The 56,089-nt window shown below is 67.5% G+C and carries 51 protein-coding genes and 4 tRNA genes (1 of these 55 cut by a window edge); 43 read left to right on the top strand and 12 right to left on the bottom strand.

Annotation, left to right across the window (positions count from 1 at the left end; genetic code table 11):
* The 11 genes from PHN62_RS14315 to PHN62_RS14265 all read left to right on the top strand — a co-directional run.
* Positions 1–241: the 3' end of a hypothetical protein gene (locus PHN62_RS14315; protein WP_300151796.1), read on the top strand. The gene continues 779 nt to the left of window position 1, outside the view; only the last 241 of its 1,020 coding nucleotides appear in the window; the start codon falls outside the window, past its left edge; it ends in the stop codon at positions 239–241.
* Entirely contained in the window at positions 238–468 is a 231-nt protein-coding gene (locus PHN62_RS14310; RefSeq protein WP_300151794.1) for a hypothetical protein, read from the top strand. The genes PHN62_RS14315 and PHN62_RS14310 overlap by 4 nt, the downstream gene beginning before the upstream one ends.
* Positions 465–1,847: a bifunctional DNA primase/polymerase gene (locus tag PHN62_RS14305; RefSeq protein ID WP_300151792.1), complete on the top strand. Its 1,383-nt coding sequence runs from the start codon at positions 465–467 to the stop codon at positions 1,845–1,847. The genes PHN62_RS14310 and PHN62_RS14305 overlap by 4 nt, the downstream gene beginning before the upstream one ends.
* On the top strand, positions 1,840–3,177 hold the full coding sequence (locus PHN62_RS14300; RefSeq protein ID WP_300151790.1) for a DUF927 domain-containing protein: 1,338 nt from the start codon (positions 1,840–1,842) through the stop codon (positions 3,175–3,177). The genes PHN62_RS14305 and PHN62_RS14300 overlap by 8 nt, the downstream gene beginning before the upstream one ends.
* Positions 3,167–3,463, top strand: a complete 297-nt coding sequence (locus PHN62_RS14295; protein ID WP_300151788.1) for a hypothetical protein — start codon at positions 3,167–3,169, stop codon at positions 3,461–3,463. Before PHN62_RS14300 ends, PHN62_RS14295 begins: the two co-directional genes overlap by 11 nt.
* 124 nt (positions 3,464–3,587) lie before the next feature.
* Complete coding sequence (locus tag PHN62_RS14290; protein WP_300151786.1) at positions 3,588–4,808, top strand: phage portal protein; 1,221 nt, start codon at positions 3,588–3,590, stop codon at positions 4,806–4,808.
* Positions 4,795–6,420: a phage major capsid protein gene (locus tag PHN62_RS14285; protein WP_300151784.1), complete on the top strand. Its 1,626-nt coding sequence runs from the start codon at positions 4,795–4,797 to the stop codon at positions 6,418–6,420. Before PHN62_RS14290 ends, PHN62_RS14285 begins: the two co-directional genes overlap by 14 nt.
* A 163-nt stretch (positions 6,421–6,583) precedes the next feature.
* A complete protein-coding gene (locus PHN62_RS14280; RefSeq protein WP_300151782.1) occupies positions 6,584–7,174 on the top strand; it encodes a head-tail connector protein in 591 nt (196 codons plus the stop codon).
* The gene (locus PHN62_RS14275; RefSeq protein ID WP_300151780.1) at positions 7,162–7,491 is read left to right on the top strand and encodes a phage head closure protein; all 330 of its coding nucleotides are present in this window, start codon (positions 7,162–7,164) and stop codon (positions 7,489–7,491) included. Before PHN62_RS14280 ends, PHN62_RS14275 begins: the two co-directional genes overlap by 13 nt.
* A gap of 451 nt (positions 7,492–7,942) precedes the next feature.
* Complete coding sequence (locus PHN62_RS14270; RefSeq protein WP_300151778.1) at positions 7,943–8,353, top strand: phage terminase small subunit P27 family; 411 nt, start codon at positions 7,943–7,945, stop codon at positions 8,351–8,353.
* Positions 8,325–9,935 (top strand): terminase TerL endonuclease subunit, encoded by a 1,611-nt coding sequence (locus PHN62_RS14265; protein WP_300151776.1) that lies wholly within the window; start codon positions 8,325–8,327, stop codon positions 9,933–9,935. Before PHN62_RS14270 ends, PHN62_RS14265 begins: the two co-directional genes overlap by 29 nt.
* A 107-nt stretch (positions 9,936–10,042) precedes the next feature.
* Here the strand turns inward: PHN62_RS14265 and PHN62_RS14260 are convergent.
* Positions 10,043–10,119: transfer RNA gene (locus tag PHN62_RS14260), tRNA-Arg, on the bottom strand.
* A 62-nt stretch (positions 10,120–10,181) separates the two neighbouring features.
* Complete coding sequence (locus tag PHN62_RS14255) at positions 10,182–11,192, bottom strand: P1 family peptidase (RefSeq protein ID WP_300151774.1); 1,011 nt, start codon at positions 11,190–11,192, stop codon at positions 10,182–10,184.
* Between the two features lie 148 nt (positions 11,193–11,340).
* Here PHN62_RS14255 and PHN62_RS14250 point away from each other — a divergent pair, with 148 nt between their 5' ends.
* From PHN62_RS14250 to PHN62_RS14240, 3 genes are all read left to right on the top strand, one after another.
* On the top strand, positions 11,341–11,799 hold the full coding sequence (locus PHN62_RS14250; protein ID WP_300151772.1) for a PaaI family thioesterase: 459 nt from the start codon (positions 11,341–11,343) through the stop codon (positions 11,797–11,799).
* Complete coding sequence (locus PHN62_RS14245; RefSeq protein WP_300151770.1) at positions 11,796–12,293, top strand: PaaI family thioesterase; 498 nt, start codon at positions 11,796–11,798, stop codon at positions 12,291–12,293. Before PHN62_RS14250 ends, PHN62_RS14245 begins: the two co-directional genes overlap by 4 nt.
* A 96-nt stretch (positions 12,294–12,389) precedes the next feature.
* A tRNA-Leu gene (locus PHN62_RS14240) sits at positions 12,390–12,474 on the top strand.
* Positions 12,475–12,526: 52 nt separating this feature from the next.
* Here PHN62_RS14240 and PHN62_RS14235 read toward each other — a convergent pair.
* Positions 12,527–13,159, bottom strand: a complete 633-nt coding sequence (locus PHN62_RS14235) for a cupin domain-containing protein (protein ID WP_300151769.1) — start codon at positions 13,157–13,159, stop codon at positions 12,527–12,529.
* A 187-nt stretch (positions 13,160–13,346) separates the two neighbouring features.
* On the opposite strand from PHN62_RS14235, the gene PHN62_RS14230 reads away from it, so the two are divergent.
* The 8 genes from PHN62_RS14230 (at position 13,347) to PHN62_RS14195 (ending at position 22,802) form a co-directional block, all read left to right on the top strand.
* Positions 13,347–14,384: an ABC transporter substrate-binding protein gene (locus PHN62_RS14230; protein WP_300151767.1), complete on the top strand. Its 1,038-nt coding sequence runs from the start codon at positions 13,347–13,349 to the stop codon at positions 14,382–14,384.
* Positions 14,385–14,467: 83 nt separating this feature from the next.
* Positions 14,468–15,658, top strand: a complete 1,191-nt coding sequence (locus PHN62_RS14225) for an ABC transporter permease (protein WP_300151764.1) — start codon at positions 14,468–14,470, stop codon at positions 15,656–15,658.
* Positions 15,658–16,434 (top strand): ABC transporter permease, encoded by a 777-nt coding sequence (locus PHN62_RS14220; protein WP_300151762.1) that lies wholly within the window; start codon positions 15,658–15,660, stop codon positions 16,432–16,434. The genes PHN62_RS14225 and PHN62_RS14220 overlap by 1 nt, the downstream gene beginning before the upstream one ends.
* Positions 16,435–16,465: 31 nt before the next feature.
* Positions 16,466–17,521, top strand: coding sequence for an ABC transporter ATP-binding protein (locus PHN62_RS14215; protein ID WP_300151760.1), 1,056 nt, complete (start codon positions 16,466–16,468; stop codon positions 17,519–17,521).
* Between the two features lie 224 nt (positions 17,522–17,745).
* Positions 17,746–19,704: an FAD-dependent oxidoreductase gene (locus tag PHN62_RS14210; protein WP_300151758.1), complete on the top strand. Its 1,959-nt coding sequence runs from the start codon at positions 17,746–17,748 to the stop codon at positions 19,702–19,704.
* An 83-nt stretch (positions 19,705–19,787) separates the two neighbouring features.
* Positions 19,788–20,870 carry an AI-2E family transporter gene (locus PHN62_RS14205; protein WP_300151756.1) on the top strand — a complete coding sequence of 361 codons (1,083 nt, stop codon included), beginning with the start codon at positions 19,788–19,790 and terminating at the stop codon, positions 20,868–20,870.
* A gap of 30 nt (positions 20,871–20,900) precedes the next feature.
* On the top strand, positions 20,901–21,710 hold the full coding sequence (locus PHN62_RS14200) for an AraC family transcriptional regulator (protein ID WP_300151754.1): 810 nt from the start codon (positions 20,901–20,903) through the stop codon (positions 21,708–21,710).
* A 189-nt stretch (positions 21,711–21,899) separates the two neighbouring features.
* The gene (locus PHN62_RS14195; protein ID WP_300151752.1) at positions 21,900–22,802 is read left to right on the top strand and encodes a DMT family transporter; all 903 of its coding nucleotides are present in this window, start codon (positions 21,900–21,902) and stop codon (positions 22,800–22,802) included.
* Positions 22,803–22,920: 118 nt separating this feature from the next.
* On the opposite strand, the gene PHN62_RS14190 is transcribed toward PHN62_RS14195, so the two are convergent.
* Positions 22,921–23,520, bottom strand: a complete 600-nt coding sequence (locus PHN62_RS14190) for a TetR/AcrR family transcriptional regulator (protein ID WP_300151750.1) — start codon at positions 23,518–23,520, stop codon at positions 22,921–22,923.
* A gap of 82 nt (positions 23,521–23,602) precedes the next feature.
* Between PHN62_RS14190 and PHN62_RS14185 the strand changes: the two genes are divergently transcribed.
* Positions 23,603–24,514, top strand: coding sequence for an SDR family oxidoreductase (locus PHN62_RS14185; protein ID WP_300151748.1), 912 nt, complete (start codon positions 23,603–23,605; stop codon positions 24,512–24,514).
* A gap of 58 nt (positions 24,515–24,572) precedes the next feature.
* Here PHN62_RS14185 and PHN62_RS14180 read toward each other — a convergent pair whose 3' ends face one another.
* Both PHN62_RS14180 and PHN62_RS14175 read right to left on the bottom strand, forming a co-directional pair.
* Entirely contained in the window at positions 24,573–24,791 is a 219-nt protein-coding gene (locus PHN62_RS14180; RefSeq protein WP_300151746.1) for a hypothetical protein, read from the bottom strand.
* 185 nt (positions 24,792–24,976) lie between these two features.
* Positions 24,977–26,104, bottom strand: coding sequence for an AbfB domain-containing protein (locus PHN62_RS14175; RefSeq protein WP_300151744.1), 1,128 nt, complete (start codon positions 26,102–26,104; stop codon positions 24,977–24,979).
* A 322-nt stretch (positions 26,105–26,426) separates the two neighbouring features.
* Here PHN62_RS14175 and PHN62_RS14170 point away from each other — a divergent pair, with 322 nt between their 5' ends.
* Positions 26,427–27,080: a DsbA family oxidoreductase gene (locus tag PHN62_RS14170; protein WP_300151742.1), complete on the top strand. Its 654-nt coding sequence runs from the start codon at positions 26,427–26,429 to the stop codon at positions 27,078–27,080.
* 51 nt (positions 27,081–27,131) lie between these two features.
* Here the strand turns inward: PHN62_RS14170 and PHN62_RS14165 are convergent.
* Both PHN62_RS14165 and PHN62_RS14160 read right to left on the bottom strand, forming a co-directional pair.
* Positions 27,132–27,207: transfer RNA gene (locus tag PHN62_RS14165), tRNA-Arg, on the bottom strand.
* Positions 27,208–27,299: 92 nt separating this feature from the next.
* Positions 27,300–28,361 (bottom strand): divergent polysaccharide deacetylase family protein, encoded by a 1,062-nt coding sequence (locus PHN62_RS14160; protein ID WP_300151740.1) that lies wholly within the window; start codon positions 28,359–28,361, stop codon positions 27,300–27,302.
* A 135-nt stretch (positions 28,362–28,496) separates the two neighbouring features.
* Between PHN62_RS14160 and PHN62_RS14155 the strand changes: the two genes are divergently transcribed.
* From PHN62_RS14155 to PHN62_RS14120, 8 genes are all read left to right on the top strand, one after another.
* Positions 28,497–29,069 (top strand): aminodeoxychorismate/anthranilate synthase component II, encoded by a 573-nt coding sequence (locus PHN62_RS14155; RefSeq protein ID WP_300151803.1) that lies wholly within the window; start codon positions 28,497–28,499, stop codon positions 29,067–29,069.
* Positions 29,069–30,127 carry an anthranilate phosphoribosyltransferase gene (trpD, locus tag PHN62_RS14150; RefSeq protein ID WP_300151738.1) on the top strand — a complete coding sequence of 353 codons (1,059 nt, stop codon included), beginning with the start codon at positions 29,069–29,071 and terminating at the stop codon, positions 30,125–30,127. The genes PHN62_RS14155 and trpD overlap by 1 nt, the downstream gene beginning before the upstream one ends.
* Before the next feature lie 79 nt (positions 30,128–30,206).
* Entirely contained in the window at positions 30,207–31,163 is a 957-nt protein-coding gene (gene cysK, locus PHN62_RS14145; protein WP_300151736.1) for a cysteine synthase A, read from the top strand.
* A 6-nt stretch (positions 31,164–31,169) separates the two neighbouring features.
* Positions 31,170–31,928 carry a HesA/MoeB/ThiF family protein gene (locus PHN62_RS14140; protein ID WP_300151734.1) on the top strand — a complete coding sequence of 253 codons (759 nt, stop codon included), beginning with the start codon at positions 31,170–31,172 and terminating at the stop codon, positions 31,926–31,928.
* A gap of 227 nt (positions 31,929–32,155) precedes the next feature.
* A complete protein-coding gene (locus PHN62_RS14135) occupies positions 32,156–33,871 on the top strand; it encodes a SulP family inorganic anion transporter (protein ID WP_300151732.1) in 1,716 nt (571 codons plus the stop codon).
* Between the two features lie 104 nt (positions 33,872–33,975).
* Positions 33,976–34,061, top strand: a tRNA-Tyr gene (locus PHN62_RS14130).
* A 904-nt stretch (positions 34,062–34,965) separates the two neighbouring features.
* The gene (locus PHN62_RS14125) at positions 34,966–35,505 is read left to right on the top strand and encodes a hypothetical protein (protein ID WP_300151730.1); all 540 of its coding nucleotides are present in this window, start codon (positions 34,966–34,968) and stop codon (positions 35,503–35,505) included.
* Positions 35,502–35,894, top strand: coding sequence for a hypothetical protein (locus tag PHN62_RS14120; RefSeq protein ID WP_300151728.1), 393 nt, complete (start codon positions 35,502–35,504; stop codon positions 35,892–35,894). Before PHN62_RS14125 ends, PHN62_RS14120 begins: the two co-directional genes overlap by 4 nt.
* A 14-nt stretch (positions 35,895–35,908) precedes the next feature.
* Here PHN62_RS14120 and PHN62_RS14115 read toward each other — a convergent pair whose 3' ends face one another.
* The 4 genes from PHN62_RS14115 to PHN62_RS14100 form a co-directional block, all read right to left on the bottom strand.
* A complete protein-coding gene (locus PHN62_RS14115; protein WP_300151726.1) occupies positions 35,909–36,232 on the bottom strand; it encodes a hypothetical protein in 324 nt (107 codons plus the stop codon).
* Between the two features lie 57 nt (positions 36,233–36,289).
* A complete protein-coding gene (locus PHN62_RS14110; RefSeq protein ID WP_300151724.1) occupies positions 36,290–37,252 on the bottom strand; it encodes a hypothetical protein in 963 nt (320 codons plus the stop codon).
* Positions 37,253–37,495: 243 nt separating this feature from the next.
* Positions 37,496–38,317: a phage minor head protein gene (locus tag PHN62_RS14105; RefSeq protein WP_300151722.1), complete on the bottom strand. Its 822-nt coding sequence runs from the start codon at positions 38,315–38,317 to the stop codon at positions 37,496–37,498.
* The gene (locus PHN62_RS14100; RefSeq protein WP_300151720.1) at positions 38,314–38,883 is read right to left on the bottom strand and encodes a hypothetical protein; all 570 of its coding nucleotides are present in this window, start codon (positions 38,881–38,883) and stop codon (positions 38,314–38,316) included. Before PHN62_RS14100 ends, PHN62_RS14105 begins: the two co-directional genes overlap by 4 nt.
* A gap of 343 nt (positions 38,884–39,226) precedes the next feature.
* Here PHN62_RS14100 and PHN62_RS14095 point away from each other — a divergent pair, with 343 nt between their 5' ends.
* The 11 genes from PHN62_RS14095 to PHN62_RS14045 form a co-directional block, all read left to right on the top strand.
* Positions 39,227–39,973, top strand: a complete 747-nt coding sequence (locus PHN62_RS14095; RefSeq protein WP_300151718.1) for a DUF4344 domain-containing metallopeptidase — start codon at positions 39,227–39,229, stop codon at positions 39,971–39,973.
* An 850-nt stretch (positions 39,974–40,823) separates the two neighbouring features.
* Positions 40,824–45,335, top strand: coding sequence for a GEVED domain-containing protein (locus PHN62_RS14090; RefSeq protein ID WP_300151716.1), 4,512 nt, complete (start codon positions 40,824–40,826; stop codon positions 45,333–45,335).
* A 225-nt stretch (positions 45,336–45,560) separates the two neighbouring features.
* On the top strand, positions 45,561–47,075 hold the full coding sequence (locus tag PHN62_RS14085) for an alkaline phosphatase (protein ID WP_300151714.1): 1,515 nt from the start codon (positions 45,561–45,563) through the stop codon (positions 47,073–47,075).
* A gap of 96 nt (positions 47,076–47,171) precedes the next feature.
* Positions 47,172–47,603: a hypothetical protein gene (locus PHN62_RS14080; protein WP_300151712.1), complete on the top strand. Its 432-nt coding sequence runs from the start codon at positions 47,172–47,174 to the stop codon at positions 47,601–47,603.
* A complete protein-coding gene (locus PHN62_RS14075) occupies positions 47,600–48,289 on the top strand; it encodes an ABC transporter ATP-binding protein (protein WP_300151710.1) in 690 nt (229 codons plus the stop codon). The genes PHN62_RS14080 and PHN62_RS14075 overlap by 4 nt, the downstream gene beginning before the upstream one ends.
* Positions 48,286–49,584 (top strand): FtsX-like permease family protein, encoded by a 1,299-nt coding sequence (locus PHN62_RS14070; RefSeq protein WP_300151709.1) that lies wholly within the window; start codon positions 48,286–48,288, stop codon positions 49,582–49,584. Before PHN62_RS14075 ends, PHN62_RS14070 begins: the two co-directional genes overlap by 4 nt.
* A gap of 154 nt (positions 49,585–49,738) precedes the next feature.
* Positions 49,739–51,520, top strand: a complete 1,782-nt coding sequence (ggt, locus tag PHN62_RS14065) for a gamma-glutamyltransferase (protein WP_300151708.1) — start codon at positions 49,739–49,741, stop codon at positions 51,518–51,520.
* A 214-nt stretch (positions 51,521–51,734) separates the two neighbouring features.
* Positions 51,735–53,159 (top strand): SWIM zinc finger family protein, encoded by a 1,425-nt coding sequence (locus tag PHN62_RS14060; RefSeq protein ID WP_300151706.1) that lies wholly within the window; start codon positions 51,735–51,737, stop codon positions 53,157–53,159.
* Positions 53,156–54,610 carry a DUF5691 domain-containing protein gene (locus tag PHN62_RS14055; protein ID WP_300151704.1) on the top strand — a complete coding sequence of 485 codons (1,455 nt, stop codon included), beginning with the start codon at positions 53,156–53,158 and terminating at the stop codon, positions 54,608–54,610. The genes PHN62_RS14060 and PHN62_RS14055 overlap by 4 nt, the downstream gene beginning before the upstream one ends.
* Positions 54,607–55,683 (top strand): AAA family ATPase, encoded by a 1,077-nt coding sequence (locus tag PHN62_RS14050; protein ID WP_300151702.1) that lies wholly within the window; start codon positions 54,607–54,609, stop codon positions 55,681–55,683. Before PHN62_RS14055 ends, PHN62_RS14050 begins: the two co-directional genes overlap by 4 nt.
* A gap of 4 nt (positions 55,684–55,687) precedes the next feature.
* The coding region (locus tag PHN62_RS14045) for a DUF5682 family protein (protein WP_300151700.1) at positions 55,688–56,089 on the top strand (402 nt) is incomplete at its 3' end.

The raw sequence follows: 56,089 nt of genomic DNA, 5'->3' as shown, positions 1-56,089 counted from the left end.
CCCCGATCACGCCAAGAGCTATGTGCAGGATTATTTGAGAAAATTTGGCGCTCGCAAAGTCGAAGCCAACGCCCTCGTGACCCGCCCCGAAGCTGGCCGAAGGCTCTGTCGCGAGGCCATCCTGAAATACGTCGATGCGGGCGCCGCGCGCGATGCGTGGATCGCCAGCACCAAAGAGGCGCAGGCCGCTGTGGCGACTGAGATCACCCGGCGACTGCCACAGTTCGGAGGGCAGGCATGACCATCCTCAATTTTCCCACGACGGTTCGGATCCACCTGCCGAGGCGGGGCGAACTTCTGATCGTCAGCCCTGACGGCGCGGGCGTTCGCGTCGAAGGCGTCAATCTGGATCGCGGTTTCGGATGGGGCGTCGGCATTTTCGGGACATGGCCTGAAGCCATGGAGGCCGCCCGCGACCATTGGGTCGAAGAAGTCGAGTTTCATCAGCATTTTCGAGGCGCGCAATGAACGCCAGCACCGACACGCTTTCCGCCAAGGGCCGCGCCGCCACGAAATACGCGGAGCGCGGCTTTCACGTCTTCCCGATCATGGCGGGCCATAAAGGCGAGAACTTCGAAGGGCGCAGCACGCATCATTTGCCCAAGGGGCATCTCGGCGCTTCCTGCAATCCTGACGCCGTGCGCGCTTGGTGGACCCGCTGGCCCGACGCCAATATCGGCCTGCACCTCGCCGCTTCCGGCCTCGTCGCGATCGATGCCGACACCTACAAGCCGGATTGCGGCTGGCTGGATTTCATCTCTGATCGCGATATGCCTGAAACGCTGGCGCAGACTTCGGCGCGGGGCGGCGAGCATTACATCTTCCGCTCGACTGAGGGGGAAGAATATCCGGGCAAGCTCTGCGCGGGCGTCGAGATCAAGCACAAGGGCTACATCCTGCTTGAGCCTTCGACCTTTGCGGATGGCGTCTATCGGTTTCAGAACGACGCCGAACCCGCGCCCTGTCCGGAGTGGATGCCGCGCAAAAAACTGTCCGAGCGGGCCGCGCCTGGAGGCGGCCGGAGGATCATTGACGAGAGCCGCAGGGAATGGGCCGAAACCGCGCTGCACGACGAATTGGGTCGTGTTCTGGCGGCGGGCGAAGGCGAGCGAAACAATGCTCTGAACCGCGCCGCTTTCAGCTTGGCCCAGATCATCGCGGAGGGGCGTCTCGGCGAAAACGTCGTGCGTGAGAGGCTCTTCGGCGCGGCGCGCAGCATCGGATTGGACGACGCCGAGACCTTGCGCACCATAAATTCCGCTTTCAAGGCGGGGCTGGAACAGCCCAGAGGACCAAAGGAGCGTGAACACAAGAAGCGGAAAGCGAAGAACGCCGCCCGCGAGGAAGAGCCATTTCAGCCTGAGGATCCCACCGCCCCCCAAGAAGAGACGGTGCCTCAGGAAGAAGATGATGAGGGAGATAAGTGGCCGTTTCGCCTCGTGAAGCACGGCGTCGAAAAACGCATTGAGAAGGTCGATAAAGAAACCGGCGTCGTCGTCGTGGAATGGCGATGGATCTGCTCGCCTCTCGAAGTCGTCGCCGAAACCCGGAGCATCAACGGCGAAGAATGGGGGCGGTTGCTGTCCATTGCGGATCGCGATGGCCGCGTCAAGACATGGTGCCTACCCATGCGGATGCTGGCGGGCGATGGCGTCGCCTATCGCGAGCAACTGCTTTCCCTTGGCCTGATCTTGGCGCCGAGCGGTTTCGCACGCGCCGCCCTTCACGAATATGTCACGACCGCCAGTCCCGGCCAGAAAGCCCGCTGCGTCTCGCGTATTGGCTGGGCGAGCAATGGCGTGTTCGTCCTTCCCAAAACCAGCATCGGAGACGATAATAATGGATGAGCGGTTTTACTTCCAAAGCGATAGCTCTTTTGACGATCCGTATACGATCAATGGATCCCTTGAGGGTTGGCGGAACGAGGTGGCGCGCTATGCGGTCGGCAACAGCCGCCTTGCTTTCGCCATCAGCGCCGGATTCGCCGGGCCTCTGCTCCTTCCTACCGATTCCGAGTCCGGCGGCTTTCACCTTCGGGGCGGAAGCTCCGTCGGGAAAAGCACCGTTTTGACAGCGGCGGGAAGCTCTTGGGGCGGGCGCGACTTCATCCGCACATGGCGCGCCACCTCGAACGGACTGGAATCCGTCGCGGCCCTTCACAATGATGGATTATTGTGTCTGGACGAACTCTCTCAGGTTGACAGCCGCGAGGCCGGGCAAATCGCCTATCTGATCGCCAATGGAGTCGGAAAAACCCGAGCCGGACGCAGCGGCGAGGCTCGCAAGGCGCTGCGCTGGCGCACGCTTTTCCTTTCAACGGGCGAAATCGATTTGGCGACCAAAATCGCTGAAGATGGCCGGGGCCGCCGTGTCGCCGCCGGACAAGAGGCGCGCCTCGTGGATCTGCCCGCAGACGCGGGCGCCGGTCTGGGCATCTTTGAGGATCTGCACGGCCTCGCATCCGCCGCCGATCTGGCGCAGCATTTGAAGGCCGCCGCCGCGCGCCACCATGGTCACGCCGCGCCCGCTTTCATCCGCTTCCTGACCCGCGATTTTGGCGGCATCGGTCCTCTGGTCGCCGAGCATCAGCGTGAATTTCTGACCGAAGCCCTGCCTGAAGGGGCTGACGGCCAAGTGCGCCGCGTCGCCGGGCGCTTCGCTCTGGTCGCCGCCGCCGGAGAAATGGTGACCTCCTTCGGCATCCTGCCTTGGCCGCAAGGTGAAGCGACGAAGGCTTGTCGCCGCTGCCTCGCCGACTGGATCGCCCAGCGCGGCGGCGTCGAACCGGCGGAGGATCGCGAAGCCGTCTCGGCGGTGCGGCGCTTCATCCAAGGGCATGGCTCCAGCCGCTTCGAGCCGATGGGCGACCTTGTTCATCACGACTCCACAGGGACGCCAATCGACGTGCGGATCCAGAACCGGGCGGGCTTCCGCCGCCGGCGGGGGAACGGAGGCACCGAATTTTTGGTTCTGCCAGAAGTCTGGAAGACCGAGATTTGCCAGGGCATGGATTCGATGCGTGTCGCCAAAGTTCTGGCGGAGCATGGCCTCTTGAAAACCGATGGTCAGGGAAAGTTCCAAACCCTTCATCGCGTGCTCGGATCATCCGGTCCGATCCGTTGCTATGCGCTGCTACCCGGCATCTTGGGCGATGAAGGCGAGGGCGATGGATCTTGACCGCTTTGGCGCTTTCGCCCGTAAGGTCGGCGCTGTAACGCCGCCCTGTAACACCTGTAACACCAGAGCCCCCACCCCGGTGTTACAGGATTTAATCAATCAAAACAGCGTCGTAACACCCGTAACACCTGTAACACCGCAAAAAAGCGAGGAAGAGAACGAAGCCGAGCTTCAGGCGCTTTACGAAGAGCGGTCGGCGATCATGGAATACGATGGAGGGCTGACCCGCCAAGATGCTGAGACCGCTGCATGGCAGGAGGTTTTCGGCGACCGCCCAAGACCTTGAGAAAGCCACGCGATTTCGCGAATTTCCACGAATTTTCAATCACTTCTAAAACCGCCGCGAAGGCGGTTTTCGCTTTGAAACTCGCCATGTCATCCCGATCTTTGATCTGCAAACAGGAATGCGGATGGTGATGTTCGAACGCTTCAAGAAAATGATCGGGCGCGAAACGAAGGCGGGTCTGGCTACGCCCTCGCCGGAACTGATCGCCTTATTCGGCGGCGCGCCCTCCGCCTCTGGCGTCGTCGTCACGCCGGAAAGCGCCATGCGCTGCCCAACCGTTTACGCCTCCGTCAAGGTCATCGCCGAGAGCGTGGCGCAGCTTCCGCTGCATCTTTATCGACGCACCCCGGACGGCGGCAAAGAGCGCGCCACGGATCACCCCCTCGCCGAGATCCTGAACGGCCAGGCTAATGATTGGACCTCCGCTTTCGAGTTCCGTCTGTTCATGCAGGCGGCGCTTTGTCTGCATGGCAACGCCTTCGCCTTCATCAACCGCAGCGGCGGCGCGATCGTCGAATTGATCCCGATCCCTTCGACCGCCGTGACGGTGGAGATCGACACTGCCAGCATGGAACCGACCTATCGGGTTTCGACGGAAGGCGGCCAGCGCGTCTATGACCGCACGGAAATCTTTCACCTGAAGACGCTGGGCGTTTCGCCCTATCTGGGCTTGTCGCCGATCATGCAGGCCAAGGAGGCCATCGGGCTTTCGCTGGCGATGGAAAGCCATGCGGCGCGGCTCTTCGGAGCGGGCGCGCGACCGGGCGGCGTCTTCAAATACGCCAAGACTCTTGGCCCGGAGGCCATGAAGCGCCTGCGCGACAGCTTCAACTCCGCCCATGCTGGCGGCGAAAACGCGGGCAAAACCCTGATCCTCGAAGATGGCATGGATTTCACGCCGCTTCAGTTCAACAGCGTCGATCTTCAGTTTCTTGAGCTGCGGCGTCATCAGGTCGCCGAGATCGCCCGCGTCTTCCGCATCCCGCTGCATCTGCTTCAGGAATTGGAGCGCGCCACCCACAACAACGCCGAAAGCATGGGACAGCAGTTCCTTGCGCTTACGCTGCTGCCCTGGCTGAAAATGTGGGAAGGGGCGATTCGCCGCGCCCTTCTGACCACCGAGGAACGCCCGCATTACTATGCCGAGTTCCTGACCGACGATCTGGCTCGCGCCGACCTCGCCGCCCGCTTCGACGCTTATGCCAAGGCGGTGACGAACGGGCTTCTGGCGCCGAACGAAGTGCGCGCCGCCGAGAACCGCTCTCCCTATCCGGGCGGCGACCAGTTCCGCCTGCCGCTCAACACCGAAGACGCCAATGCGGGGGGCGGCGATGGGGCGCGCTGACTTCGAAGTCAAGTTTTCGACCAGCGAAGCCGGGCTTCTGTCGGGCTACGCCAGCGTCTTCGGCGGCGAACCGGACAGTTATGGCGACATCATCGCCCGAGGCGCTTTCACCGCCAGCCTGCGCCAACACAAAGCCGCTGGCGGCGCGCCACTTCTCTTGTGGCAGCATGACCCTTCCGAGCCGATCGGCGCTTGGACAGAACTTCAGGAAGACCAGACCGGGCTTTTCGTCTCCGGCCGCCTGGTTCTCGACACCCGGCGCGGCAGCGAGGCTTACGCGCTTTTGAAGGCCGGGGCGCTGAATGGGCTGTCGATCGGATATCGCGCCAAAAGTCATGAGCGGAGGCCCGGCGGCGGGCGTTTGCTCAAGGAAATCGACCTCATCGAAATTTCTCTGGTGTCGATCCCTGCGGCCTCCGCCGCGCGGGTCACCAGCGTCAAAGCGGCCCCCGCCGCGATCCCCGCCATGAAGGCGGCTTTCAAAAGGACCAGCATCATGGCTGACCAGCAGAACCCCGCCCCGGAAGCGGAGCAGGACGAAGACCGCATCGGCGCGGTGGAAGAAACCGTCGCCGGGATCGACGCCCGCCTGACCGCCTTGGAGGGAAACATGGGCGATATCGCCAAATCCGCCGCCCGCATCGAACAGAAGCTGGCCCGCCCCGGCGTCATCGCCCAGAAGGCCGAAGATCCGGGCGCGACGGAGATCAAGGCGTTCGGCGCTTACGCCCGCCATGGCGACGCCGCTGGCGTGGAACTGAAGAACCTGACCCTTGCCGGAACCGGCGGCTATCTCGCGCCCCCGGATTTCGTCAAGGAGGTGGTCAAGAACCTTGTCGAATTCTCGCCAGTTCGCCAGCACGCCCGTGTCATCTCCATTGGCGCCGCCGAAGCCCGGATGCCCAAACGCACCGGAACGCTCACCGCCGCCTGGGTGTCGGAAACCGGAGACCAGACCTCCACCGAACCGGCCTATGGCGAGATCGCTCTGACGCCCCATGAGGCCGCCTGTTTCGTGGACGTGTCGAACGCCTTGCTGGAAGACAATCAGTATAACCTTCAGGGCGAACTGGCCGCCGATTTCGCCGAGGAGTTCGGACGTCTGGAAGGGCTGGCCTTCGTCTCCGGCAGCGGCGTCGGACAACCGGCGGGCATCCTCGCCGACGCCGATATCGAGGCGGTCGAATCCGGCGTCGCCAACGCCATCACCGCCGACAGCCTGATCGATCTGTTTCATGATCTGCCCGGCTTCTACGCCGCGAATGCGGTTTGGGGCATGAACCGTTCGACCATCGGCGTGGTCCGCAAACTCAAGAACACGGGCGGCGATTATCTCTGGCGCGACACGCTGTCGGACGGCAATCCGCCGACCATCCTTGGCCGCCCGGTGATCGAATTGCCTGACATGCCGGACATCGCCGCCGACGCTACGCCGATCCTGTTCGGCGATCTGAAGCAGGGCTATCGCATCGTGGATCGTCTGGCGCTGTCGGTGATGCGGGATCCCTATTCGGTGGCGACCAAAGGCCAGACCCGCTTTCACGCCCGCCGCCGCGTGGGCGGAGCGGTGATCAAGCCCGAAGCCTTTCGGCTGCTGAAGGTGGCCGTCTGATCGATCCGCCCGGTTGGCTTCGGTCAGCCGGGATTCGGTTTGTAGCACCTTGTAGCATGCCGATTTTCGGGCGGTGCTACAGGAATACACAAATAAAAACAGACATGTATCACCTGTAGCCCGTGTAGCACGGCAAAAACATCCAAGTCTGCAAGGATTCGCCATGCATCTTCTTCGCGTCGCCGCTCCTGAAAACCTCGCCGTCAGCCTTGAGCAGATGAAGCTTCATCTGCGGATCGACCACGACTTTGAAGACGCTCTGATCGTGGATTGCATCTGGGCGGCGACCGAGCGTCTGGACGGGCGAGATGGCGCGCTTGGCGGCTGTCTGATCACACAGGTCTGGAAACTGACCCTTGGCCACTTTCAGCCGGAGATCCTGATTCCGCTGCCGCCCTGTCAGTCTGTGGATGAAGTCGTCTATCTGCGCCCGGATGGCGAGCCCGCCGCTCTCGCGCCCGCTGATTATCAGGTCGCCGGGATCGGATCGCTTGACGGCGCTACCCTCCGGCCTGCCCCCGGCAAGACGTGGCCGATCGCGCTGGCCGCCCCGGAAGCCGTGGCCGTCACCTTCACCGCAGGCTTTGGCGACGACGCCGAGGCTCTGCCCGAACCGATCCGCGCCAGCATCAGGCTGCGCGCCGCTCATCTCTACGAGCATCGGGAGAGCGTGATCATGGGATCGGGCTTCATCACCGAGGCCCCGGACGGTGCCGACGACTTCGCCCGCAACTATCGTCAATGGGGCTTCTGACCATGCGCGCCGGGGATCTGGACCGCAGGGCGTCCATACAGGAACTGACCAGAACGCCGGATGGCGGCGGTGGTTACGACATCATCTGGCAAGAGCGGGCCAGCCTCTGGGCGGCGGTTCAGCAGATGAACGGAAAGGAGTTCCTGACCGGCGGCGGCGTTCAAGCTCAACGCAGGATCGTCTTTCGCGTGCGGTGGCTCGACTGGATCACGCCCAAGCATCGCGTGGCCTATGACGGTCGAATTCATGAGATCCACGAAGTTCGGGAACTTGGCCGCCGTGCCGGGCTTGAGCTTCACACGACTTCGCTGGAGTGACGCCGATGCCCTGGTCAGCCCCCAAACATTGCCCCGGCGGTCATCCGCCGTTTCAAGGCAGGCGCTGCCCGGTCTGCCTCTCGGCGGCCAAGGCCCGCGCCGAGGCTGCGCGGCCCTCAGCTCGCGCCCGAGGCTATGACGGCAAGTGGAGCAAGGAGAGCAAAGCCTTTCTCGACCGACCTGAGAATCGTCTCTGCGCCTGCGGATGCGGCCAGCCCGCCGACATGGTGGATCATCGCATCGCTCACAAAGGCGACATGCGCCTGTTCTGGGATCGGTCGAACTGGCAGCCCATGAACCGCCGCTGCAACAGCCGGAAGGCCGTGCGTGAGGAAGGAGCCTTCGGAAACCCGAGGCCCAAGGCCGGGGGGCCTTCGGAATTCAGCGCCTCCGCCTCGGGACCGACACTCCCCTCTCGCGCGCAATCTTCTGGAAATTGGGAGTTTTGGGGATGAAAGGCCGTAAGCCGACCCTTGTCGCGATTGACGGCGGAAGCGTTCGGGGAAAATGCCCCTCCGCCCCCGCATGGTTGACCGAACAAGCAAAAGCCGAATGGAAGCGATCCGCGCCGGAGCTTTTCGCCCGCAAGCTGCTCACCAGCGACACGCAAGCCATGCTCGAAAGCTATTGCGTGGCCTCTGGCATAGTGCGTGAGGCCGAAGAGATCATGGGCGCGGAAGGCCGCATCATCTCGACTGAAAAAGGGCCATCCCCTCATCCCGCCTTCAAGATGCAAAGCGCGGCGATGCGTGAAGCCCGCTTGCTGGCCGCCGAACTGGGTTTGACGCCTCACAGGCGCGGCCTGAAAGGCGACGCCGAAAGGAAAGCCGACGATGGCTGGGACGCCGATCTTCTCGCCTGATCCCCTGCTCTATGAGGATCCGACCGGACGCGCCGACAAGATCTGTCGGTTCGTGCGGCGTCTGCGGCTGTGGGAAGGCGATTTCGCCGGTCGCTCTTTTCACCTGCATCCGTTTCAGGAAGCGGTGATCCGCCGCATCTATGGCCCTTCCGACGAATCTGGCGATCGCCTGGTGCGGCTCGCCTGCATCTGGATTCCACGCGGCAACGCCAAGACGACTCTGGCCGCCGCTCTTGGTCTGGCGCATTTCCTTGGACCAGAAGCCGAAGCAGGCGGTCAGGTGGTCATGGCCGCCGCCGATCGTGAAAACGCGGGCATCGCCTTCAACAGCGCGCATCAGTTCGTTTTGCAGGATGACGCCCTCATGAGTCGGATTCGTGCGGTGGAAAGCCGCAAGACCCTCGTGCATCCCAAGACGAAAAGCACCCTGAAGGCGATTTCATCCGAAGCCTATTCAAAGCATGGCCTGAACGTCTCATTTTTCCTTGCTGATGAAATCCACGCCTGGCCGACCGGCGAGGGCCGCAAGCTTTTCAAGACCGTCACCGATTCGATGGTGAAAAGATCGCGCCCGCTCACGGTCGTCATTTCGACCGCTGGCGATGGTCAGGGCGGTCTGGCTTCGGATCTGTGGAATTATTCGCACAAGGTCGCCACCGGGGAGATCAAAGACCCGACCTTCGCCCCGATCATCTTCGCAGCGCCGCCAGGCGCCGATTGGCGGGATGAAGCGGCATGGCGCGCCGCCAATCCTGCGATCGATGCGGGCTTCTGTTCTCTTGAAGAGCTGCGCATCAAAGCCCGCCGAATCGAGCATTTCCCTGCCGAGATCGCAGATTTCCGGCGGTTTCACCTGAACCAATGGCAGGAAGGCGCGGCGGAGCCTTGGCTGTCTCTCGACATTTATGACGCCGCCGAACAGATGACCCCTATGGATCGCTTGACCGGGCGGGCCTGCTGGGTCGGCGTGGATCTGTCCAGCGTCGAAGATCTGACGGCGGTGGTCGCAGTCTTTCCTGACGGCGATGGCGAAAACCGGCGATATGACGCGCTGCCGATGTTCTTCCTTCCTGAAGCCAACATCGCCGCCAAGAGCGAGAAAGACCGCGCCGATTATCTGCGCTGGGCGGAAGCAGGGTTTCTGACCCTCACGCCCGGCAACGTGGTCGATCATTCAGCGATTGTGGATCATGTGATCCGTCTGGGCGAAACCTATGGCGTGCAGGAAGTCGCTATCGATCGGTGGAATTCGACCGCCGTGAACACCCGCCTTCAGGAAGAAGGCTTCACCATCAACCAGTTCGGCCAAGGCTTCGCGAGCATGGCCGCGCCGGTGAAGGAACTGAAGCGGGCGATTCTGGGCGGATCTTTCCGACATGGCGGCAATCCCTTGCTGCGCATGTGCTTCGGCAATGTGGTCGCCGATCGGGACGCTGCCGAAAACGAGAAGTTCACGAAAGAGCGCGCGCGAGGCCGAATCGACGGGGCTGTCGCCGCGGCTATGGCGATCGGGCGGATTCTAGCGAATGAAACAGCGCCATCTCCCTACGCTCATCGCGCAGGCGGCTTCCTGTTCATTTAGAGGATTGGAGATGCGCGAGATCGCCCGGCTTTTCTGCGCCGTGCTTCCTGTATGCTTCCTGTGCCTGCTTCTTTTGCAGATAAATTCAGTTAAGTCATTGAAAATATTGGCGCACCCAAAGGGATTCGAACCCCTGGCCTCTGCCTTCGGAGGGCAGCGCTCTATCCAGCTGAGCTATGGGTGCGCATCTGCGGGCGATCTATAGGGCATCCGGCGCGGCTTGGCAATGCGTCAGGCGGGAAGTTTTCAGCCTCTTTCGCCCTCCCGAGACCCGAAGCGGCTCCGCCAGCAGGGCTGGAGATCGCCCGGGAAAGGCCGCGCCTCATGAATCGCCCGCGCGACCGCCCGCGACAGACAGGCCGCAGCCGCATGGCCCAGAAGGAACCGGTCCCGATCCGGCTCCTTCAACGCGAGCGCCCCCGTCGCCGCCGCGAAGACGAGATCTCCGTCGAAGGGCGTATGGCTCGGGACGACCGCCCGCGCCAACCCGTCCTGAGCGGCGGTCGCCATGCGCAGGGCCTCGGCCTGCGTGAGCGCCGCGTCCGTCGCCACGACGCAGATGGTCGTCGCCTCGCCCTGACGCTTCCTCGGCGAGGGCTCCCACCCCGGATCGAAGCGCCGCGCCGGAGGGAATCCGCCGAATTCGCCCTCCATCTCCCAGGGGGCGGCCCAGAACCCTGGCCCCTCGCCGACCACGACCGAGCCGAGGCTGTTCACCGCCGCCAGAGCCCCCACCGTGAGTCCGCTCTCCAGCACGCAGGAGGCCGAGCCGAGCCCGCCCTTGAAATCGGCCGTCAGGGCGCCAAAGCCCGCGCCCGCCGAGCCGAGCGCGAAATCCTCGCCCGCCCGCTCCAGAGCCGCCCGCCCCAGAGCCCGATAGGGATTGTCGCTCCAGTCCTTGTCTCCGCCGTTGAGCAGGTCGAAGAGAATCGCCCCCGGCACGATGGGCGCCCGCACCGGACCCACCGCGAAGCCCCGCCCCATGGCGCGCAGGCCCTCCACGACGCCCGAAGCCGCATCCAGGCCGAAGACCGAGCCGCCCGAAAGGACCAGAGCGTCCACATGGGTCACCAGCTTGTCCGGCGCGAGGAGCTCCGTCTCGCGCGTTCCGGGGGCGCCGCCCATCACATGCACCGCCGCGACGAAGGGCGCCTCCGCCGTCAGGACCGTCGCGCCGCTGCGCAGGACGGCGTCCTCGGCGGAGCCCACCTTCAGACCCCTCACGTCGGTGATGAGATTGCGCGGCCCCGGACGCATGTTCGGCCCTCCCCCTCGAAGATTCCGCAGAGGCTAGGCTCCGCGCGGAGGCCTGTGAAGGGCATTCCTCCTGCGGCCTGCCCCCACGTCGGGATTGCGTCCGCCTTCGGACGCCCTATGCTGCGTCGCGATGCAAGGAGATGGACGCATGACCGAACCCAGCGATCTGCCCGGCGACCTCAAGGACTCCTTCAACGGCGCCCTCGGCCTGATCACCGCCCTGCCCCATGCGGCGGAGCTGGGCCTCGAAGTCCTGGAGGCCGGAACCGATCACGCCCTGATGCGCGCGCCCTATGATCCGCGCCTCGTCGGAGATCCCGAGACCGGCGTGATCCATGGCGGGCTCATCACCACGCTGCTCGACACCTGTTGCGGTCTGGCGGCCATGCTCTCGCATACGCGCCCGGCCTCCGCCGCGACGCTGGACCTGCGCATCGACTACATGCGCCCCGCCACTCCCGGCCGCGAGGTGATCGCCCGCGCCCGCTGTCATCGCGCCACGCGCAGCGTGGCCTTCGTGCAGGCCACGGCCTATCACCCGGAGGCCGAGGACAAGCCCATCGCCACCGCCACCGCCGCCTTCATCCTCGAAGGAGCCCCCTCATGAGCGCCGAAGAAGCCCTGATCCGGGAGACCCGCCGCGAAGCCGCCCTTCAGGCTCTGGCGCAGGAAGTGCCCTACATCGTCTTTCTGGGCGTGCGCTTCGAGCGGCGCGGCGACGAGCTGACCGCCGTCCTGCCCTATCGCCCGAGCCTGATCGGCAATCCGATCAAGCGGGCGCTGCATGGCGGCGCGGTGGGGGCCTTCCTGGAGATCGCCGCCATGACGCAGGTCGCCTGGAGCCGCCTCCTGCCCCGGCTCGACGCCGCCGAGGAGGAAGGCCGCGCGCCGCCCTCCGCCCGGCTCTTCGCGCCCAAGACCATCGACTTCTCCATCGACTACCTGCGCCCCGGACGCCCCGTGGACGCCTACGCCCGGGCGCGGATCCTGCGTCAGGGGCGTCGGGTGGCGAATTTCCGGGTCGAGGCCTGGCAGGAGGCGCGCGACAATCCCATCGCCGCGGCGCACGGGCATTTCCTGCTGACTCCGCCCGCCGAATAGCCGCGCGGAAGGCGGCGTTTTCCGCATTGACGGCGCCGGGCGAATCCCTAAGATGCGCGGGCGTTTCGAGGGGGCTTCAGGCCCGGCCTCGCCTGTGCGGGTGTGGTGGAACTGGTAGACGCGCCGGACTCAAAATCCGGTTCCGAAAGGAGTGTCGGTTCGACCCCGACCACCCGCACCAAGAGCCTCCCCGCCCGATGAAGACCAGGACCGGAGCGGATCCCCGCCTCCCCTCAGACGGTGGGCGGCGCCACCACCCAGATCACTTCGCATTCCTCGTCGCCCTCGGTGCGGAAACGCACCTTGCGGCGGGCGTCGAAGGCGAAGCTGTCTCCGGGGCCGAGGATGAATTCGCGCTCGTCCAGGGTCAGCCTCAGGGATCCGCGCAGCACCACGCCGCATTTGCCGCCGATCCCGTCGCCGTAGGGCTCGCCGGAATCCGCGCCCGCCCGCATCACGAATCGCAGCATCTGGACGTCCGCCTGAGCGTCCGGCGTGAGGATCTCCTTCTCCACGCCGTTCTCCGCGTAGTTCAGGCGGCGGCGGTCGGCCTGACGCACCACCACGTCGCCTTCGCGCGCGGCCTCGCCCCGCCCGCCCTCGAAGAGCCAGAGGACCGGCATCTCCAGAGCCGCGCAGATCGCCCGCATCGAGCGCACCGAAGGCGTGGTCAGCCCCCGCTCGACGAGGCTCAGCAAGCCGATGGACAGGCCGGATCTCTCCGCGACCGCCTTCAGGGAGAGGCGCTTGCGCTTGCGGCGCAGACGCAGCTTCTCCCCGAGGGCCGCGTCCCTGGCCGGGGCGGCGCCGTCGCGGGTCCGGTCTGCGGCGTCCCGCCCGGAGGCGGGGGCGGATGAGGAAGGCATCAGGGTCCATCCGTTCCAGAAGATCTCCCGAGAATAATCCGGAGACGCAGAATTTCATTAAATTTTCTTGCCAAGGATTTTATCTTTCGCTCAACTGGGACCGGGCGCGCAAGTCGCCCGCCCGAAGGCGCGAGCCGTCGGAGCGCTGGCTTCCGGTCCTGTCGCCGGAGGCGCAAGGGAGGAAGACATGCTGGGACATCTGAAGCTGATGGCGGTCTCCGCCATCGCCCTGACGGCGGCCGTCCAGTCGGCGAGCGCGCGGGATCTGGTCATCGCGGGTTGGGGCGGCAATTATCAGGACGTGCAGCGGGAGGTCTATTTCCGGCCCTTCGCCGCAGACAAGGGAATCGGCTTCACCGAGGCCACCTATCTGGGCGGCCTGGTCGAGGCCAAGACCATGGCCGACACCGGCAACGTCACCTGGGATCTGGTCATCGTCGAGGGCGCGGACCTTCAGGTCGGCTGCGACGAGGGCCTGTTCGAGGAGATCGACTGGAGCCAGGTTCCCCTCAAGGACGAGCTGATCCCCGAGGCGGTCCAGCCTTGCGGCGCGGGCAACGTGGTGATCGGCACCGGCCTGGCCTACAACCGCGACACCGTCGGCGAAGCGCCGACCAGCCTCGCGGATTTCTTCGACACCGTGAAATGGCCCGGCAAGCGGGGCCTGCGCGCCGGCCCGAGGTTCAACCTCGAACTCGTGCTGATGGCCGACGGCGTGGCGCCCGCCGACGTCTACAAGGTCCTGTCGACTCCCGAGGGTCTGGATCGGGCCTTCGCCAGACTCGCGCCGCTGCGCAAGGATCTCCAGTTCTGGGACGCGGGCGCCCAGCCCGTCGAGTGGCTGGCGGCGAACAACGTCGCCATGACCTTCTCCTACAACGCCCGCATCACCGCCGCCAAGAACGAAGGCAAGCCGCTGGAGTTCCTCTGGGTCAACCCGATCTACAGCATCGACGCCTGGGCCATCCCGACCGGCGCGCCCAACAGGGAGCTGGCGCTGGAGTTCATCAACTACGCCAACGACGCCGCCCGTCAGGCCGCATTCTCCACGCGGATGCCCTACGGCACGACCAACGTGAAGGCCCCGGAGCTGATGACCCCCGAGGCCGCCGCCGAGATCCCGGCGGGCGCCAACATCGAGACCGGCCTCTTCTTCTCGGACGCCTTCTGGATCGACAACGGCGACGCCATCGCCGAACGCTGGAACGCCTGGGTCACGCAGTGAGCTGATCCCGACCGGATCCGCGTCTCGCGGGGGCGACCCTCCGCGAGACGCCGCCCTCTCGCCGTGAACCGGAGGTCGCGCGCATGCCGAAGCTGAAGAACTCGCAGATCGCCGCGCTGACTCTTCTGGCGCTTCCTGTGCTCGTCTATCTTGCGCTTTATCTGGCGCCTCTGGCCTCCATCGGGCGGCTGAGCGTCGACAACGGCGCCCTGAGCCAGAGATTCCCGGCCCTCTCCGCCCGCTTCGGCGAGACCGAGGCGCCCGACGACGCAGCCGCCGCCGCCCTGCTGACGGATCTCAAGGCCATGGCCCGCACCGAGCGCGCCGAAGCCGGACGCCTGTTCAATCAGGAGCTGGGGGGCATGCGCTCGCTGATCATCGACACCGGCGGCGCGGCGACGCAGATCGAACCGACGCTCTCCGCCCTGACCGCCTTCGATCCCCGATGGGGCGAGCCCGCCATCTGGGAGGTGGTGCGCCGCAACGTCGAACCGATCACCTGGCGGCATTTCCAGCGGGCCACCGGACTCAAGCCCTCGGCGGAGGGCGGCTTCGAGATGTCGCCGGGCGACGACGTCTATCTGCGCATCCTGCTGCGGACCTTCGTGATCGGCCTCCAGGTGACGGCCCTGACGCTGCTGATCGGCTATCCGCTGGCCTACGCCGCCGCGACCGGATCGCGCAGGGTTCAGGCGGTGGTGCTGATGGCGGTGCTGCTCTCCTTCTGGACCTCGCTTCTGGTGCGGACCACGGCCTGGGTGGTGCTGCTGCAGACCAACGGCCTGCTCAACGGCCTGCTCATGTGGCTGAACCTGATCCCCGAGCCCCTCCAGCTGATCTTCAACCGCTTCGGCGCGGTGGTCGCGATGACCCATGTCCTGCTTCCCTTCGCGATCCTGCCGATGATCAACGTGATGCGGACCATTCCGGCGGCCCAGACCCAGGCCTCCCGGAGCCTCGGGGCGGGGCCCGTCGAAAGCTTCCTGCGGGTCTATTTCCCCCAGAGCCTGCGCGGCGTGGCGGTGGGAGGCGGCACGGTCTTCATCCTGGCGCTCGGCTTCTATGTGACTCCGGCCCTGACCGGCGGGCCGGGAGACCAGATGCTCTCCTATTACATCGCCGATTTCGTGCGCCGGGGCCTGAACTGGGGCATGGCGGCGGTTCTGTCGATCTTCCTGCTGGTCTGCGTGGTGGCGCTGCTGGTGTCGGGAGCGCTGCTGCGCCGCGCCTTCGGCTGGAGCAGATCCTCCGCGGCTTCGGGAGGGACAGGCTGATGTCGAAGGTCGTCTACTGGGTTTCGCTGTCCTTCGCCTTCTTCTTTCTGGCGGCGCCTCTGCTGATCGTGCTGCCTCTGGCCTTCAACGACAGCTCCTTCCTGACCTATCCCATGGAGGGCTTCACCTTCCGGTGGTTCGGCGTCTTCTTCGACACGCCGCCCTGGCTGTCTTCTCTGGCGAACAGCTTCAAGGTGGCGCTCGGGACGACGCTGGCGGCGCTGCTGATCGGCGGACTCGCGGCCATGGGCGTCATGCTGCTGGGGAGATGGGGCCGGATCGTCATGTCGGCGCTCTTCGTCTCGCCGCTGGTGATCCCCTCGGTGGTGCTGGGCGTGGCCATGGCCTACGCCTTCGGGCGGGCTGGCTGGGGAGGCGGCTATCTCTCGCTGGTCTTCGCCCATACGATCCTTGCGGCGCCTCTGGTCTTCCTCGCGGTGACGACCTCGCTGATGGGGCTCGACCCGGAGCTGGACCGCGCGGCGGCCTCCATGGGAGCCTCGCGCTGGCGACGCTTCCATACGGTGACTCTGCCTCTGGCCATGCCGGGCTTCGCGACGGGGGCGCTCTTCGCCTTCATCACCTCCTTCGACGAGGTGGTGGTGGCGCTGTTCCTCTCGACGCCCCAGACCCAGACCCTGCCCATCACGCTCTTCTCCAGCCTGCGCGACAGGCTGGAGCCGACCATCGTCGTGGTGGCGCTTCTGCTGTCCATCGTCTCCTGTCTGTTCATTCTGGCTCTGAACCGGCTCCAGAGGCGCGGGGCGGGAAGATGACGGACGACGGCCGATCTCCGGGAGGATCTCCATGACTTCGCTTGAAATCCGCAAGATCGACAAGTTCTACGGCGTGCATCAGGCGCTGTTCGACGTCTCGCTGTCCATCGGCAAGGGCGAATTCGTGACGCTGCTGGGGCCTTCGGGCTCCGGCAAGACCACGCTGCTGAAGATCCTCGCCGGCTTCGAGACGGTGTCCGGGGGAGAGATCACGCTCGACGGGCGGAACATCACCGAACTCAAGCCCGAGGCGCGGAACTTCGGCCTGGTGTTCCAGGGCTACGCGCTGTTTCCGCACATGACCGTCCGCGAGAACATCGCCTATCCGCTGAAGGTGCGGCGCATGCCCCGGGACGCCGTCGCCACGCGGGTCCGGGAGATGCTCGACCTCGTGCAGCTCGCGCGCTTCATCGACCGCAAGCCCTCGGAGCTCTCCGGCGGGCAGCAGCAGCGCGTGGCTCTGGCGCGGGCTCTGGCCTTCAGGCCGGACGTCCTGCTTCTCGACGAACCCATGTCGGCGCTGGACAAGAAGCTGCGCGTGGATCTCCAGGAGGAGCTGCGCCAGATCCACCAGACCCTCGGGACCACCTTCATCAACGTCACCCATGATCAGGAGGAGGCCATGCACATGTCCGACCGGATCGCGGTGATGAACCATGGCCGCATCGAGCAGTTCGACACGGCCTTCGCGCTCTATCGGCATCCGGGGGCGCGCTTCGTCGCCGAGTTCATCGGCAAGTCGAACATCTTCCCCGGCGAGCTGACGCGCGAGGACGGAGGCTCCGCGATCTTCCGCGCCGAGGGCATGGAGATGCGCCTCGACGCCGGAAGCCGGACTCCGGGCGCGGCGGATCTGATGGTCCGCCCCGAGGACGTCCTCCTCGGGACGGCGCCCGCCGCAGGCCGGGTGAATCTCCCCGCCGAGGTCCTCGGCTCCACCTATTCCGGCGACCGGGCGCTCTATGCGCTGAAGCTGGCTTCGGGGCGCGCGCTCTCGGCCTATGGCGCGGCGCGTTCGGGGGTGCATCCCGAGGGGGCGCAGGTCTTCGCCAGCTTCTCCCCGGAGGACGCGACCCTGATCGGCTGAGACGCCGGGTCGGGAGAGGGTGTGGGCCGGGAGAGGGGCTCATTGAAAATCCCGATTGATTTTTTCAATCCATCTGGCATGGTTTTCCTGATCCGCTCGGGAGGGCGGAAGACCGGACCGGCGGTGCGCCCGAACAGGCGCCCGCCCCGCCCTCCCGAGCCCGAATCTCCAGAGCCCGAATCCCGACGCGCCCGCCATCTTCTCCAGACAGCCAGGCCGCAGCCATGTCCGCTTCGCTTTTTCCGCATCTGTTCCAGCCCCTGAGGATCCGCGGCGCCACGATGCGCAACCGGATCCTCTCGACGGGACATGACACCTGCCTCCCGGAGAACGGCCTCGTGAACGAAGCCTACGTCGCCTATCAGGAGGCGCGGGCGAAAGGCGGCGTCGGGCTGATCGTGACCCAGGTGGCGGGCGTCCATGAAACCGCGCGCTACACCTCGCATCTGATCATGGCGACGACCGACGCCTGCATTCCCGGCTATCGGGAGCTGGCGCGGCGCTGTCATGCGCAGGGCGCGGTGGTGGTCTCGCAGCTCTTCCATCCGGGCCGCGAGATCATGGAGAGCGCCGACGGCATGCTGGCCGTGGCCTATTCCGCCTCGGCTTCTCCGAACGAGCGCTTCCGCAGGATGCCCCGCGAGATGCCCCCGCAGATGATCGCCGAGGTGGTCGCGGGCTACGCCGCCGCCGCGCGGCGCATGCGCGAGGCGGGCATGGACGGCGTGGAGCTGGTGGCTTCTCACGGCTATCTTCCGGCGCAATTCCTGAATCCGCGCCTGAACCGGCGTCAGGACGCCTATGGCGGCGGAGAAGACAACCGCCTGCGCCTCATGACCGAAGCCCTCGACGCCATGCGCGCCGCCACCGACGAGGATTTCATCATCGGGCTGCGCATCTCCGCCGACGAACGCGACGATTCCGGACTGACCCACGCCGAAACCCTCTCGGCGGCCAGAGCGCTGCAAGACCGCATCGACTATCTCTCGATCACGGTCGGGACTTCGGCGAGCCTCGGCGGCGCGATCCACATCGCCGCGCCGATGAATCTGCGCGCGGCCTATGTCGCGCCCGAGGCCAGGGCCTACAAGCAGGCGCTTGCGGTTCCGGTCTTCGTGGTGGGGCGCATCAACCAGCCTCAGGAGGCCGAACAGGTCGTCGCCCGGGGAGAAGCCGACGGATGCGGCATGACCCGCGCCCTGATCTGCGATCCGCAAATGCCGCTCAAGGCCGAGGCCGGGCGCTTCGACGACATCCGCGCCTGCATCGGGTGCAATCAGGCCTGCATCCATCATTTTCATCGCGGCTTGCCGATCTCCTGCATCCAGCATCCCGAGAGCGGGCGCGAGACGATCTTCGCGCCGCCTTCCCGCGCGGCGCGGTCGCGGCGGATCATGGTCGTGGGCGGCGGACCGGCCGGACTCAAGGCCGCCGCCGTGGCCGCCGGACGCGGCCATGAGGTCACGCTCTTCGAGGCGGAGGCGCGGCTCGGAGGTCAGGCCCTGCTCGCGCAGCTTCTGCCCCATCGCGCCGAGTTCGGCGGGATCGCGACCAATCTGGCGCGCGAATGCGAGCTGGCGGGCGTGACGATCCGCCGGAACGCGCGTGTGAACGGCGCCCTGCTGCGGGACTTCGCGCCGGAGGCGGCGATTCTCGCGACGGGCGCCCTCCCCTATCTTCCGCCTCTGGAGACCGACGGCGAGATGCGGATCGTCGACGCCTGGGCGATCCTGCGGCGCGAGGTCCGGGCGGGCGGGCGGGTTCTGGTGGCGGACTGGCGCGCGGACTGGATCGGGCCGGGCGTCGCGGAGCTTCTGGCGCGCGAGGGCAGCCGCGTCGATCTGGCGGTGAACGGGCTGCACATGGGCGAGACCCTGCCCTATTACGTCCGGGACTCCATCGCGGGGGATCTGCATCGTCTGGGCGTGAAGGTCACGCCCTATGCGCGGCTGATCGGGGCCTATGGCGACACGGTCTTCCTGCAGCATACGGCCTCGGGCGAGCCGATGGAATTCGAGGGAATCGACACTCTGGTGCTGTCGAGCGGCCATCTGCCGGAGGACTCCCTGGCGGCGGAGGTCGCGGCTCTGGGGCTCGAGCTGCATCAGATCGGCGATTGCCTGAGCCCCCGCACCGCCGAGGAGGCCGTCTACGAGGGCCTGCTCGCCGGACGCGCGGTCTGAGGTCTTTCGGGGCCTCCCCGTCTTGAGATACAAGAGGCCGCGAAGACTCCCCGCGCCGGGAGGACAGGTCAGGAGCGAGATCCATGGAGACGGCCGGATTGCAGAAGGCGAGCTTCATCGGGCTCCTCATCCTCGTGACCATCGCCTTCATCTGGCTGATCCTGCCCTTTTACGGCGCCCTGCTCTGGGCGGTGATCCTGGCGATCCTGTTCAATCCGCTGAACCGTCGGCTGGAGCGGGGGCTGAACGGACGCCGCAGCCTCGCGGCGGCTCTGAGTCTTCTGGCCTGCATCTGCATCGTGGTGATTCCGGGCTCCCTGATCCTCTCGATGCTGGCGCGGGAGGCGGTGGGGCTCTACGACCGGATCTCGACGCGCGAATTCGACCCCGCCCGGATCCTCGAACAGCTGCGCGGCGCCGCGCCGGGCTTCGTGCTGGAGTGGTTCGACGCCCTCGACCTGCAGGGCTTCGACGAGCTTCAGGCGCGCTTCACCTCCTTTCTCGGCCAGGCGGCTCAGGCGATCGCCAGCCGGATGGTGGTCATCGGCCAGAACACGGCGCAATTCGTGATCAGCCTGGCGGTGATGGTCTATGTGCTGTTCTTCCTGTTCCGCGACGGCGAAGGCGTCGTGCGGCGGATCCGCGAGGCCAGCCCGCTCTCGCGGCGCCATACGGATCATGTGCTCAGGAAATTCTCGGACGTCGTGCGCGCGACGGTCAAGGGCAATGCGGTGATCGCCATCGTCCAGGGCTCCATCGGCGGCCTCGCCTTCTGGGCTGTGGGAATCGAGGGGGCCTTGCTCTGGGGCGTGGTGATGACGCTGCTGTCGCTGCTGCCCGCCGTGGGGGCCTTTCTGGTCTGGGCGCCGGCCGTGATCTATCTGATGATCTCGGGCGCCTGGCTGAAGGCGGGGATCCTGCTGGCCATCGGCGGCTTCATCAGCATCGTGGACAATCTGCTGCGCCCCACGCTGGTCGGCAAGGGGACGCGCCTCTCGGACTACATGGTGCTGGTCTCGACGCTGGGCGGCCTGGCGCTGATCGGCATGAACGGCTTCGTCATCGGGCCGCTGATCGCCGCGCTGTTCGTTTCGGTCTGGTCGCTCTCGGCGGAGGAGCGCGCCCTGAACGAACCCCAGCCGCAGCCTCCGGAGCCGCGCCCCTGAGGCGAGGCGCAGGAAGAGGGGGATCCGGCCATGGATCACGCGACGATCAGGCGTCCGCCGGGGCTCCGCGGGATCGAGACGCTCTGCGCCCGCTATCTGCGGCGACGCTTCAAGCCCCACGCCCATGACGAATATATTCTCGGGGTGATCGAAAGCGGCGTCCACGCCGTCTGGCATGGCGGCGAGGGGCATCTCGTCCCCGGAGGCTCCGTCGTCGTCATGCGGCCCGGCGACGTCCATCACGGCGGCGCAGGCGACGCCCGGGGCTGGAGTCAGCGGATGATCTACATCCCCGAGGCGGCCATGCGGGAGATCCTCGCCGATCTCGGCGACCGGGATTCCCCGCCCTCTCCGGATTTCGGCGCCGCCTTCCACGCCCGCCCCGACCTGGCGCGCCGGTTCGCCGCCCTGCACGAGACGCTGCACGCCGCGCCGGAGGCTCTGGCGCGCGACGTCGCGCTGGACGCCCTGATGCGGGCGGTCCTGCGCGAGCTGGCGCCGGGCCTGCGCAGCCGCGCGACGCCCTCTCCCGAGGGCCGCATCGACGACGCGGTGGAGTATCTGCGCAGCCGCGTGGACGAAGACGTCGCGCTGGAGGAGCTGTGCGCCGTCTCCGGCCTGCGCCGCCGCCAGACCATCGCGGCCTTCCAGCGCAGGACAGGCCTGCCGCCGCACGCCTGGCATCTTCAGCAGAAGATCCGCAAGACGCAGGGACTCCTGCGGGCGGGGATGTCGGCGGCTCGGGCCGCCGCCGAAACCGGCTTCGCCGACCAGAGCCACATGACGCGCCATTTCACCGCCATCGTCGGCGTGACGCCCGGCGCCTACGCCCGCAGCTGAAGGACGCCGGAAGTCGCCCGAGCTTGCAGGCGTTCAAAGGCCCAGACCCCTCCTCTGGTCGCGCCTTCACGACGCGAAGTCTGGTCGGCTTCGCCGGGAAGGGCTCCGGACCGCGCTTTCGTTCTATCCCGCCTCCCGCGCCGCGCCTACCCACAGGGCGCGACGCGATCGCGGAGGCGGAGGAAGATCATGACGGTTCTGGAGGAGGCGCGGCGGCTGCGGCCGTCGCTGCGGGCGGATCTGGCGGTTCTGGGAGTGGCGGTGGTCTGGGGCGCGAGCTATCCGGCGGCCAAGGGGGCGCTGGCCTACGCTCCGGTCCTGCTGCTGGTGCTCTATCGTTTCCTGATCACGGCGGCGGTCATGTCGGCGCTGACCCGGCGCGAGCTGGCGCGGGCCTCGCGGGGGGATCTGCTGGCGGGGGCCGCGCTGGGAGGGCTCCTGTTCCTGATCTTCCTCGCCGAGACCTGGGGGGTGGCCTCCACCACGGCGACGAACGCGGCCCTGATCATCTCGCTCTGCACGATCTTCACGCCCTTTCTGGAGTTCGGTCTGAAGAGGCGCGCGCCGCCTTCCGGCGTGATCTTCGGGGCGGTTCTGGCGATTCTCGGGGTGGGCGCGCTGACGGGCGGCGCGACGGCCTTCGGCTCGGGCGATCTGCTGATCCTGGGCGCGGCGGTCCTGCGGGCGGTCATGGGAGTCTCGACCAAGCGCCTGATGAGCGGCCGCGCCTTGTCCTCGGCGGCCCTGACGGCGGTTCAGGCCCTGACGGTCTGCGTCCTGACTCTGGCCGTGGCGCTGGGGGCGCGGGGGCCCGAGGGATTGTTCGTCCGGGCGGGGCTCGAATTCTGGAGCGCCGTGGCCTTTCTGTCGTTGTTCTGCACCATCGGCGCCTTCTACGTGCAGAACGCGGCCATCCGCCGGACCAGCCCCACGCGCGTGAGCTTCCTGATGGGCACGGAGCCGCTGTTCGGCTTCGTCTTCGCCTGGCTCCTGCTGAGCGAACCGGCCTCCTGGAGGACGCTGCTCGGAGCGGGGCTGATCCTCGGCGGGAGCTTCATCGGCCTCGCGGCGGAGCGGAAGGCCTCCTCCTGACGGCGCCGGAGCGCCTTCGAACCTTCAGGATCCTTCGAAGGCTCCGGGTTTTTTTCCGGTCGCATCTTCACGACGCGAAGCCCTTCCGGCTGCGCTGGACAAGGCTCCAGGGGGGGGGTCAGATCCCGGCCTCCAGAGCGTCGAAGACCTCGTTCAGCAGGAGGGCGACCGGGCGGGCGCCGCCTTCGCGGCTCAGGGCGTCGAAGGCGAGCCGCAGCGCGCCCACCGAGGCCATCGCGGCCAACCGCAGGGAGACTTCATGCTCCGGCTGCGGCCATCTTTCGCGCATGATCTCGAAGAGGGCCTGCTCCTGCTGGATGTAGCTGGCCTGCTTGCGGGCCTGAACGGCCGCATTGGCGCGCATCAGGCGGTCCACCACGATCATGTCTGCGGCGGGATATCCTCCGCAGATCCTCAGGGCGGCGGCGCGCATGGCCTGAAGCGGGCGTTTGTCCTGAAGCTCCTCGCGCAGGGCGGCGGCGAGCTCCTCGCCCATGCCGCCCTGCATGGAGAGCAGGATTTCGTCCTTGGATCTGAAATAATGGAAGAAGGTGCGGCGCGAGATGTCCGCCGCCGCCGCGATCTCCTCGATGGTCGCGGCTTCGTAACCCCGGTCGATGAACAGGCGCATGCCCGCCTCGACGATGCGTCGCGCCGTCTCGCGCCGCTTGCGCTCGCGCAGCCCTTCCTTCGGCGGAGCCTCCCTGTCGGTGGACATGATGAAATTTTCCCTTGGTGAAATTTTGCACTTTGTGCATATATATGCTACGCCAAGCGCGATTCATTGGAAAGGCCTCATCATGGTCAAGTGGACGGAATCCGACATTCCCTCGCAGAAAGGCCGTTCGGCCGTGATCACCGGGACAGGGGGCCTCGGCTATGAAGACGCCCTGGCTCTGGCGAGGGCGGGCGGCGAAGCGATCCTCGCGGGCCGCAGCCGCCGGAAGGGCGAGGAAGCCCTCCGGAAGATCCGCGCGGAGGTCCCCGGAGCGCGGGTCAGCTTCGAGCTTCTGGATCTGGCCAGCCTCGCCTCGGTGGCGGCCTTCTGCGCGCGGCTGAAGGATCAGCGCGAGGGCCTGGACCTTCTGATCAACAACGCCGGCGTGATGGTCCCGCCGCAACGCCAGACGACCGCCGACGGCTTCGAACTGCAGTTCGGGACCAACCACCTCGGCCATTTCGCCCTGACGGCGGGGCTCATGCCTCTGCTGCGGAAGGGGGATCATCCGCGCGTGGTGTCTCTGGGGAGCATCGCGGCGCGCAACGGCGCCCTCGACTTCGACGACCTGAACGCCGAAAGAAGCTATGAGCCGATGAAGGTCTACAGTCAGTCGAAGCTCGCCTGCGTGATGTTCGCGCTCGAACTGCATCGCCGCAGCCTGGCGCAGGATTGGGGCGTGGTCAGCCTGGCCGCGCATCCCGGAGTCTCGCGCACCGATCTGCTGCACAACGCGCCCGGACGCCGGAGTCTGCTGGCTCTGGGGCGCAGTCTGGCGTGGTTCATGTTCCAGCCCGCCGCGCAGGGCGCCTTGCCGACGCTCTACGCCGCGACCTCGCCCGGGGCGAAGCCCGGCGCCTATTACGGGCCGGACCGGCTGCGCGAGACGCGAGGCTTTCCCGCCGAGGCGACGATCCCTCCGCAGGCGCAGGACGCCAAGGCTGCGGCCCGGCTCTGGGAGGTTTCGGAGAAGCTCGCCGGAGTCGCCTTCTGAAGCGGCTCAGGCGCGGGCGACAGATTTTACAACATGAGATCTGGAAATCTGGTCTGATTCACGTGTCGCCTCCCCAGATGAGGAAACACTTGGTTTGGGTTCTCCACATGTCGTCGATCTCGACAAGGATGGCTCCGGCGAGCGTCTGGACGACCTCCGAGCTTTGGAAGATCCTGATCTTGAGGGCCTTGCGCTTGATCCCTTGGTGGACGCCCCCCCGCTCCAGAGATTGAGGATGAAAGGGCTCGCCCTCATGGTTCCGCCGTCCTGGGGACATGAACCCTCAGGCTCTCTGCGGCCGTATCCAGACGCTTGGACTTGGCGCCATTGGCGTAGCCCTATTGCGACTTCCACGGATACCAGACTGGGCAGCCCTGAGCGCAAAACGCGCGCTCAGGGCTGCGGAAGAGGGCCTCCGTCAGCCCTCGCCCGAAACCGGGAGCCGGTTTCAGGCGATGTTCTTCAGCGCGCGTCGACGATGCGCCAGCTGGCGTCGCGATTGAAGAGAGGGGTGTTGTTCGTCGGATGGGCGAAGAGGATATACCCCTGATGCCGCAGATACCGGTCCGGGAAGGCGACCGAAGTGAAGGAGGCGAAATCCCGGTCCGGGCTGTCGAGGGCGGCGGCGATGGCGAACCGGGTCTCCGGCGCGTCCGACGACTCGGCGGTGAAATTCGCCTCATGGTTTCTGCTGGCGTCCACCCGCAGATAACGGCCCTGATCATTGCGGAAGGCGACGGCGGATTTCCCATCCGGCAGCTGGAGGTGTTCGACATGCAGCACCGGCCGGTCGCCGCTTCCTTCATGGAGAAGGATGGCGCCGCGAGCGCCCGCCCTCTCGGACATGAAATAGCCCCTCGTGAGATCGTTCGTGCAGGCGGCGCCGCCGACGGAGCAGGATTGCAGCGAAGCCAGGCTGGGGATCGCGGCGACCGGCTGAGTCTCGATCGTGGCTCCGTTCAGGCTGACCTCGGCCGATTCCAGGATATTGCCCGTGGGGCAAAGGTCGGCCTGCAGGATCACCACGCGGTTGCGGCCGGGCCGGACCAGGCTGGCGAGGTCCGCGGTGGTGCCGGGATTGGCGCTGCCCGGACGGGAATGCAGCACATAGCTGCCCTCGACGATCTGAGGCGCATCGCTTCCGGCCGGATAGAGGACGATCAGAGCCACGTCGTCCATCGCGCCCGTGAAGCGGATCGAAAATTCGTTGACGGCCATATTCTCCGGAACGTCGACGAAGGTCTGGAAATAGGTGAAGTCGACGCCGTTGGTGTAGCAAACCCCGTTCGGCAGCCGGGAGGACTTCAACGAACCGAATCCGATGGTGTCCACCTTGGGAGTCGCAGACCATCCTTTGTCCGCAGCGGGAATTTCGGCCAGATCGCCCGGCAGGAAAACCGACTCGAAAAAGGCCTTCTGGACTTCGCGGGGCGAGCTCGCAGTGATGCGCGGCGCGATCTTCCGGTCGCCGACCTTGATGCTCGGGCTCATCTGCATCTGCCACGGAGTCCGCGTCAGGCCTTCGGCGGATGCGGCGACGGCGGGCAGGCTCGCCAGAAAGGCGGCGCATGCGATTTTCACAAGGTTCATCACGTCTCCGATTCTCGATTCTCGCTGAAGGCTAACTTTATCGGTTCCAGGTTGTTATGTTTATCCGCATACGGTCAAGAGCGTTTTTCCAGGCTTCGGGTTTTTCTGCGGCGACGTCGCCCCTGAAGATGTCGCCTCTGAAGCGGACAGCGTCGTTTTCCGATTCGCATGCGCCCGCTCCGGCGGCGGGCTCCGGCGGTCGGCGAGAAGGCGCCCGGCCTCCCCGTACGGCGTGATGAGCGGACTTCGCGGGCGGGCTGAAAGCGGATAAAGACAAGGCGACAGCGTGAAGCGGCGCGAAAACGAGATCAGGAGAAGACGGATGAAGATCGACGTCTGGTCGGATGTGGCCTGCCCCTGGTGCTACCTCGGCAAACGGCGGCTCGAGGCGGCGCTGGCGCGCTTCGCCGAAAACCCCGGCGCGCCGAAGGTCGAGGTCGAATATCACAGCTTCCAGCTCGCGCCGGATCTGCCTCCCGACCATTCCGGGGATCATGACGCCTATCTCTCCGCACGCTACGGCTGGACGCCGGAGCAGCTCGCCGCCTCCAATGAGCGTCTGGAGAGCCTGGGAGCGCCTCTGGGGATCGTCTACGACTTCGCCCGCAACCGCATCGTCAACACGCACAAGGCGCATGAACTGCTGCATTTCGCCAAGGCGAAGGGCCTGCAGGCCGAAGTCAAGGAGGCGCTTCTCAGGCGTCATTTCAGCGAGGGCGGGCATGTCGGACGCATCGAGGAGCTGGTCGGGATCGCGGCTGAGGTCGGGCTGAATCCGGAGGAGGCCCGGGCGGCGCTGGAGGCCTCGACCTGCGCCGCGGCTGTGGAGGCCGACAAGGCGCTGGCGACCCGGTATGGGATCAGCGGCGTGCCTTTCTTCGTCTTCGAGCAGAAATACGCCTTGTCCGGGGCGCAGGAGATCGAGACCTTTCTGGAGGTTCTGGAGAAGCTCGCCGGAGAGGAGGCGAAGTCCTGACCTCAAGGCGAGGGCGCGGGGTCGTCGATTTGAAAAGGACCTGAAAGATTCTGGTGACCCCGACAGGACTCGAACCTGTAGCCTATCCCTTAGGAGGGGATCGCTCTATCCTTTGAGCTACGGGGCCCCGCGCCCGGCTGCGGACTCGAGGCCGCGCCGGACGCCTCAGGTGGTAGCCGCTTCAGGCCTCAGGCGCAAGAGGGAGGGCGCCCCGGAATCTCAAGGCTCGTGAGCGGGATCCGGCGCCGCGCTGCGCAGCCGCTTGATCACCGCGCTCGCCGGAGCCAGAGCCACAGGCGCCGAACCCGCAGCTCCCCGCTCCGCAAGCCAGAGCCGCAAGGCCTCCAGACTCTGGGGCGTCAGCTCCGCCATGGCGATGGCCGTCCCCCAGACCGTGGCCCTCCCCTCCGCCTCCTCCAGCCGCCCGACCATGGACTCGACGCCCGAGCCCTCGTCGAAGCGCAAGGCCACGTCGCCCGCCGGAGCCCCCATCCGACGCGCCGCAGCTCCCGCCAGACTCTCCGGATGCGCGCGGGAATCGATGAACAGAGCCCCCGCCTTGCGGATCTCGGACATCGCCGCCTCCATCAGCCGCAGATCGCGCGTGGCCTGCTCGCCGCCCACTCCGAGGACGCCCACCGCCGAAGGCGCCTGGCCGAGCCGCGTCCGCAGACGCCGCAGATTCTCGTCGAGCGGCAGATTGGACATCAGCGCCCCGCCCGCCAGAACGCCCGGAGGATCGCGGTCGAAGGGCAGCGCCACCAGACCCTCGTGTCCGCCGCGCCGCACGCCGGACAGGCGCAGGTCGAGATTCTCCAGATGCGCCCCCACCGCGATGTTGAGCGGCCCCGTCAGGCGCATGGCCGCCGCCGAGAGCGAGGGATCGCGCCCCTGATCCACCAGGATCACCGCCAGACTCGGGCGCGGATCGGGGCCGAAGGGCACGGCGTTGCGGATCCAGAGCGCGTCCGGCGAGACGGGCGGAGCGGGGCGCAGCGGCGTTTCGAGGGGGACCGCGACCGGCGCCGCGGGCCTCGCCGGGGCGCGGAGGGGCTCGGGCGGGCCTCCGTCGAAGACCAGAGCCCCCAGCGCCCCAGCGCCCAGCCCGAGACTGATCAGCAGGGCGCCGAGCAGCGCAGGAGCGGGCGAGCGGCCGCGCCGACGCCGTTTCTGCGGCGGAACCGCCTTGTTCCGGGGCTGGACCGCCTGGCCGGAAGGCTGGCCGGAGGCGCGCGCGCGGACCTTTCGGGAGGCCTCGCCATGAAGCTCGTCGACCGTCATCGCGCCCTCGTTTCTTCGTCTGCGCGCCCGCGCGGGCCGGAGGAGATCCGCCGCCGCGCTTGACGCCGAGCCCCCGCCCTGGCCATGTTGGGCCGCGCGCGCCGCTGCGCGCCTCTCGCCTTCGGGACGCCCGCCATGATCCTGCTGATCGACAATTACGACAGCTTTACTTACAATCTGGTTCACTATCTTGGCGAACTGGGGGCCGAAACCGACGTCCGGCGCAACGACGCCCTGAGCGTCAACGAAGCCCTGGCGCTCGGGCCCAGGGCCATCGTGATCTCCCCCGGCCCCTGCGATCCCGACGACGCGGGCATCTGCCTCGATCTGGTCAAGGCCGCCGCGCCTCACGTGCCGATCCTCGGGGTCTGCCTCGGGCATGAGGCCATCGGACAGGTCTACGGCGGCAGGATCGTGCGCGCCCCCGCGCCCATGCACGGCAAGGTCAGCCCGATCCGGCACAAGGGCGAGGGGCTCTTCGCGGGCCTGCCTCAGGATTTCCTCGCGACGCGCTATCACAGCCTGATCGTCGATCGCGCGAGCCTGCCCGAAGAGCTCGACGTCACCGCCGAGACCGCCGACGGAATCGTCATGGCCGTCTCGCACAAGACCCACAACGTGCATGGCGTGCAGTTCCATCCGGAAAGCATCGCCTCCGAGCACGGCAAGGAGATCCTGATGAACTTCCTGCGCATGGCCGAAGCCTGATGAGCGCCGAGACTCCTTCTCCCGAGAGCGTCGCGGAATTCCGCGCCCTGATCGCCAAGGCCGTCGAGGGCGAGCTTCCCCACGCCGACGCCCTGCGGGCTTTCGGCATCCTCATGTCGGGCGGCGCGACGCCCTCTCAGGTCGGGGCCTTCCTGATGGCCCTGCGCATGCGCAGCGAGTCCTTCGACGAGATCGCCGCCGCCGCCCAGTCCATGCGCGAACGCATGCTGCGCGTCCAGGCTCCGGAAGGCGCCATCGACATCGTGGGCACCGGCGGAGACGGACGCAAGACGCTCAACATCTCGACGGCGGCGGCCTTCATCGCGGCGGGCGCCGGGGTTCCGGTGGCCAAGCACGGCAACCGGGCGGTCTCCTCGCTTTCGGGCGCCGCCGACGCCCTCAGCCTGCTGGGCATCGACCTCAACGCCAGCCCCGCGACCATCGAGCGGGCTTTGCGCGAGGCGCGGATCGGCTTCATGATGGCGCCCAACCATCACAGCGCCATGCGCCACGTCATGCCCGCGCGCCGCGAGATCGGCGTGCGCACGATCTTCAACATCCTTGGGCCGCTGACCAATCCGGCGGGGGTGAAGCGTCAGCTGAGCGGCAGCTTCTCGCCGCATCTGCTGCTCGCCATGGCCGAGACCCTGCGGAGCTTCGGCTCCGAGCGCGCCTGGCTGGTCCATGGCGGCGACGGCACGGACGAGATCTCCATCTCCGCCGACACCGAGGTCGTGGCTCTGGAGGAGGACGGCGAGATCCGCCGCTTCACGGTCTCGCCCGCCGAGGCCGGGCTTGAATCGCACAGCTTCCTGTCGATCCGGGGCGGCTCTCCCGCCGAGAACGCCGCCGCTCTGGAGGCCGTGCTCAAGGGCGCGCGCAATCCCTATCGCGACGCGGCCCTGCTCAATGCGGCGGCGGGGCTTCTGGTGGCCGGGAAGGCGCAGGATCTGCGCGAGGGCGCGGCGCTCGGGGCGAAGAGCCTCGATTCCGGCGCGGCCTTCGCGGCTCTGGAGGCCCTGCGGCGGATCGCTCCGGCTCCGGTGCCCGCCGCATAAGCATATCGCGAATCCTCGGGGGCGCCGGACGCGGCGCTCTGCTAGAACGCCAGAAACGCACCCTTCGCGGAGGAACATCATGAGCGGCGTCACCAGTCGGGGACGGATCTACGACGACATCACCCAGACCATCGGCGCCACGCCTCTGGTGCGTCTCGCGCGCTTCGCCGAGGCCAAGGGCGCCAAGGGCGAGATCCTCGCCAAGCTGGAGTTCTTCAATCCTCTGGCCAGCGTCAAGGACCGCATCGGCGTGGCGCTGATCGACGCTCTGGAGGCCTCGGGCAAGCTCAAGCCGGGCGGCACGATCATCGAGCCGACTTCGGGCAACACCGGCATCGCCCTCGCCTTCGTGGCGGCGGCGCGGGGCTATCAGCTCATCCTGACCATGCCCGAGAGCATGTCCCTGGAGCGCCGCAAGATGCTGGCGCTGCTCGGGGCGCGGCTGGAGCTGACGCCCGCCAGCGCGGGCATGCGCGGCGCCATCGCGCGGGCTCAGGAGCTGGAGAAGGAGATCCCCGGCGCCGTGATCCCGCAGCAGTTCGAGAATCCGGCCAATCCGGCGATCCATCAGGCCACCACCGCCGAGGAGATCCTCGCGGACACCGGCGGCGATTTCGCGGCCTTCGTCTCGGGCGTGGGCACGGCGGGCACCATCGCGGGCGTGGGGCGTGCGCTGAAGGCGATCAACCATCCGGCGAAGGTCATCGCCGTCGAGCCCGCCGACAGCCCGGTGCTGTCGGGCGGACAACCCGGCTCGCACAAGATCCAGGGCATCGGCGCGGGCTTCCAGCCGGCGAATTACGACCCCTCCGTGGTGGACGAGGTGATCCAGGTCACCAACGACGCCGCCTTTGAAAACGCGCGGCTCGTGGCGCGTCTGGAGGGCGTTCCGGTGGGCATCTCGGCGGGCGGCGCGCTCTGGGCGGCGGCTCAGGTGGCTTCGCGGCCCGAATACGCCGGAAAGCGCGTGGTGGTGATCATCCCGAGCTTCGCCGAACGCTATCTCTCGACGGCGCTCTTCGAGGGGATCGGCTGATCCCGCATGGACTGGACCGAAGCCGATCTGGAGCGCCATGCGCGTCATCTGGTCTTGCCGGATCTCGGCGGACCGGGCGTCGGGCGCATCCGGGCGGCGAAGGTGCTGATCCTGGGCGCGGGGGGCCTCGGCTCTCCGCTGGCCTATTATCTGGCGGCGGCGGGCGTGGGGCGCATCGGGCTCTGCGACGACGACCATGTGGAGCTGAGCAATCTGCAACGCCAGATCCTGCATTCCACCGCCGACGTCGGGCGCTCCAAGCTGGAGAGCGCCGCGGAAAAGCTCTCGGCGCTGAATCCGGGCGTCGAGGTCGCCTTGCACCCCGAGCGCCTGACCGAGGAGAACGCCGCAGCGATCTTCAGCGGCTACGGCCTCGTCTGCGACGGAACCGATAATTTCGAGACCCGCGCTTTAGCGAACCGGACCGCCGCGCATATGCGGATTCCTCTGATCTCGGCGGCGATGGAGCGTTGGTCGGGTCAGATTTCGGTCTATCGGCCATGGCTGGGGGGGCCATGCCTGGCCTGCGTCTTTCCGACTCCGACGGCGCCGGGTCTGGCGCCCGATTGCGCGACGGGGGGCGTCCTCGGGCCTTTGCCGGGCGTCATGGGCTCGCTGATGGCGGTGGAGGCCCTGAAGCTGCTCTCCGGCGCGGGCGAGCCTCTCGACGGGCGGATGCTGCTCTACGACGGACTCGACGCGCGGATGCGGGTGGTGGGCCTCTCCAGACGCCCCGATTGCCCGGTCTGCGCGGGCCTGGCCTGAGCGAATCGATTCGCGCGGGAGGCGGCCTGATTCGGGATCAAGGCGCGAATCGGGGAGCCCGTTCCGGCGGATGATCCGTAGACGTCGCCGATTCTCTCAGGATTCCGCCCCCTTGGCGTCAGAGAATCCTCCCTCGCAAGGGGCGGACGCCTTGCATTTCCTCCGGCGCGGGCGTTAGCTGAGGCCGCGCGGCGCTCATCGCGCGTTTCAGATTTCGGATCTCCGCCATGCACGGCTCTTCAGGCGCTTCAGCGCCCGCCCGCGCGCATCCGCGCGCGGAGTTCACTCCGCAACTCGTCACCTCCCTGCGCGAAGGCTACGGATCCGGCGATCTGCGCGCCGACGCCCTTTCCGGGCTGACGGTGGCCATCGTGGCCCTGCCCCTGTCGATGGCGCTGGCCATCGCCTCGGGCCTGCCGCCGGAGAACGGGCTTTACGCCGCGGTGGTCGGGGGGTTCCTGATCTCGGCGCTGGGCGGCAGCCGCTATCAGATCGGCGGTCCGGCGGGCGCCTTCATTCCTCTGGTGGCGACCTGCGTCGCGGAGCATGGCGTGGACGGGCTTCTGCTGGCCACGGGCATGGCGGGGGTGTTTCTGGCGATCATGGGGGCCTTGCGCTGGGGCTCCTATGTGAAGTTCGTGCCCTATCCGGTGACGGTGGGCTTCACGGCGGGGATCGCGGTGGTGATCTTCGCCACCCAGATCAAGGAGCTGCTCGGCCTGACGCTCGAAGGCCCCGAGCCCGCCCATTTCCTGCCCAAGCTCGGCGTCTTGTACGAGGCCCTCCCCACGGTGAGCTTCGGCGCGGTGATGATCTCGGCGGCGACCATCGGGATGATCCTTGCGGTGCGGCGGTGGCGTCCGGGCTGGCCCGCCTTCCTGATCGGGGTGGTGGGCGCGACGCTTCTGGCGCAGGTCTCGCCCTTCGAGGTCGCGACCATCGGGAGCCGTTTCGGCGAATTGTCCGGCGGTCTGCCTGCGCCGCGTCTGCCGGAGATCTCCTTCGCGGCCATGCGGGACGTGTTGCCCGAGGCTCTGACCTTCACGCTGCTGGGAGCCATCGAGTCGCTGCTCTCGGCGACGGTGGCCGACGCCATGACGGGGCGTCGCCACCGCTCGAACATGGAGCTTGCGGCGCAGGGCGCGGCCAACATGGCGGCGGCGATCTTCGGGGCGATGCCCGTCACGGGGACCATCGCCCGCACGGCGGCCAACGTGCGTTCGGGCGCGCGGACTCCGGTCTCCGGGATGCTCCATGCGGCCTTTCTGCTGGCGATGCTGGTTCTGGCGGCTTCCTGGCTGGCGCATGCGCCTCTGGCGGCTCTGGGGGGCGTGCTGGCGGTGGTGGCCTGGAACATGGCCGAGAAGCATGAATTCGCGGCTCTGGCGCGCAGTTCGGGGGCGGATGCGACGGTGCTTCTGACGACCTTCTTCACGACGGTCGTCTTCGATCTGACCTGGGGGATCCTTGTGGGCTTCTCGCTGAGCGCGCTGCTCTTCCTGAACCGGATGGCGGATTCGGCGCAGGTGGAGTCGCGGCCTCTGGAGGAGGCTGCGGGCTATGACGCTGCGGCGCGGAGTCATCCGGATCTTGTGGTGCACCGGATCACGGGAGCCTTCTTCTTCGGCTCGGCGCAGAGCGTGGGGACGGTTCTGGATCGGGTGGGCGATCCACGTCGGGCGGTGATCTATGACGTTTCGGCTCTGCGCGAGGTGGATTCGAGCGCGGCGCATACGCTGGTCGAGGCGGCTCTGAAGGCGCATCGACGGGGCAAGCGGGTGCTTGTGGCGGGCGCTTCGGCGGCGACGCAGCGAGCCCTGATGCGGGGTGGGCTGTCGTCGACCGTGGCGAGCTACGCGCCGAGCGTGGAGGCTGCGGCGCATCTGGCGAGATCGGAGCGGACGGAGGAGGCTGCGCCCGCCCCGGACGAGAATCTGGGATGAGTCCGATGAGGCTCCGGTTTGGTGTTGACAGCCTGCGGGGCTTCTCTTAAGAACGCCGCACGCAGCCGAGAGCCTTGCGAAAGCGAGGTTCGGAAGCGAGCGCCGGAAGGGTGGCTGAGCGGTCAAAAGCAACGGACTGTAAATCCGTCGGGTTATCCCTACACAGGTTCGAATCCTGTCCCTTCCACCAGATCTCCATGGTTATCGTCGCGCGAGATCGCAGAGGTCGAAATCCGACGCACCATCGCGTCAAATTTCACCTAAATCCGCTCCCGGCGCGCAAATCCGCGGATTTGGATTTCGGCCTTCCGGGTTTAGATGCGCCGCTTCCGAGTTCGACGATTCTTGCTGTCGCGTCACATCGAACTTCACCCGGAGATGTGTGTAGCGCGACAGGAAGAATCGTCAAATCCGACGCTACACTGGAACATTTTCACCTAAATCCGGTTTTCTGAGCCGATTCTCCGGAAAAATCCGACGCTACATCGCGTCAAAACTCACCTAAATCCGCTCCCGGCGCGCAAATCTGCGGATTTGGATTTCGGCCTTCCGGGTTTAGATGCGTCGCTTCCGAGTTCGACGATTCTTGCTGTCGCGTCACAGCGAGGTAATCAATAATCACACGTTGTCTTTACTTTTTGGAGGGGTGCTTGTAGCGCGACAGGAAGAAACGTCAAAAACGACGCTACAACGGAACATTTTCACCTAAATCCGCTTTTTTGAGCCGATTTTCTGGCAAAATCCGACGCTACATCGCGTCAAAACTCACCTAAATCCGCTCCCGGCGCGCAAATCTGCGGATTTAGATTTCGACCTTCCGAGTTTAGATGCGCCGCTTCCGAGTTCGCAAATCGCTCAAAAACGCCTCCGGATTTCCTCCAGCCCGTTCGTCTGGCGATTCCATGGTCGATCAGGCTGAAGTTTAAAGCGCGTTTTAACAGCCTTAAAAGACCCGTTTCAGGCGCCGGAAATTCCAAAACCCGACCTCAATGCGCCAAAGGCGATTTGGTTAAGATTTGGACTCGGATTCTCGTCGGAGGCGCCTGATGCTCCCTGCGGGGAATCATCGCCTGGACGATGCAGGGAGGGGCGGCATGTCTGAGACGCTTTCGAAAATCGCCGAAACCATAGGGGGCGCGTGGATCCCTGTGTCCGTTCTCTTGGCTTTGCTTGCCATTCTCCTGTCCGTGTACATCTCCATCCTCAATGTCCGGGCTTCGCGCCGGGAACTGCGGGAACTCAAAAAGGAAACGTCAGCTCTGCGCCTGGGAGGATCGCGCTGGCTTTCTCCCTATGACGAAGACCCCCGCGACTTAAGCGGAAACCTTACCCCGGAGGACCGCGAGCGGGTCGGGGCCTGGCTGAAGGAGAGAACGCCCCTGATCGGCAAATGCCCGATCTGCGGCGATCGTCATTGGATCTTGGGCGATCACTTCATCAATGCTCCGGTTTATCACAGCGACGGACCCCGGCCCGCCGCGTCCCCGATTTATCCCGAGATCGCCTTGGTCTGCGGCAATTGCGGCTTCTCCGCCTTTCTGAACGCGACGCTGATCGGGGGGCTTTCCGCCTTGGACCCGCCAAATCCGAATCTTTCGACGGAAGGCGCGGCCGAGAAGAGGGAGCCGCTATGACGGATCCCGTTGACCATGAGGCGGAAAGCTTGCAGATTCTGCGGGAGCGCGCGCTGAACCTCCAAGGTTCGGCCGATCCGCTTTACCGCGTCATCCACCGCCAGCGCACGAGCGAGGTTTTTCGAGTGACCCGCGAAGAATTGGAAGACATCCGGGACGGCGGCAACTCAGGGAGCTTCTGGGAGCAAGTCGGCGTGGGGGTCATGATCACCGGCGTGGGGCTTCTTCTGGACGCTCTGACGAGCCCGCCCTACGGATCCGGCAGGATCGCCTTCATCTTCTGCTTCGTCTTCACAGGTGCGCTGGCCTACTTCTGGGGCCACAGCGCCCGGGGCAAAAGCAATAAGATCATCTCTCGGATCCTTGGTCCTCACGACCGCAAATCATGACCCGCACGGCGAAGTCAAAGGACGCGATAGAAGCCCACCCTTCGGGCTTCCGCGAGGATCTCGTCAAGCGCGCGATTCTCTTCGCGCCGCCGCCGCCTCGCCGCCAGGGCCAGACGGACGCCAAGACCGAGCGCGCAAACCCCGATGACGCTCCTGACGCCGATCTCAAGCGCGAAGAGGGCCTGCGCCTCCGGAGCCAGCAAGGCGAGGCCGCCCCCCAGTAAAGCCGCGCCCAGAAGCCCAAGCCCGTCTCTGCGCGGGAGATTGCTCAGAAGCTTGGGATAGCACGAGGGCGGAATGAGAAGCTGGCGGCGCGGTACGATCTTCACATGGTGCATGATTGCCTCCTCTGGCATGCGGTCATTCTTTGATTTCAAACTTGCGGACCCGCCTCCTCACTCCCAAACCTCCGCCGCCGCCCGCACCTTGTCAGGGCGAATCGGAGCATAGAAATTGCGCTCGTCGATGAAGCTGGAGACGATCAGGGTCTGCACGAAGTTGCCCCCGACCATCCGCCCGGCCGGGCTGCCGCTGTCGCCTTGGCGGATCGCGCAATTCGGCGTCGCCCGCGTCTCGACGCGGGTCCGGCGCACGTCGACCGCCTCCTGAGCGCAGGTCCGCACCCGTTCAGACAAGGCGCCCGTTTCGTCCGGCCCCATGGCGAAGACATGGATGACCTCCCCGGCCTCCATCTCGGCGCGGGGCGTCTGGGGAAGCGGGGCGCCGCCGCCGGGATCCTCAGGCAGGACAAGCAAGGCCCGGTCGTCGCGAAGGCCCGCCGCCCAATCGGCCTCATAGCTGGCGTCCACGGCGAAGCTATGGACCGCATAGCGCGCTCGGCAGGAGGAGCGGCTGAAGGGTTGAACGCAGATCTCGACGCGCCGGGGCGCCGAGCCGTCGCGAGCGAGGAGGCAATGAGCGGCGGTCTCCGCGAAGGAGAGGCCGTTCAGGCGATAGAGCTTGCCGCCGCATTGGCCCTGCTCCTCGCCGCCCGTGAAGTCGCGGTCCGGAAAGCGCGCCCGCGTCTCGCGGCTGACCGGATAGACGGCATGGACCAGAACATACCATTCCGGGGCCTCGACGACCTCGCCGCCGATCAGGGCGACAGGCTGGTCAAGGCGCCGATCCTCGCCTTGCTGCGTGGTCTCGACCAGCCTCCAGCCCGCGTCGGCGAGACGATGGCGCCGCGCGGGACGCTCGGCCGGAGTCGCCGCTTCGGAGGCTTGTTCGGTTTTTCCCTGCGGCTCCGGAGCGGGATCGTCCGGCGCGGGCGGGCGCGGCCGCGAGAGGAACAAGACGCCCGCCAGCAGCGCGAGGCCGAGGGCGGCGGGCAGGAGACGGCGGAAGCGAGGGGGCATGGTCGGGCCCTTCCTTTCATCAGAAGCGCAGAGCGCGCGCCGCCCAGGAGGCGAGGCGCGTCAGCGGATGGGCGGGAACAGGGATTTTGAATTGAAGAACCCCGTCGTATCGGGCCTCGGCCATCAGCTGGGCGCGATGGCGGGCTTCGGTTTCCGAGACGGCGGGAATCTCGACGGACCACCGCGCGCCCTGAAACTCATAAGAGAAGAGGTAAGTCTGAAACCGGGGATCGGGCGGCATGGTCACTCCTTCAAGAAGGCGTCGAGATCGAGATGCGGAACCGAGGAGCAGCCGCAATTGACGGTGTTCTCGGCCGAGCCTTGGGGGTCGCAGGGGTGCATGAGCAGCTCGCCCGCGATGCTGAAGGGCTTATCCACGTCGCGGATCTGCCCATGGGCGGCCTCGTGATTGGCGCGGCGGCGAGCCTTGCCCGAGCGCAGCCATTTCTTCTTGAGGGCCGGAACGCTCTTCGCCGATGCCTCCAGCGTCTTTTGCGCGGCGAGGCCATGGGCGCGGGCGGTCTCGGTGTTGAGGATGGTCAGGGCGCGGCGTCGGGTCTCTCCGCCGAGATCGGTCTGCAGGCGCTTGAGGGTCTCCTCGCGCGAGCGGGCGCCCATCATCCAGAGGCCGAGATCCGTCTCGATCCTGACGCGGGCTTCGGTCGAGAGATCGTTGATGCGCCAGATCGTGAAGCTGCGGGTCGAGGCGATCAGGACCGGGTCCAGCCGCGGCGCGACGCCCGAGAGCGTGAGGCGGGCGGCCTTGAGCGGCTCGGAGACCAGAGCGGCCCCGGCGTCGAGGGCCTGATCGAAGGCTCGGGCGGCCTCCAGTCCAGCCGCCTCGCCGAAGGCGGCGAGGAGGATCTCCACCTCGCGGCGCAATTGGCCGAGGCGCCAGATCTCGAACTCGCTCGGGACTCCGGCGAGCTTAAGGGAGATCTCCCGCGCGGCCTCCTCGAGGAGGCGGATCACATGCTCGGCGGCTTCGGCCTGAAGCTCGGGCAAGGCCCGCCGCCGGATCTCCACCTCCCGCGCGAAGGCCGCCAGCCGCTCCTCGGGCGTCATGGCGCCTCTTCCTCCTGAGCATTCTTGCGCAATTCCTCAGGCTCGGGCGGCGGGGGGATGTCCTCCTGAACGCGGGCCTTGCGCCGGGCCTTGGCCTCCGCATCGGCCAGAGCGAGGATCTCCGCCGGGTCGTAGCTCACGCCGAGCCGCTCGGCCGCCGCCCCGATCAGCCGCGCCGCCGTGGCGCGGTCCACAAAGCCCCTCTCCTCCGCCAGAGCGCAGGCCGCCGCCACCTGACCCAAAGCCGCCGCATAGCGCGAGTTGTCCTGCGGCGACATTTCGGGGAACTCCGCCTCGGGCGGCTCGATGGTCTCGTCGGCGGGATCGGGGATGGAGCGGCGCGAAGGATCCAACCTCGAATGGACCACCCAAGTTCCGACCTCGACCAGCATATGGCGCAAGAGGTCTTGGCGCATGGTCCAGATCTTGAGCGTCGGCTCGCCCATGCTGTCGGCGGTGGTGCGGTTGACCTCGCCCCCGCCGCCGATCCAATGCTCGGGGATGGTCGCCCCGCCGAGGACATGGTTGCGCAGGAGCCGCTGTAGCGCGACACGAAGAAACGTCAAAAACGACGCTACACTGGAACATTTTCACCTAAATCCGGTTTTCTGAGCCGATTCTCCGGAAAAATCCGACGCTACATCGCGTCAAATTTCACCTAAATCCGCTCCCGGCGCGCAAATCCGCGGATTTGGATTTCGGCCTTCCGGGTTTAGATGCGCCGCTTCCGAGTTCGACGATTCTTGCTGTCGCGTCACACCGGAAACTCTCAAACCCGGTCTCAATCCGCCTCGACCTCCGCCGCCGCACAGAAAGAAAGCAGGCGCTTGCCTTGCGTCGAAATCTGGAGAATGGATTCGGGACAGCGTCCGCACCTTTCGGACCGCGCTTCAGGAGGCCACGACGCTCATGCGCCGGATCGCTCTTTTCGCTCTCTGCTGCGGCCTGCTCGCCCCCTCCTCCAGAGCCGAGGAGGCGAAGGGCCTGAGCGAGGCGGCTTTCGATTATGTCGGCGGCGCGACCTTGTCCATGTTCTATCATGAACTCGGACACGCCCTGATCGACACGATGGATCTGCCGCTTTACGGCCCCGAAGAGGACGCCGCCGACACGCTCGCGGCCGTGATGTCTCATATGATCTGGAACGAGGACGGCGCGCGGCGCAACATGAGAGCCTTCGCGCAAAGCTGGCTGGCCTCCGCGGCCGAAAGCGAGGTCGGGCCTGAGGATTACGCGGACGCCCATGCGCTGGATCTTCAGCGCCATTATCGACAGGTCTGCCTGTTCTACGGGGCCTCGCCCGAGACGCGCGCCGATTTCGCCGAGGAGTTCGCCTTGCCGCCCGCCCGCGCCGAGACCTGCGAGGAGGAATATGATCAGGCGGACCGCTCCTGGGGAGAGCTCCTGCGCGAGCGGGGCGAGGTCGAGGGCGAACGGCTGGTCTGGAGCGGTCCGACCGAAGACCCCATCGCCGCGCTTCTGGCCCAGGAGGTCGAGGATGTGAACGAGGTCTTCAGCCAGGCCGAAGAGATCTCGGTTCAGATCGAGGCCTGCGAGGAGCCGAACGCCTTCTACAAGCCGGAGGAGAAGACCATCGTCATCTGTCGGGAGTTCGTCGAATATCTGACGGGTCAGGCCGAGGAGATGGGCTTCTAGAGCGCGGTTCGGATCCCTCTTTCGCGGGCCGGTCGAAGAGGTCCATCCGACGGGGATCGGCGGTAGAATGAGATGAGGGAATCACCGGGGGGGAGACCATGCGGCTGCGGCGCCTGGCGATCATGGCTTGGGCGGGGCTGGCTTTGGCCGCCTCAAATCACTCCGGTCTCCATGCAGCCGACGAGCGCGACGATCCCGTAGAGCGCCAGAGCGCCCAGGATGCGCAAGATTCCCCCGCACCGCAGATGGCGGCCATCGTCGATGCGGCTGACGCCCTCCGGCTTGGCCGTCGAGCCTATGCTCCTGCGAGTCCTCAGGGAACCTTGAAGACGCCGGGAGGGCCCTCCTGCTTCGATCGTCCGCCTTTTTGAACTCGGTGGCGGCGGAGCTTCATCGGCCTGTTCCGAGACTCCTCCTGATCGGGCTCCTCCGGAAGATCATGAGCGGTCGCCGCCTTCTCACAAGGCTTGGCACGGAAGCGCCCCGCTTCCCGCGCCAGGCTCAGGGAGGGGCAGCCTCGGTAACCCCAGGGCGATCAATGCGACGCCCTCGCGATCCGCTCTCGCGGCGCCCGCCGGACCGCAACCTCCGGTGATGGCGGGCGTCTCTCCGTCATCGCCCGGCGCTGACCGAATTGACAGGCGATCCCGAATTTACAGCACACACTTTTCTGGGGTAACGTCAGATGGCTGAGCAAGATCCGCCCGCTCTCGACAGGAACTCAGGACGTCGAACCCGTCCGGACGACCGTCGGCGCCCCGACCCATGACGCCTCTCCGTCAAGCCGTCGCCGGCGTCATGGTCCGCACCTCGCAACGCCCGGCGGCCTGTCAAACGAGACGTCCACAAATTGAATCACGCGATCCACCCCCCGCGCGATCTCCCCTCGGGAGAAACAGCCGTCCACCCCCCTGCGGCCGCCCGAGCCCGCAAGACCCCCGCTCCCCGAAGCCTGTCCGGCGCCCTCGCCCTCGGACTCGCGCTGATCTGCGCGCCCCTCCCCGAAGCCCGCGCACAGACCGCCCCCGCCATCGGCGGATCAGGCGCCTGCACGCCCACAGGCGGCACGGACGTCATCTTCCTGCTCGACAATTCGGGCTCCATCGACGCCGCGGAATACAGCGCCTTCGCCAATTCGGTGCGGAACATCGGCGAGACCCTGCGCGCGGCCAATCCCGCCACGCGCATCGCCGTCGCCCATTACGCGGGCGACGCCACCCCCGTCGCGAGCTTCGGCCAGAACATCTTCTTCGAGCGTGATTTCTCCACGGCGGCCATCTCCCTGCCCGGGCGCAGGTTCGGGCCCGGAGGCGCGCACGCCTCCTCCCTGATCATGGACAACCTGGCCGGAGCCGTCCAGCAGATGAGCTTCGGGCTCGACGGGATCCCGGGCACCACCTCCTCCCATATCGTCAGCACGGCCCTGAGGGAGCTGAACCGCGATCTCGGACGTCCCCTCCAGATCGTCCTCTTCACCGACGCCGCCCGGGAAGCCGTCACGCGCAATCCGTTCACCGGCGTCATCACCTCCGGCGATTCCGCCATCATCGACGGCGCGGGCTACGCCGTCGAACCCGGAGACGGCTCGAACTTCACGATCTACAACCTGCTCAAGCGGCAGGGGGTGAAGTTCTCCGTCTGGGCGGTCCAGGTCGACGCGTCCCGCGACGCGGCCGCGGCGGCCATCGCCTCCCTCGGAGGACAATGGACGGGCGCCGTGGAGGCGAACCCGCAAGACATCGAGGGCTCCACGACGCGGCCCCGCCGTCTGGTGGCCACCAACACCTTCAACCTCACCCAGGCCCAGATCCTGGAGTTCGTCACGCCCGTGGCGAACATCTGCCCCTTCTTCTTCGATTACGGCGACGCTCCGGCCAGCTACGGCTCGCCCCGACATGCGCTCATCCCCGGAGGACCCTGGCTCGGCTCCGCGACGACGGATTCCGAATCCGCCGCCCATCACAGCGCCGACGCTCTGGGCGACGACCAGAACGGCAACGACGACGAAGACGGAATCGCCTTCGGCCTTCTGGAGGCCGGACGCCGGTCCATCGCCACGGCCCATCTGTCCTATGGCGCGCAGACCGCCGCCTCGCTCCATCTGAACGGCTGGATCGACTGGAACCGCGACGGCGACTTCCTCGACTCCGGCGAGCAGATCGCCCTGAACCTCAAGGACGACGGATATGGCGTCGACCAGCTGGCCGGAGACGGCCGGATCCAGTTCGCCGTCGACGTCCCGGCCTGGGCCGCGCCGGGCCCGATCCACTTCTCGCGCTTCCGGCTGAGCACCCGGGCGAGCCTCGCGCCGGACGCCGGAGAGGCGCCCGACGGCGAGATCGAGGACCACGCCGTCACGGTGCAGGCCGCGCCGGTCGCGGCGACGCCCGTCGGCGTCTGCGCCCGCCCCAACCTGCTGCTCAACGGCGGCTTCTCCGGAGCCTCCGGCTGGACGGCGGGCTATCCGGCGAGTCCGGTCACGGGCCCCGCCTCCATCGGCGCGACGGGCCTGAACTCCACGCTGACCGGCCCTCCCTTCTACGGGCCGAACGCCGACGGCGGCTTCCTCGCCTATGTGGACAACAGCGGGAATCTGGGCGGCGTCCCCTATCTGCACCTGCGCAACGAGGCGACCCTCAGCCTCGTCAACGGCCAGACCTACGTCTTCAGCCATGACGTCCAGAGGATCGCCAACGGAGCCTCCGTCAACGCGGTGACCGACTGGGTTCTGATCAACCCGACCACCAACGCCATCGTCCAGACCATTCCCGGCGTCGCGACCAACATCGCCGCCGCCTCGACCAGCTGGACCCAGCGCGCTGCAAGCTTCGTCGCCACGGTCCCGACGGGAAGCTACAAGCTCGCCATGACCTTCAGGGTCGCCGTCGAGGGCACCGGCAACGTCCTCGACTACCAGATGGACCGGGTCTATTTCGCCCAGTCCGCCCTCTGCGACTACGGCGACGCCCCCGCGAGCTACGGCGCGCCGACCCATGTCGTCGGCGGCGCCCTGAGGCTCGGCGCCAATGCGCCGGACTCCGAAAGCGCCGCCCAGCACAGTCCCGACGCCACCGGCGACGATCTGAACGGAATCGACGACGAAGACGGGATCTCCGCCTTTCCTCCGCTGCGCATCGGGGCGACCTCCTACAGCCTCCCGGCTTCGCTGTTCTCGGCCGCGGGCACGGGAATCCTGCGCGCCTGGATCGACTTCGACCGGAACGGCGCCTTCGCGGCCGCCGAACACGCGGCGGTCACGGTGACGAACGGCGTCCTCGCCGGACCGCTGACCTGGACCGGAATCCTGGTCGGCGGGCCTGGAGGGACTCCGGGGCTCTCCTTCGCGCGGCTGCGCCTGACCTCCACGACGCTGGACGACCTCTCGGCGACTCCGGCCCTCGACGAACGCGCGACGGCCCACGCCCATGACGGCGAAGTGGAGGACTACGCCGTGACCTTCGCCCCGCCCCCCAGCCTGCCGCCCGACGCGGGCATGGCCCTCTGCCACAGCCCCGCCGGAGCGAGCGGCGCCGGAGTCTGGCCCATCGGCTGGAGCCACAACGACCCGCCCCTCACCCTGAACGCGGACAGCCGGTGGCCCGAACTGCCCACAGGCGCGCAAAGCTACGGCGCCTTCGGCCCGGGGATCGCCGGGGGCGCGCCTCTGGTTCCGGGGGCGGGCCTCGTCTACCAGTCCATGGGGCCGGGCGCGACCTCCTATGTGATCAGCGAGGCGCGGGCCTCCGGCGCGGCCTACGCCAACGCCGAACAGGACCACATCGGCTACAGCTTCACCACCGCCGCCGATCTGGCGCCCGGCGCCTATCTGCGCCGCTTCTCGATCTACCTGCCCCCCGCCCAGAGCACGCGCACGCCCTTCCGTCTGACGATCCTGCTCTCGACCGATCCGGGCTTCTCCTCGGCGACGGTCGTCCTGAGCGACCGCCTCATGACGCTGACGACGCGCCCGATCGTCGCCTTCGACGCGGCGGCCCTGCTGGAGCCTGCGACCACCTATCATCTGCGGGCGGTCTTCCATGACGTCGCCAGCTCCAGCGGCCAGATCTTCTGGGACGACTTCATGCTGGATCTGGGCTCCTGCGCCGACATGTCGGACGCTCCGGCCAGCTATGGCCTGGCCCATCACATGGAGGGCTCCGTCGCGATGCGCCTGGGCGCGACGCGCAGCCCGGACCTGATCTCCATCGTCAGCTCCGACGCCATGGGCGACGGCGCCACCGACGACGGCGTGTTCTTCGGCCCCCGCACGGACGGCGTCCCGCTCCAGGGCGCGACCCTCGCGCAGGGTCAGGCCCGGATCCTGGAGTTCGCCGTGACGGGCGCGGGCAGGCTCTCGGGCTGGATCGACTGGAACCGCGACGGAATCTTTTCTCCCGGCGCCGAGACCGTGGTCTCGGGCCTCGCCGACGACGGACCGGACGACGGGAATCCGGCCCCCGGCGTGATCCGCGTGACGGTGACGCCGCCGCCCCTCGTCGAGGGCCCCGCCTTCGCCCGCTTCCGCTGGAGCTCGGCCCCCTGGCTCGGCCCCCTCGGCGCCGCGCCGGACGGAGAGGTCGAGGATTACGCGCTCCTGCTCGTGGCGCAACCCGACGCCGCCTTCCTGCTGACGCCCGACCATGACGCGACCGTCGCGGCCGGACAGCTCGCGATCCACCCGCACCGGCTTCTGGTCGGGGCCGGGCTGGGCGGCGGCGCCCTGAGCTTCCTCGTCGAGAGCGAGCGCGATCCCGGCTGGATCCTGCTGCGCGACGACGGCGACGGCGTTCACGGCGCAGGAGACCTCCCGTGGGTTCAGGGCGCGCCCATCCCCGCCGGAGACCACGCCTTCTGGCTGGTCGCCAGGATTCCCGCCGACGCCCCCGCCGGATGGAGCGACCTGACGCGCCTGACCGCCACGATCCTGTCCGGCGCCCGGAGCGGAAGCTCCATGATCCGGGATCTGACGCGGGTCGGCGGCGGCGCGTCGGGGGGCGTCTTCGCGCGCAAGCTCCAGGCCCTCGACGCCGATTGCGACGGAGGCCCCGACGGCGGAGAACCGGGCTTCACGCCCGCCGAGCTCCCCATCGCGTCCGGAGGCTGCGCGGTCTACCGGATCGCCTTCGAGAATCGCGGCGTCGAGACGATCCGTCAGGTGCGGGTGCAGGACCACACGCCCAGCTGGATGGTCTATGTGGCGGGTTCGGCGGAAGTCCTGGAGCATCCCCCCGGCCTGACGCTCCTGCCCTTCGGACTCCCCTCCGCCGGGGCCGAAGGCGAGATCTCCTTCCCCTTCGGCGGGAGCCTCGAGCCCGGAGAAGGCGGCGTGGTGCAGTTCGTCGTCCGGCTGCCCGGGAACTGAGCCCGAAGCCCCCCGGCAGGACGCCCGGATCAGACGCCGGAGCAGGGCGGCGCAGGCTGCGCCGTCCGCTTCCGCCTCCGCCCTGCGGCGCAAGGGCGCAGCCCGCGCTCGCGGCGCGGCGAGGGCGGATTGCAACGGATTCGTCATGAAACCGACATGGCGAAGTTGCGCCCCCCGCCTAGGCTCCGCGCGTTCGATCCCAAAACAGCCTTTCCGGGGGACGTCATGAACCGCATTCTCACCCTGCTGACGCTCGGCGTTTCGTCGCTGGCGCTGGCCTCCGCCGCCGGCGCCCAGAGCGCCGTCCAGCAAACGGCCGACAGCTATTACGTCGCCGGTCAGGCTCAGCTGGCCGAAAAGATCGCCACCCAGCCGAACGTCGGCCGGGCGAAGAACGTCGTGCTCTTCGTGGTGGACGGCCTTTCGGTGCCGACCATCACCGCCTCGCGCATCCACGAAGGCCAGCTGCGCGGCGTCGACGGCGAGTCGAACGTGCTCTCCTTCGAGCGCCTGCTCCCCTGGACCGCCCTCTCCAAGACCTACACCCATGACGCCCAGGTGGCCGACTCGGCCCCCACCGCCACCGCCATGGTCTCGGGCGTGAAGTCGGTGAACGGCACCATCGGCGTGACCCAGGCCATCAAGCTGAACGACTGCGCCAGCCAGAAGGGCGCCGAAGTCACCACCCTCTTCGAGCTGGCCGAACAGGCGGGCCTCGCGACGGGGATCATCTCCACGGCGCGCATCACCCACGCCACCCCCGCCGCGACCTACGCCAAGGTGGCCGGACGCGACTGGGAGAACGACACCAACCTCACCGAGGAAGCCCTGGCCGGCGGCTGCAAGGACATCGCCGCGCAGCTGATCGACTGGCCCGCGGGCGACGGCTTCGAAGTGGTCTTCGGCGGCGGCCGCGGCAACTTCATGACCGTCGACCAGGCCGACCCCGAGGACGAAGGCCGCACCGGCTCGCGCAAGGACGGCCGCGACCTCGTCGGCGAATGGACCGCCCGTCACAACGACGGCGCCTACGTCTGGAACAAGGAAGGCTTCGACGCCATAGATCCGGCGAACGTGAACCGCGCCTTCGGCCTCTTCAACCGCAGCCACATGCAATATGAAGCCGACCGCGAAAAAGACGCCGGCGGCGAGCCCTCGCTGGCCGACATGGCCGTGAAGGCCATCGACCTCCTCGACAAGAACGAAGAGGGCTATGTGCTGATGGTCGAGGGCGGCCGCGTCGACCACGCCCATCATGCGGGCAACGCCGCCCGCGCCCTGATCGACACCATCGCCGTGGCCGAAGCCGTCGAAGCGGTCTTCGAGAAGATCGACCCCGCGGAGACCCTGGTGATCCTCACCGCCGACCACAGCCATGTGTTCAGCATCGCGGGCTATCCGCAGCGCGGCAACCCGATCCTCGGGATCGCCGGAAAGGCCGACGACGGCAAGCCCTACACCACCCTCGGCTATCAGAACGGCCCCGGCGCCAAGCTCGACGAAGTGCGCGCCGACCTCTCCGGGATCGACACCACCGACGTCGACTTCCTCCAGCAGGCCCTGATCCCGCTGGGCGAGAGCGAGACCCACGCCGGCGACGACGTGGTGATCTTCGCCCAGGGCCCCTGGGCCCACCTGTTCCACGGCGTGGTCGAGCAGAACCTCGTCTATCACGTGATGGAGCACGCCACGGGCCTCGCGACCCGCGCCGCTCTGGCCCGTCACGCCGCCGCCGAGTGAGCGCCGCCGTGAGCGCCGTCTTCTGAACGCGGCCGTCGGGAGATCCCTCCCGGCGGCCTCTCCGTTTCGACTCCCCAGGGCCTGGAGGCTTTCGCCATGCTGATGAACCGTCGTCTGTTCCTCGCCGCCGCCGCGGCGCCTCTGGTCGCGCCGCGCGCCGCCTGGGCCGCGCCCGAGGCTCTGAAATTCCGCGATCTCTACGTCCGGGGCCGCGAGCTGACCGAAAGGGCGCAGGCTCTGGCGGGCCGCGAGGTGCGGATGGTCGGCTACATGGCGCCGCCGCTCAAGCCGGAGATCGACTTCTTCGTGCTGACCAGGCTGCCGATGTCGACCTGTCCCTTCTGCGAGACCGAAGCCCAGTGGCCGGACGACATCGTGCTGGCCCTGACCGACCGCCCCGTGGAGCCCATCCGCTACACCGATCTGATCCGCGCGACCGGCGTCTTCGAGACCGGCTTCGAGACCGATCCGGACACCGGCTTCATGAGCTTCATCCGGCTGCGCGGCGCGCGCTACGAGAAATTGTGAGCCCCGCCCTGCGGAGCGCCTCGGGCGCCGCGCTTTCGGTTCAGGATCTGCGCCATGACCTGAAGCCGGGAGACCCTCTGCTGACCCTTCCGGCGCTGGATCTGGAGCCGGGCGAGATGCTCGCCCTGAGCGGGCCTTCGGGCTCGGGGAAGTCCACGCTGCTGCATCTGCTGGCGGGGCTGCTCCGGCCGACGCAAGGCCGCGTGCTCTGGGACGGGACGGATCTCGCGCCGCTCTCCGAATCCGCGCGCGACCGCTGGCGGCGCGAACGCGCGGGCTTCGTGTTCCAGGACTTCCACCTCATTCCCGAGCTCTCTCCTCTGGAGAACGTGCTCTCGACGGTGTGGTTCTCGCGGTTTTCGGCGCGGTCCGAGCGCCCGCGCGCCCGCGCGCTTCTGGAGCGGCTCGGAGTTCCCGAGCGCAGCCGCACCGCCCTGCTCTCGCGCGGCGAACAGCAGCGCGTGGCTCTGGCGCGGGCGCTTCTGCCGCAGCCTGCGGCGCTCTTCGCCGACGAGCCCACCGCCAGCCTCGACGCGGCCTCCGGCGCGGAGGTCGCGCGGCGGCTGCGCGCCCTCGCCGACGAGGAAGGCCGCACGGTGATCGTCGCCAGCCATGATCCGGCCCTGATCGCCCTGGCGGACCGTCGGCTCACCCTGATGCGCGGCGAGGAGGCGGAAGTCTCATGAATCCCTTTCCCGTCGTGCGCGCGAGTCTGGCGCGCAATCCCTTCACGGCGCTGCTCTTCACGGGGCTGATCGCTCTGGCGGTGGCGCTGGGCGTGGCGGTCGGGGCGCAGGAGCGCGCCTTGCGTCAGGGCTCGGCGCGGGCCGCCGACAAGTTCGACCTGATCGTGGCAGCGCCGGGCGGCCGGACGGATCTTCTGCTCTCGACGGTCTTCCTGCGGCCCACCGCCGTGGAGCTTCTGAGTCCCGAGGCGACGGCCAGGGCCCTGAACGATCCGGATGCGCTCTTCGCGGCGCCTCTGGCCTTCGGCGATCAGGCGGAGGGCTCTCCGGTGGTCGGGACGAGCGCCGCCTTCGTGGAGCATCTGAGCGGCGGGCTCGCGGAAGGACGCCTCTTCGCGACGCAGGAGGAGGCCGTCGTCGGGGCTCTGGTGGAGGTCGGGCCGGGCGGCCTGCTGGAGATCCGCCACGGCGACGCGGATTCGGTCGGCGGCGGGCTCGACGCCGACGCCTACGAGGATCACGACGACCACGACCACGATCATGACCACGATCATGACCACGAGGACGGGGATCACGGCCATGATCACGAGGATTTCGACTCCCATGGCTCGATCTCGGTGGTGGGCCGGATGCGCCCCACGGGCACGCCCTGGGATCGGGCGGTGGTGGTCCCGGTGGAGCATGTCTGGGCGACTCACGGGCTCGGCGACGGCCACGCCTCGGGCGAGGCGCGGATCGGTCCGCCCTGGGACGCGGCGCATCTTCCGGGCGTCCCGGCCATCGTCATGCGCCCCGAGAGCGTCCCGGCGGCCTATGGCCTGAGGGCGCGCCACCGGACGGCGGAGTCCACGGCCTTCTTTCCCGCCGAGGCCCTGCTCGACCTCTACGAGGTGATGGGCGGCGCGACGCGGATCATGGCGGCCCTGATCCTGACGGCGCAGATTCTGGTGGCGGCGGCGATCCTCGCGGGCCTGCTGGCGGTGCTGGACCTCCAGCGCCGACGCTTCGCGATGTTGCGGGCTCTGGGGGCTCCGGCGGGCTTCGTGCTGCTGACCGTCTGGCTTTACGTGGCGGCGATGGTGGTCGCGGGGGCGGTTCTGGGTCTGGCGCTGGGATGGGGGCTTTCGGCCCTCGCCTCGGAGCTGATCGGGCGGGCGACGGGAATCGCCTTCGTGGCCCGGCCCGGCTGGCGCGAGGTCGGGGGGGTGGGGATTCTCGTCGGCGCCGCGCTGCTGATGGCCCTGCCGACCGCCTGGCGCGTCTATCGGCGGGCCTCCGTCGAGGCCCTGCGCTGAGGCTCTGCGCTGAAGCGGGGGGCTCCCCTTCCCGCTTGCGCCCGTCGGGAGGCCGCGCGATGCTGACCCCGCGGCCCGGGGGCCTTCCGAAGGCCTCCGGAGCGCCGCCAAGCGACGCGCGCTCCATCGAGGGCGCGCCCTGGGGAGAAACGCCATGCTTCACGATCCGCCTTCTGCGGAGCTTCGTCGGCTCCGAGGCTCCGGCGCGGCCCTCGCCGCGCTTCTCGCCCTGTCCTTCAGTTCAGGATCCGCCTTCGCCGCATCGCCCGCGCCCGTCGAGGGCCGCAAGGGCATGGTGGTCACGGCCCATCATCTCGCATCGGACGTCGGCGTGGACGTCCTCAAGGCGGGGGGCAACGCCGTCGACGCCGCCGTGGCCGTGGGCTACGCCCTGGCGGTGGTCTATCCGACGGCGGGGAATCTCGGGGGCGGCGGCTTCATGACCATCCGCCTCGCCGACGGAACCTCCACCTTCCTCGACTTCCGCGAACGCGCGCCCTTCGCCTCCACGAAGGACATGTATCTCGACGCAACCGGAGAACCCGCGCCGGGCCGCAGCACCGAAGGCTGGCTCGCCGCCGGAACGCCCGGTTCGGTCATGGGCCTGGAGGAGGCCCGCGCGAAATACGGCTCCCTCAGCCGCGAGGCGCTGCTCGCTCCGGCGGTGCGCCTGGCCCGCGAGGGCTTCACGCTGAACGGGGCGGATCTGGCGATGATCGAGGAGGTGGATTCCTATCTCCAGCGCGATCCGGCGGCCAGGGCGATCTTCTTCCGCGCGGGCGGCGAGCCCTTCGCCCCCGGCGACAAGCTGGTGCAGACCGATCTCGCCGACACGCTGCAGGCCATCTCCGAGGGCGGCGCCGAAGCCTTCTACAAGGGCCCCATCGCCGAGAAGATCGTGGCGGGCAGCGAGGCGGGCGGCGGCATCCTCACCAAGGAGGATTTCGAACGCTACGCCGTCCGCGAGCTGGAGCCGGTGCGCTGCGATTATCGCGGCTATGAAATCCTGTCCTCTCCGCCGCCTTCCTCGGGCGGGGTGATCATCTGCGAGATCCTCAACGTTCTGGAGGGCTATCCGCTCTCCTATTTCGGCCAGGGCTCCGCCGAGACCACGCGGCTGATGGTCGAGGCCATGCGTCACGCCTTCGTGGACCGCAACGCCAGCCTCGGCGATCCGGATTTCGTCAAGAACCCCCTGGAGCGCATGCTCGACAAGGGCTACGCCGCCGAGATCCGGGGCCGCATCGACCCCTACCGCGCCGGAGTCTCCAGCGATCTGACGCCGCCCGATTTCGCGGCCGTCCCCGCCGAAAGCCCCGAGACCACCCATTACTCCATCGTCGACGAGGCCGGAAACGCTGTGGCCGTCACCTATACGCTCAACGGCTCCTTCGGGGCGGGCGTGGTGGCGCCGGGGACCGGAATCCTCATGAACAATGAAATGGACGACTTCACCGTCAAGCCGGGGGTGCCGAACCTCTACGGCCTGGTCCAGGGCGAGGCCAACGCCGTGGAGCCGGGGAAATCGCCGCTCTCCTCGATGAGCCCCACCATCGTCTCGAAGGACGGCAAGCTCTTCATGGTGATCGGCAGTCCCGGCGGCTCGCGGATCATCACCATCACGCTGCAAGCCATCCTGAACGTGGTCGAGTTCGGGATGAACATCCAGGAGGCCGTCGACGCGCCGCGCATCCATCATCAATGGCTGCCGGACCGCGTCTTCATGGAGCCCTACGCCCTTTCGCCCGACACGCGGCGCATCCTGGTCGGCATGGGCTACGACGTGCGCGAGGACGCCGATTGGCCCATCTGGGGCGAGGCGGCGGGCGTCCTCGTCGGAGGGCGGAATCTGGCGGAGATCGAAGCGGGCGACGGGACCGGATATTTCGGCGCCATCGACAGCCGCGCCTCGGCCGGAGCCGCCCGCGGCTACTGACGCCTGACGATCCGCGCGGCGGCCTCATGGTTTCCGGGGCCGCCGCCTTCGTCCCGGATCCGCCCCCATCCCGGGAGATCGCGGGCCTTGAAGCCGGATTCAGGCTTCATGAAGAAACGTCAAGAATTGATGAACATCGGTCACAAATCTCCTCTGGACAAAAGCGTCCGATTGCGGGACTCTTCGCCCGTCTCTGCGCAGCAAGAGGGCGAGCATGGCCTTTGACGCTCAAGCGATCCAGTCGGCGGCGCCGGACGCCGCCTCCTTCAAGGCCGGGCAAGGACTGGTGAAGCCCGCCAAATGGCCGCTCCGCGCCTCGAACGCCGCCACGGGGCTGATCTGGGGCGAATGTCAGGGCTCGGGCGCGAACCCCTATCGCGTCATCGCCGACACGAGCGATCTCGGCGCGAAATGCACTTGCCCTTCGCGGAAATTCCCCTGCAAGCACTCCATCGCGCTGATGCTCATGAAGGCGGCCGGAGATTCCGGCTTCGCCGAAGCCGAGCCGCCCGACTGGGTGTCCGATTGGGTCGGGCGTCGCCGCAAGGGTTCGGGCGGAGCCCCCGCCGCAGCGCCCCAACCTGCGGCGAGCCCTGCGGCGCCTGTCGCGCTTGCGGAGGCCGAAGCTCCCGAGCCTGAACTCGATCCGAACGACCCCAAGGCCCTCGCCAGAGCCGAGGCCGCCGCCAGACGCGCCGCCAGACTCGCCGAGAGCAACCGCCTCGCGCTGGAAGGCGCCTGCGCCGAGCTGGAAGGCTGGATCCACGACCAGATCCGGGGCGGACTGAACCTGTTCCTTGAAGATCCGCAAGGCCGTTGCCGCCTGATCGCGGCCCGCATGCGCGACGCCAAGGCCTCCGCCCTCTCCAGCCGCATCGACGAGGCGCCCGCCCGGCTCATGGCCCTGCCGACCGAGGAGCGCATGGAGGAGGCCGTCAAGGAGCTGGGCAAGCTCCTGCTGCTCGCGCGGGCCTGGAAGGCCGCGCCGGAAGACCCCGAACTGCGCCGCGAGATGGTCCAGGCCGAGGATCGCGACGCCCTGACGGACTCCGCCGAAACGCCCCGCTCCTCCGGGATCTGGGAGGCTCTGGCCGTGACGATCCGCACCCGCAAGGATGGCCTGATCGCGCAAACCTCGTGGTTCCTGAACCTCACCGCCGCGGATCCGGCCTTGCGCTTCGCGGCGCTCCAGGACGTGTTTCCCGCCGCCGCAGGACGCCGCAGCGCGCCCTTCTCTCCCGGAGACCGCTTCCAGGGCGAGATGCTGTTCTATCCGGCCCGTCGACCTCTGCGCGCCGCCGTGATCTCGCGGCGCGATCCGGGCGAGACGCCGCCCGCCTCATGGCCCGAGGCCCCCGCCGATCCCCTGACCCAGGCGACGGAGCGTCTGCTCGCGGCGCCCTGGACGCTGGAATCGCCGTTGCTGCTCGGGCCGGGACGCTACGTCTCCGACGCGCGCGGACGCGCCTGGTGGAAGGCCGAACAGGGCGGCGCGGCCCTGCCTCTGAACGAGCCGCCGGAGAAGCCGCTCATGGGCCTGCGCCTGGCCTCCGCCGCCGGACTCTGGACCGGGGCGCGGCTGGAGATGCTGGCCGCCGCGCCCGAATGGGCCGCGCCGCAAGGGGAGAAGGCGTCGTGAGCGGCCAACCGGATTTCGCCCTCGGCGAACTGATGAGCGCCTGGGCCTCGGGGCCTGCTCTGGGCTCGGCGCCCGCCCGTTGGGCCGAGGCCCTCGCGCCGGGCGGCGTCGAGGCCGAATTGCGGCTGCTGGCTCTGGCGGGCCATGCGCTGGAGGTCGGATATCGGCCCCTGCCCTCCGGCCCCCTGACCGAGGGCCGCCCCCTGCCCGCCCTGAGCCTGCCCTTCCTCGCGGAGACGCATCGTCTGCGCTTCCGGCGGCTGCTGAAGGGCGCCAGCTATGGCGGCGACCGCCATCAGCTCCTGCGCTTTCTGGCGACGCGCGGCCGCGTCGCCCATCCGCTCGACTGGACGCCCGGCCCCAACGACGACGAGATCCCCGCCGTCTACGCCCCCTGGCGCGACTGGGCGGCGGGCCATGCGCCTCCTCCCGAAGAGGCTCTGGGCGCCGCCAACTGGGAGGACTGGACCCGCGCGGGCCGCCGGACCGCCTTCGCCGATCTGCGTCGGGCGAAATCCGCCGCCGCCCTCGCCCTGCTGGAGGCGAAATTCTCCACGCTCAAGGCCGAAGACCGGCTGGATCTCGTGGATATCCTGCGTCAGGGGCTTTCCGAAGCGGATCGCGCCTTCCTGACCGGAATCCAGGCCAAAGACCGCGCGCCCAACGTCAAGCAGCTGGCGACGGCCCTTCTGGCGCGTCTCGACATGCGCGCCGAAGCGACGCCGGAGGCCGCCGCCGCTCAGCTCTTCGAGGAATTCATCAAGACCGAGCGCAAGGGGATCATCAAGCGCGAATTGAAGCTCTCCTTCAAGAAGAAGCGCGACGAAGCCGCCCGGGAGCGCTTCATCGCGCTGATCGACGCCGCGGGTCTGGACGCGCTGGCCGCCAGAGCGGGCGGCTCGCGGCTGGAGTTCGTCAAGGCCTGGCCCCATGACGACCATCTCTATAGCCCGTTCTTTCGCCCGCTGCTGCTGGAGCAGGGCCGCCCCGAAGAGATCCAGGCCTTTCTCGCGGAGATCTTCGGCATGGATCAGCGTCAGACCTCCACTCATCTGGTCCCCGAAATGATGGAGCGCCTCACGGAAGCCGAACAATTCGAGCTTCTGCCGATCCTGTTTCAGCGCGGACAACTCTCCTTCGACGAGCATCTGAGCAATCTGGGCCTCTGGATCGGCCGCGCGCCGATGGCTCTGGTCCGCGAAAGCAGGCTCTGGCGTCAGAGCCTGGCGATGCTCGACGCCGAACTCAAGGGTCAGGGCCCCCTGACTCAGCTCCCGCCCCACCTGCTCCCCGAGCATCTGCAGATCCTGGGCGGCCTGTTCGATCAGGCGGGCGCCCGCGAGGCGCTCGACGACTTCGCGCGGATGGGCCTTTCGCCCGCCGATCCGCGCCTCGACCTTCTCATCCTCAACGCCGATCTGAACGCCGATTTTCTGGAGGCCCACTCGTGAGCGAACCTCTTCGTCTGCCCGCCGAACAGGGCTACGCCGCCGAACTCGCGGCCCTCGCCAAAGACGACGGCCCCCGTCCCGCCGGATGGCGCCTGACGCCCAAAGCCGTCGTGACCTATCTGCTCGGCGGCAAAGCGGCGGACGGAACCGTCATCGGCGCGAAATACGTCGGCGAGCGCAAGCTGATCGAAACCGCCGTGGCCACTCTCGCCACGGATCGCGCGCTTTTGCTGATCGGCTCGCCGGGCACGGCGAAATCCTGGGTTTCGGAGCATCTGGCGGCGGCCGTCGCCGGAGACTCCACCCTCGTGATCCAGGGCACCGCAGGCACCGACGAGAACCAGATCCGCTACGGCTGGAACTACGCGCAGCTTCTGGCCCATGGCCCGAGCCGCGAGGCCCTGACTCCCACGCCGCTGCTGCGCGCCATGGAGGCGGGCAAGCTCTGCCGCATCGAGGAGCTGACCCGCATGGGGTCGGAGGTTCAGGACACCCTCATCACGGTGCTCTCGGAGAAGACCCTCCCGATTCCCGAACTCAATACGGCGGCCTACGCCGCGCGAGGCTTCAACGTCATCGCCACCGCCAACGACCGCGACAAGGGCGTCAACGAGATGTCTTCGGCGCTGAAGCGGCGCTTCAACGTGGTGGTGCTGCCGCCGCCCGACGACCTCGACCAGGAGATCGCCATCGTCGTCAAGCGCGTGGGCGAGAGCGCCGCCTCGCTGGAGCTGCCCGCGCCGAAGAACGTCGCCGAAGAAGTGGCGCGCGTGGTGGGCATCTTCCGCGAACTGCGCAACGGACGCAGCGCCGACGGCAAGACCACCCTCAAGACGCCTTCGGGCTCGCTCTCCACGGCGGAGGCCATCGGCGTGGTGGTGGGCGGTCTGGCTCAGGCGGCCTATTTCAACGACGGCAAGCTCGACGCCGAGAGCCTCGGGGCCAATCTGATCGGCGCCATCGTCAAGGATCCGCTTCAGGACAAGATCGTCCTCTCGGAATATCTGGAGACGGTCCTCCGCAAGCGCCCTGCGGATTCCGCCTATTACAAAGCCCTCTCGCGGCTGGCCTGACGCCATGGCGGAGGGGTCCAAACCATCGGGCGGCGCGCATGTCTTCGGCGTGCGCCATCACGGGCCGGGCTGCGCGCGGGATCTGCTGCGCGCGCTGGAGGAGCTTCAGCCCGTCGAGGTGCTGATCGAGGGGCCTGCGGATCTCTCGCCGCTGCTGCCCATGCTGGCGCGGCCCGAGATGGTTCCGCCGGTGGCTCTGCTCGCCTATGACGAGGCGGATCCGGCTCAGGCGGCCTTCTGGCCCTTCGCGACCTTCTCGCCGGAATATCAGGCGGCGCTCTGGGCGCTGAAGCGCGGCGTCCCGGTCCGCTTCATCGACCTGCCTTCGGCTCTGGCTCTGGCGGCGCGCTTCCCTCAGGAGCCCGCCGCGATCTCTGAAGAGAGCGAAGAATCGCCCGCCGCCCAG

Origin of the sequence: Neomegalonema sp. (assembly GCF_028688855.1) — a bacterium.
In the GTDB taxonomy this organism is placed as follows: domain Bacteria; phylum Pseudomonadota; class Alphaproteobacteria; order Rhodobacterales; family Rhodobacteraceae; genus Neomegalonema.
This window is presented reverse-complemented; position numbering and strand designations above follow the sequence as displayed.

Excerpts from the sequence above, each read along its gene's own strand:
- PHN62_RS14310 (WP_300151794.1), top strand. The coding sequence starts at position 238 with ATGACCATCCTCAATTTTCCCACGACGGTTCGGATCCACCTGCCGAGG.
- PHN62_RS14305 (WP_300151792.1), top strand. The coding sequence starts at position 465 with ATGAACGCCAGCACCGACACGCTTTCCGCCAAGGGCCGCGCCGCCACG.
- PHN62_RS14300 (WP_300151790.1), top strand. The coding sequence starts at position 1,840 with ATGGATGAGCGGTTTTACTTCCAAAGCGATAGCTCTTTTGACGATCCG.
- PHN62_RS14295 (WP_300151788.1), top strand. The coding sequence starts at position 3,167 with ATGGATCTTGACCGCTTTGGCGCTTTCGCCCGTAAGGTCGGCGCTGTA.
- PHN62_RS14290 (WP_300151786.1), top strand. The coding sequence starts at position 3,588 with ATGGTGATGTTCGAACGCTTCAAGAAAATGATCGGGCGCGAAACGAAG.
- PHN62_RS14285 (WP_300151784.1), top strand. The coding sequence starts at position 4,795 with ATGGGGCGCGCTGACTTCGAAGTCAAGTTTTCGACCAGCGAAGCCGGG.
- PHN62_RS14280 (WP_300151782.1), top strand. The coding sequence starts at position 6,584 with ATGCATCTTCTTCGCGTCGCCGCTCCTGAAAACCTCGCCGTCAGCCTT.
- PHN62_RS14275 (WP_300151780.1), top strand. The coding sequence starts at position 7,162 with ATGGGGCTTCTGACCATGCGCGCCGGGGATCTGGACCGCAGGGCGTCC.
- PHN62_RS14270 (WP_300151778.1), top strand. The coding sequence starts at position 7,943 with ATGAAAGGCCGTAAGCCGACCCTTGTCGCGATTGACGGCGGAAGCGTT.
- PHN62_RS14265 (WP_300151776.1), top strand. The coding sequence starts at position 8,325 with ATGGCTGGGACGCCGATCTTCTCGCCTGATCCCCTGCTCTATGAGGAT.
- PHN62_RS14255 (WP_300151774.1), bottom strand. The coding sequence starts at position 11,192 with ATGCGTCCGGGGCCGCGCAATCTCATCACCGACGTGAGGGGTCTGAAG.
- PHN62_RS14250 (WP_300151772.1), top strand. The coding sequence starts at position 11,341 with ATGACCGAACCCAGCGATCTGCCCGGCGACCTCAAGGACTCCTTCAAC.
- PHN62_RS14245 (WP_300151770.1), top strand. The coding sequence starts at position 11,796 with ATGAGCGCCGAAGAAGCCCTGATCCGGGAGACCCGCCGCGAAGCCGCC.
- PHN62_RS14235 (WP_300151769.1), bottom strand. The coding sequence starts at position 13,159 with ATGCCTTCCTCATCCGCCCCCGCCTCCGGGCGGGACGCCGCAGACCGG.
- PHN62_RS14230 (WP_300151767.1), top strand. The coding sequence starts at position 13,347 with ATGCTGGGACATCTGAAGCTGATGGCGGTCTCCGCCATCGCCCTGACG.
- PHN62_RS14225 (WP_300151764.1), top strand. The coding sequence starts at position 14,468 with ATGCCGAAGCTGAAGAACTCGCAGATCGCCGCGCTGACTCTTCTGGCG.
- PHN62_RS14220 (WP_300151762.1), top strand. The coding sequence starts at position 15,658 with ATGTCGAAGGTCGTCTACTGGGTTTCGCTGTCCTTCGCCTTCTTCTTT.
- PHN62_RS14215 (WP_300151760.1), top strand. The coding sequence starts at position 16,466 with ATGACTTCGCTTGAAATCCGCAAGATCGACAAGTTCTACGGCGTGCAT.
- PHN62_RS14210 (WP_300151758.1), top strand. The coding sequence starts at position 17,746 with ATGTCCGCTTCGCTTTTTCCGCATCTGTTCCAGCCCCTGAGGATCCGC.
- PHN62_RS14205 (WP_300151756.1), top strand. The coding sequence starts at position 19,788 with ATGGAGACGGCCGGATTGCAGAAGGCGAGCTTCATCGGGCTCCTCATC.
- PHN62_RS14200 (WP_300151754.1), top strand. The coding sequence starts at position 20,901 with ATGGATCACGCGACGATCAGGCGTCCGCCGGGGCTCCGCGGGATCGAG.
- PHN62_RS14195 (WP_300151752.1), top strand. The coding sequence starts at position 21,900 with ATGACGGTTCTGGAGGAGGCGCGGCGGCTGCGGCCGTCGCTGCGGGCG.
- PHN62_RS14190 (WP_300151750.1), bottom strand. The coding sequence starts at position 23,520 with ATGTCCACCGACAGGGAGGCTCCGCCGAAGGAAGGGCTGCGCGAGCGC.
- PHN62_RS14185 (WP_300151748.1), top strand. The coding sequence starts at position 23,603 with ATGGTCAAGTGGACGGAATCCGACATTCCCTCGCAGAAAGGCCGTTCG.
- PHN62_RS14180 (WP_300151746.1), bottom strand. The coding sequence starts at position 24,791 with ATGTCCCCAGGACGGCGGAACCATGAGGGCGAGCCCTTTCATCCTCAA.
- PHN62_RS14175 (WP_300151744.1), bottom strand. The coding sequence starts at position 26,104 with ATGAACCTTGTGAAAATCGCATGCGCCGCCTTTCTGGCGAGCCTGCCC.
- PHN62_RS14170 (WP_300151742.1), top strand. The coding sequence starts at position 26,427 with ATGAAGATCGACGTCTGGTCGGATGTGGCCTGCCCCTGGTGCTACCTC.
- PHN62_RS14160 (WP_300151740.1), bottom strand. The coding sequence starts at position 28,361 with ATGACGGTCGACGAGCTTCATGGCGAGGCCTCCCGAAAGGTCCGCGCG.
- PHN62_RS14155 (WP_300151803.1), top strand. The coding sequence starts at position 28,497 with ATGATCCTGCTGATCGACAATTACGACAGCTTTACTTACAATCTGGTT.
- trpD (WP_300151738.1), top strand. The coding sequence starts at position 29,069 with ATGAGCGCCGAGACTCCTTCTCCCGAGAGCGTCGCGGAATTCCGCGCC.
- cysK (WP_300151736.1), top strand. The coding sequence starts at position 30,207 with ATGAGCGGCGTCACCAGTCGGGGACGGATCTACGACGACATCACCCAG.
- PHN62_RS14140 (WP_300151734.1), top strand. The coding sequence starts at position 31,170 with ATGGACTGGACCGAAGCCGATCTGGAGCGCCATGCGCGTCATCTGGTC.
- PHN62_RS14135 (WP_300151732.1), top strand. The coding sequence starts at position 32,156 with ATGCACGGCTCTTCAGGCGCTTCAGCGCCCGCCCGCGCGCATCCGCGC.
- PHN62_RS14125 (WP_300151730.1), top strand. The coding sequence starts at position 34,966 with ATGTCTGAGACGCTTTCGAAAATCGCCGAAACCATAGGGGGCGCGTGG.
- PHN62_RS14120 (WP_300151728.1), top strand. The coding sequence starts at position 35,502 with ATGACGGATCCCGTTGACCATGAGGCGGAAAGCTTGCAGATTCTGCGG.
- PHN62_RS14115 (WP_300151726.1), bottom strand. The coding sequence starts at position 36,232 with ATGCACCATGTGAAGATCGTACCGCGCCGCCAGCTTCTCATTCCGCCC.
- PHN62_RS14110 (WP_300151724.1), bottom strand. The coding sequence starts at position 37,252 with ATGCCCCCTCGCTTCCGCCGTCTCCTGCCCGCCGCCCTCGGCCTCGCG.
- PHN62_RS14105 (WP_300151722.1), bottom strand. The coding sequence starts at position 38,317 with ATGACGCCCGAGGAGCGGCTGGCGGCCTTCGCGCGGGAGGTGGAGATC.
- PHN62_RS14095 (WP_300151718.1), top strand. The coding sequence starts at position 39,227 with ATGCGCCGGATCGCTCTTTTCGCTCTCTGCTGCGGCCTGCTCGCCCCC.
- PHN62_RS14085 (WP_300151714.1), top strand. The coding sequence starts at position 45,561 with ATGAACCGCATTCTCACCCTGCTGACGCTCGGCGTTTCGTCGCTGGCG.
- PHN62_RS14080 (WP_300151712.1), top strand. The coding sequence starts at position 47,172 with ATGCTGATGAACCGTCGTCTGTTCCTCGCCGCCGCCGCGGCGCCTCTG.
- PHN62_RS14070 (WP_300151709.1), top strand. The coding sequence starts at position 48,286 with ATGAATCCCTTTCCCGTCGTGCGCGCGAGTCTGGCGCGCAATCCCTTC.
- ggt (WP_300151708.1), top strand. The coding sequence starts at position 49,739 with ATGCTTCACGATCCGCCTTCTGCGGAGCTTCGTCGGCTCCGAGGCTCC.
- PHN62_RS14060 (WP_300151706.1), top strand. The coding sequence starts at position 51,735 with ATGGCCTTTGACGCTCAAGCGATCCAGTCGGCGGCGCCGGACGCCGCC.